The sequence below is a fragment of the Pseudomonas sp. CVAP#3 genome (genome assembly GCF_018986375.1).
GTDB lineage: Bacteria > Pseudomonadota > Gammaproteobacteria > Pseudomonadales > Pseudomonadaceae > Aquipseudomonas > Aquipseudomonas helvetica.
This window is the reverse complement of record NZ_JAHMSC010000002.1, coordinates 281606-339276: the sequence shown is the minus strand read 5'-3', so window position 1 is coordinate 339276 and position 57671 is coordinate 281606. Positions and strand designations below refer to the sequence as shown.

The following is a 57671-nucleotide window of genomic DNA, read 5'->3' as shown; positions in this document are numbered from 1 at the left end:
GCGCCGTGCATTTCCTCGCCTTTGAAGGCGACTTTCCGATTGGCACCGCCCGCCTGCTGCCCGATGGTCACATCGGCCGGGTGTCGGTACTCAAGGACTGGCGCGGCCTGAAGGTCGGCGACAAGCTGATGCAAGCAGTGATCGGTGAAGCCGAGAAGCGCGGGCTCAAGCAGCAGATGCTCAGCGCCCAGGTTCAGGCGACAGCGTTCTACGAGCGCCTGGGCTTTACCGTGGTCAGTGAAGAGTTCCTGGAAGCAGGGATTCCGCATGTAGACATGGTACGCGAGGGCTGATTACTTGTGGCGAGGGAGCTTGCTCCCGCTGGGCTGCACAGCAGCCCTAATAATTTTGGGGCCGCTTCGCGACCCAGCGGGAGCAAGCTCCCTCGCCACAAGTGCACACCAGTAACACCACAAAACGCCCCGCTATCCTCAGGTAGCGGGGCGTTTTGCTGTCTACGATTCAACTTGCCCCACCGCAGGCCGACAAACTGGCAAACTCAAGCCTTTGATCGCGGAGATAACGGACATGTCCCTACGCACCCTGCTCACCACGCTGCTGCTGACCTGCAGTTTTTCGGTCATTGCCGCTACCGAGGTGGTGCAGCTCAACAATCGCACCAGCGCCGACCTGCTGCCGGTGGCGCAGAACTTTATCGGCAGGGATGGCAAGGTCAGCGCCTATGGCAACCAACTGATCGTCAACGCCGAACCCGACAAAATCGACGAACTCAAGGCCCTGATCGCACAGCTCGACACCGTGCCAAAACGCCTGCTGATCACCGTCGACACCAACGAAAACAACCAGCAATACAACGCCGATCAGCAGACGCAGATCATCACCTACAGCACCGACAGCCGCGAAGGCGGCATCCAGCAGGTCCAGACCAGCGAAGGCACGCCGGCTCTGATCCAGGTCGGCCAGAGTGTGCCGCTGACCACCAACCAGACCGATGCCTACGCCGCGCTGCCAAACCAGACCAACACCTCCGGTCAGCCACAAAACCAGCCCAACAACTACGCTCATCTGCAAAGCCAGACCCAATACCGCAACGTCACCCAGGGTTTCTACGTCACCGCCAGCGTCACCGGCGACATCGTTCACCTGGCGATCAGTACCAACCGTGACCGCATGAGTCAGGAACGTCCCGATGTAGTGAACGTGCAAAGCACCGACACAACCGTCAGCGGCCGCCTGGGCGAGTGGATCACTCTGGCTGGCGTCAACCGCCAGACGCAAGCCGACAAACAGGCTATGAGCCGCAGCTACTCTACTCAGGGACGGGATGACATGACGTTGCGGGTAAAAGTCGACACCTTGGACTAACACACCAAAAACTGACTGATTAGTCGTATTAGACTAAAGATGTAGTGCTTGAAAAATAGCACTACAAAACGTTTGACGAGCCAAAAAAGCGAAGGCATGATGGCCTCGCTCCCGCTAATCAGGGGCCCTGGCAAGGGCCTTCGGATCGCGCTCTAACCTTACCGACCTGAGCCGATTCGTGTCTGTACCGCCCACAAGGTGTGTTTGACGAGGTTGCGACTGGAACGAAGTTGTCCCGAGGGACGGAAGCGTAATAGGTAGCCCGGCAACACACTGATGATCGTATAAAGGCCCACGACGCCCGAATGCGCCCGCCAGTTCGCCCTTACCTGCTCAGCTTTCATCCTCGAGCCCATCGTTCATCCCGTCGCCTTCCCTGCCAGACCCGACTTGACCGCCTAAGCTTCTGGTCAGCGAGCAGCCATCTACGCCCCATTTGAATGTGCGTATTGGCAACTGGAATTTTCCACCAAGAACCACTTTCCACAAAAGACGCGACGAGGTTTATCTCCATGGCACTGACACGCGAACAGCAAATTGCAGCCCTTGAAAAAGACTGGGCTGAAAACCCGCGCTGGAAAGGCGTGACACGCACTTACTCCGCTGCTGACGTCGTCCGTCTGCGTGGCTCGGTTCAACCTGAGCACACCTTTGCAAAAATGGGCGCCGAGAAGCTCTGGAACCTGGTTACCCAGGGTGCCAAGCCTGCCTTCCGCCCCGAGAAAGATTTCGTCAACTGCATGGGCGCCCTGACCGGCGGCCAGGCGGTACAGCAAGTTAAAGCCGGTATCCAGGCGATCTACCTGTCGGGCTGGCAGGTTGCTGCAGACAACAACTCTGCAGAATCGATGTACCCGGACCAGTCGCTGTACCCGGTCGACTCCGTACCGACCGTGGTCAAGCGCATCAACAACTCGTTCCGTCGCGCCGACCAGATCCAGTGGAAAGCCGGCAAGAACCCGGGCGACGAAGGTTACATCGACTACTTCGCACCGATCGTTGCCGACGCTGAAGCCGGTTTCGGTGGCGTTCTGAACGCCTACGAGCTGATGAAGAGCATGATCGAAGCAGGCGCTGCCGGCGTTCACTTCGAAGACCAACTGGCGTCCGTGAAAAAATGCGGCCACATGGGCGGCAAGGTACTGGTTCCTACCCAGGAAGCCGTACAGAAGCTGACCGCTGCCCGTCTGGCGGCTGACGTTGCCGGTACGCCGACCATCATCCTGGCTCGTACCGACGCTAACGCGGCTGATTTGCTGACGTCCGACTGCGACCCGTACGACCAGCCATTCGTGACTGGCGAGCGCACCCAGGAAGGCTTCTACAAAGTTCGCGCCGGCCTCGACCAGGCTATCGCTCGCGGCCTGGCCTACGCGCCGTACGCCGACCTGATCTGGTGCGAAACCGCCAAGCCAGACCTGGACGAAGCCCGTCGCTTCGCTGAAGCGATCAAAAAGGAATACCCGGACCAACTGCTGTCGTACAACTGCTCGCCTTCCTTCAACTGGAAGAAAAACCTGGACGACGCGACCATCGCCAAGTTCCAGCGCGAACTGTCCGCCATGGGCTACAAGCACCAGTTCATCACCCTGGCCGGCATTCACAACATGTGGCACAGCATGTTCAACCTGGCGCACGACTACGCCCGCAACGACATGACTGCCTACGTGAAGCTGCAAGAGCAGGAATTCGCTGACGCAGCCAAGGGTTACACCTTCGTAGCGCACCAGCAGGAAGTGGGCACTGGCTACTTCGACGACATGACCACCGTGATTCAGGGCGGCTCGTCTTCGGTGACTGCACTGACCGGCTCCACCGAAGAAGAACAGTTCCACTGATCTGATTCGAACGAACAAACGGCCCTTCCGGACCGAGTAAAAAACTAACCGGAATGCCGCACATCTGACGCCCCGACTGGTTCGGGGCGTTTTTTTGCCCGCAATTTCACGAATACCACAAGCCCTCGTAGGAGCAATGACGAGCAAAAACACTGATCCAGAGCGGTATTTCAATCGGCAAAACAGGGTAAAACGGCCCCGCGCGCTACTTGCAGTAGCCGGCATGTAAGCGCAACTTTCCAGCCATCACCTCGAATAACAGTTCAAAAACCACTGCAAACAATATTGATTATCATTTGACGCCATTGATGTTCGTTACAACTCGCACAAAACATTATTGACAAAACCCCGGCTAATGCCCGTAACGCATGGGCTGCAGGCTTTTTGAGGTGCGCTATGTCCTTATTCTTATAAATAATTTCGCTACAGGAATTTTACTTGCTCGGTGTTTAGCCATAAAATCACCGCGATTGATTGCTGCGACATATCGTCACTGCTTTATTTCTTTTCAAGCTCAGAGACCTTTGCTCTCTGTTAAGGATTACCAGCATGCCCGAAGCGACAGGACTCATGGCCCACAACTGGGGCTTTGCCATTTTCCTTCTGGGTGTCGGCGGCTTGTGCGCCTTCATGCTCGGCGTCTCCAGCCTCCTCGGGTCAAAAGCCTGGGGCCGCAGCAAAAACGAACCGTTCGAGTCCGGCATGCTACCTACCGGTGGCGCCCGCTTACGGCTCTCAGCCAAATTCTATCTGGTCGCGATGCTGTTCGTGATCTTCGATATCGAAGCCCTATTTCTCTTTGCCTGGTCTGTGTCCGTCCGCGAAAGCGGCTGGACCGGATTTGTCGAAGCTCTCGTTTTCATAGCAATTCTGTTGGCAGGTCTTGTCTACCTATTTCGAGTGGGCGCCCTTGATTGGGCTCCGGAAGCTCGTCGTAAGCGGCAGGCGAAGCTGAAACAATGAGGCTTTGGCAATGCAATACAATCTCACCAGGATCGACCCCGATGCTCCTAACGAGCAGTACCCGATTGGCGCACGGGAAACCGTCTCCGATCCGTTAGAAGATCAAGTCCACAAAAACATTTTCATGGGCAAGCTCGAAGACGTGCTTAACGGCACGATCAACTGGGGGCGTAAGAACTCCCTGTGGCCGTATAACTTCGGCCTTTCGTGCTGCTACGTGGAAATGACCACCGCCTTCACGGCGCCCCACGACATCGCGCGCTTTGGCGCCGAGGTTATCCGGGCATCGCCGCGTCAGGCGGATTTCATGGTTATTGCCGGAACCTGCTTCATCAAGATGGCGCCGATCATTCAGCGTCTCTACGAGCAGATGCTCGAGCCGAAGTGGGTTATCTCCATGGGTTCGTGCGCCAACTCCGGTGGCATGTACGACATCTACTCCGTCGTTCAAGGGGTGGACAAGTTCCTGCCCGTGGACGTCTACGTGCCTGGCTGCCCGCCCCGCCCTGAAGCTTTTTTGCAAGGCTTGATGCTGTTGCAGGAGTCGATTGGCCAGGAGCGTCGCCCACTTTCCTGGGTCGTTGGTGATCAAGGCGTTTATCGCGCCGAGATGCCATCGCAAAAGGAACAGCGCCGCGAACAGCGTATTCAGGTAACCAACCTGCGCAGCCCCGACGAAGTCTGATCCAGATCTGTTCTTACAAAGAAACGAGAAACTGGCTTCATTCTTTACGTTGACCGAAAGCGATAAAAAAACCATGACTACAGGCAGTGCTCTGTACATCCCGCCTTACAAGGCAGACGACCAGGATGTGGTCGTCGAATTGAACAATCGTTTTGGCCCTGAGGCGTTCAGCGCCCAGGCCACCCGCACCGGCATGCCGGTGCTTTGGGTTGCCCGTGCCAAACTCGTCGAAGTCCTGACCTTCCTGCGCAATCTGCCCAAGCCGTACGTCATGCTCTATGACCTGCACGGCGTGGACGAGCGTCTGCGCACCAAGCGCCAGGGCTTGCCGAGCGGCGCCGACTTCACTGTGTTCTATCACTTGATGTCGATCGAACGTAATAGTGACGTAATGATCAAGGTCGCCTTGTCCGAGAGCGACCTCAGCGTGCCGACCGTGACCGGTATCTGGCCGAACGCCAACTGGTACGAGCGTGAAGTGTGGGACATGTACGGCATCAACTTTGCCGGCCACCCGCACCTGACCCGCATCATGATGCCGCCGACCTGGGAAGGTCACCCGCTGCGCAAGGACTTCCCGGCCCGTGCCACCGAGTTCGACCCGTTCAGCCTGACCCTGGCCAAGCAACAGCTTGAAGAAGAGGCTGCGCGCTTCAAGCCTGAAGACTGGGGCATGAAACGTTCCGGCGCCAACGAGGACTACATGTTCCTCAACTTAGGTCCCAACCACCCTTCCGCTCACGGTGCATTCCGCATCATCCTGCAACTGGACGGCGAAGAAATCGTCGACTGCGTGCCGGACGTCGGCTATCACCACCGTGGTGCCGAGAAGATGGCCGAGCGTCAGTCCTGGCACAGCTTCATCCCGTACACCGACCGTATCGACTACCTCGGCGGCGTGATGAACAACCTGCCGTACGTGCTCTCGGTCGAGAAGCTGGCCGGCATCAAGGTGCCTGAGAAGGTCGACGTCATCCGCATCATGATGGCCGAGTTCTTCCGGATCACCAGCCACCTGCTGTTCCTGGGTACGTACATCCAGGACGTCGGCGCCATGACTCCGGTGTTCTTCACCTTCACCGACCGCCAGAAGGCGTACACGGTGATCGAAGCCATCACCGGTTTCCGTCTGCACCCGGCCTGGTACCGCATCGGTGGCGTCGCTCACGACCTGCCACGCGGCTGGCAAAAACTAGTCAAAGACTTCGTCGAGTGGATGCCAAAGCGTCTGGACGAATACCAGAAAGCCGCACTGGACAACAGCATCCTGCGTGGCCGGACCATCGGCGTCGCCGCCTACAACACCAAAGAGGCCCTGGAATGGGGCGTCACCGGTGCAGGCTTGCGTTCGACCGGTTGCGATTTCGACCTGCGTAAAGCCCGTCCGTACTCGGGCTACGAGAACTTCGAATTCGAAGTACCGCTGGCGGCCAATGGCGATGCCTATGATCGTTGCATCGTGCGCGTCGAAGAAATGCGCCAGAGCATCAAGATCATCGACCAGTGCCTGCGCAACATGCCGGAAGGCCCGTACAAGGCGGATCACCCGCTGACCACGCCGCCGCCCAAAGAGCGCACGCTGCAGCACATCGAGACCTTGATCACGCACTTCCTGCAAGTTTCGTGGGGCCCGGTCATGCCGGCCAACGAATCCTTCCAGATGATCGAAGCGACCAAGGGCATCAACAGTTATTACCTGACGAGCGATGGCGGCACCATGAGCTACCGCACCCGGATTCGCACCCCAAGCTTCCCGCATCTGCAACAGATCCCTTCGGTGATCAAAGGCAGCATGGTCGCGGACTTGATCGCGTACCTGGGTAGTATCGATTTCGTTATGGCCGACGTGGACCGCTAAGCATGAACAGCACGCTTATCCAGACAGACCGTTTCGCCCTGAGCGAAACCGAGCGCTCGGCCATCGAGCACGAGCTGCATCACTACGAAGACCCGCGCGCGGCGTCGATCGAAGCCCTGAAGATCGTCCAGAAGGAACGTGGCTGGGTGCCTGACGGCGCGCTCTACGCCATCGGCGAAATCCTTGGCATCCCGGCCAGCGACGTTGAAGGCGTGGCGACGTTCTATAGCCAGATCTTCCGTCAGCCAGTCGGTCGTCACATCATTCGCGTCTGCGACAGCATGGTCTGCTACATCGGTGGCCACGAGTCGGTGGTCAGCGAAATCCAGAGCAAGCTGGGCATCGGCCTGGGTCAAACCACCGCCGACGGTCGTTTCACCCTGCTGCCGGTCTGCTGCCTCGGCAACTGCGACAAGGCGCCGGCGTTGATGATCGACGACGACACATTCGGTGATGTGCAGCCTGCTGGCGTTGCCAAATTGCTCGAGGGCTACGTATGACCCTGACTTCCTTCGGCCCTGCCAACCGCATCAAGCGCAGTGCAGAGACCCATCCGCTGACCTGGCGTCTGCGTGACGACGGCGAGGCAGTCTGGCTCGACGAGTACCAGGCCAAGAATGGCTACGCGGCAGCGCGTAAAGCCTTCGCCGACATGTCCCAGGACGATATCGTCCAGACCGTCAAGGACTCCGGCCTCAAGGGTCGCGGCGGCGCAGGCTTCCCCACTGGCGTGAAGTGGGGCCTGATGCCCAAAGACGAATCCATGAACATCCGCTACCTGCTGTGCAACGCGGATGAAATGGAACCCAACACCTGGAAAGACCGCATGCTGATGGAGCAACTGCCCCATCTGCTGATCGAGGGCATGCTGATCAGTGCTCGCGCACTGAAAACCTACCGTGGCTACATCTTCCTGCGTGGCGAATACACCACCGCCGCCAAGCACCTCAACCGTGCCGTGGAAGAAGCCAAGGCAGCGGGCCTGTTGGGCAAGAATATCCTGGGCAGCGGTTTCGATTTCGAACTGTTCGTCCACACCGGCGCCGGGCGTTACATCTGCGGTGAAGAAACCGCACTGATCAACTCCCTCGAAGGCCGCCGCGCCAACCCGCGCTCCAAGCCACCCTTCCCTGCCGCCGTTGGCGTGTGGGGCAAGCCGACCTGCGTGAACAACGTCGAAACGCTGTGCAACGTGCCGGCGATCATCGGCGACGGCGTGGACTGGTACAAATCCCTCGCTCGCGAAGGCAGTGAAGACCACGGCACCAAGCTGATGGGCTTCTCCGGCAAAGTGAAGAACCCTGGCCTGTGGGAACTGCCGTTCGGCGTCCCTGCGCGCGAGTTGTTCGAAGACTACGCCGGCGGCATGCGCGACGGTTACAAGCTCAAGTGCTGGCAGCCAGGCGGCGCCGGTACCGGCTTCCTGTTGCCGGAACACCTGGACGCACAAATGTACGCCGGCGGCATCGCCAAAGTGGGCACCCGTATGGGTACCGGCCTGGCCATGGCGGTGGACGATAGCGTCAACATGGTGTCCCTGCTGCGCAACATGGAAGAGTTCTTCGCCCGTGAGTCGTGTGGTTTCTGCACCCCGTGCCGTGACGGTTTGCCGTGGAGCGTCAAGCTCCTGCGCGCCATCGAGAACGGTGAAGGGCAAGCCGGCGACATCGAGACCCTGCTGGGTCTGGTCGGCTTCCTCGGCCCAGGCAAGACCTTCTGTGCTCACGCACCGGGTGCCGTGGAGCCATTGGGCAGTGCCATCAAGTATTTCCGTCCAGAGTTCGAAGCCGGTATCGCGCCCACCCGCGCCGCCGTCCCGCCTCTGGCAAGGCCGATCGTAGTCGGCGCTTAACGCTTTAAAAAGGCGAACGGTCCGTGCCGTTCGCCTTTCGTCCGATGACGCCTTTCAAGGCTGTTTGGATTTGGACGGATAACAAGATTCCATTAGCCACGCCCGCTGACACCGGGCCAACGAAGAACTTTGAACCATGGCCACTATCCACGTAGACGGCAAAGAGCTCGAAGTCGATGGGGCAGACAACCTGTTACAGGCATGTCTGTCGCTAGGCCTCGATATCCCTTATTTCTGCTGGCACCCCGCCCTCGGCAGCGTTGGCGCTTGCCGCCAGTGCGCCGTCAAGCAGTACACCGACGAGAACGACAAGCGTGGTCGTATCGTCATGTCCTGCATGACCCCTGCGACCGACGGCAGCTGGATCTCCATCGATGACGAAGAAGCCAAAGTGTTTCGCGCAAGCGTCGTCGAATGGCTGATGACCAACCACCCGCACGACTGCCCCGTGTGCGAGGAAGGCGGTCACTGCCACCTGCAAGACATGACGGTCATGACCGGCCACAACGAGCGCCGTTACCGCTTCACCAAGCGTACCCACCAGAACCAGCAACTGGGCCCGTTCATTTCCCACGAAATGAACCGCTGCATCGCTTGCTACCGCTGCGTGCGCTTCTATAAGGACTACGCTGGCGGTACTGACCTCGGTGTGTTCGGCGCCCACGACAACGTGTACTTCGGTCGCGTTGAAGACGGCACCCTCGAAAGCGAGTTCTCCGGCAACCTCACCGAGGTCTGCCCGACCGGTGTGTTCACCGACAAGACTCACTCCGAGCGCTACAACCGTAAATGGGACATGCAGTTCTCGCCAAGCATCTGCCATGGCTGCTCCAGCGGTTGCAACATCAGCCCGGGTGAGCGTTACGGTGAACTGCGTCGCATCGAAAACCGTTTCAACGGTTCGGTCAACCAGTACTTCCTGTGCGACCGTGGCCGTTTCGGCTATGGCTACGTCAACCGCGAAGATCGCCCACGTCAGCCACTGCTGGCCAACGGCGCGAAGCTGAGCCTCGACGAAGCGCTGGATAAAGCCGCTGATTTGCTGCGCGGTCGCAACATCGTCGGTATCGGTTCGCCGCGTGCCAGCCTTGAAAGCAACTACGCCCTGCGCGAACTGGTCGGTGCAGAGCACTTCTACTCGGGCATCGAAGCTTCCGAGCTTGAGCGTATTCGCCTGGTCATGCAGGTACTGAAAGACAGCCCGCTGCCGATCCCGAACATGCGCGACGTCGAAGACCACGACGCGATTTTCGTCCTCGGTGAAGACCTGACCCAGACCGCTGCGCGCATGGCCCTGGCCCTGCGTCAATCGGTCAAAGGCAAAGCCGAAGACATGGCCGACGCGATGCGCGTTCAGCCTTGGCTCGACGCCGCGGTGAAAAACATCGGTCAGCACGCGCTGAACCCGCTGTTTATCGCAAGCCTGGCCGAAACCAAGCTTGACGACGTGGCTGAAGAATGTGTTCACGCCGCTCCAGACGACCTGGCACGTATCGGTTTCGCCGTGGCTCACGCCCTCGACGCCAGCGCTCCAGCCGTCGAAGGCCTGGACAGCGAAGCCCTCGAACTGGCTCAACGCATTGCCAACGCCCTGCTCGCGGCCAAGCGTCCGCTGATCATCGCCGGTACTTCGCTGGGCTCCAAAGCGCTGATCGAAGCGGCGGCGAACATCGCCAAAGCCCTGAAGCTGCGCGAGAAGAACGGCTCCATCAGCCTGATCGTGCCAGAGGCCAACAGCCTCGGCCTGGCCATGCTCGGCGGCGAATCGGTCGATGCTGCCCTGCAAGCGGTGATCTCTGGCCGCGCCGACGCCATCGTGGTGCTGGAAAACGATCTGTACACCCGTACCGACAAAGCCAAGGTCGATGCGGCCCTGACTGCCGCTAAAGTGGTGATCGTCGCCGACCATCAGAAAACCGCTACCAGCGATCGCGCGCACCTGGTTCTGCCAGCCGCCAGCTTCGCTGAAGGCGACGGTACGCTGGTCAGCCAGGAAGGCCGCGCCCAGCGCTTCTTCCAGGTCTTCGACCCGACTTACCTCGATGCAAGCATCCTGGTTCACGAAGGCTGGCGCTGGCTGCATGCCCTGCGCGCAACCCTGCTGAACCAGCCGATCGACTGGACCCAACTGGACCACGTCACCGCTGCCTGCGCCTCGAGCACTCCACAACTGGCCGCTATCGTCAACGCTGCACCGTCCGCTTCGTTCCGGATCAAAGGCCTGAAACTGGCTCGCGAACCGTTGCGTTACAGCGGCCGGACCGCCATGCGCGCCGACATCAGCGTGCACGAGCCGCGTACTTCCCAGGACAACGACACCGCGTTCTCGTTCTCCATGGAAGGTTACTCGGGCTCCGTCGAACCGCGTCAGCAAGTGCCATTCGCCTGGTCGCCGGGCTGGAACTCGCCGCAAGCGTGGAACAAGTTCCAGGACGAAGTCGGTGGCCACCTGCGTGCCGGTGATCCAGGTACTCGCCTGATCGAAAGCCAGGGTGATTCGCTGAACTGGTTCGCCAGTGTTCCGCGTGCCTTCAACCCGGCCCAGGGCACCTGGCAGGTTGTGCCGTTCTATCACCTGTTCGGCAGCGAAGAGAACTCTTCGAAAGCCGCGCCGGTCCAGGAACGCATTCCGGCCGCTTATGTGTCGCTGGCCAAGTCCGAAGCCGATCGCCTGGGCGTCAATGACGGTGCCATGCTGAGCTTGAACGTTGCCGGCCAGACCCTGCGTCTGCCGCTGCGCATCAACGAAGAACTGGGCGCCGGCCTGGTGGCGTTGCCTGCGGGTATCGCCGGCATTCCACCGGCAATCTTTGGCAAATCCGTTGACGGTCTGCAGGAGGCAGCGCAATGACCTTGTTCACTCCTGAAGTGATCGACATCATCATCGCGGTGCTCAAGGCCATCGTGATCCTGCTCGCCGTAGTGGTCTGCGGCGCGCTGTTGAGCTGGGTCGAGCGTCGCTTGCTCGCCCTCTGGCAGGACCGTTACGGTCCGAACCGCGTCGGCCCGTTCGGCGCGTTCCAGATCGCCGCCGACATGATCAAGATGTTCTTCAAGGAAGACTGGACGCCGCCGTTCGCCGACAAGGTGATTTTCACCCTGGCGCCGGTCGTGGCCATGAGCGCCTTGCTGATTGCCTTCGCGATCATCCCGATCACCCCGACCTGGGGCGTGGCGGACCTGAACATCGGCATCCTGTTCTTCTTCGCCATGGCCGGTCTGTCGGTCTACGCGGTGTTGTTCGCCGGCTGGTCGAGTAACAACAAGTTCGCCCTGCTGGGCAGCTTGCGGGCCTCGGCACAAACCGTGTCGTACGAAGTGTTCATGGGCCTGTCGTTGATGGGCATCGTGATCCAGGTCGGCTCGTTCAACATGCGCGACATCGTTGATTACCAGGCCCAGCACCTGTGGTTCGTCATTCCGCAGATCTTCGGTTTCCTGACCTTCTTCATTGCTGGCGTCGCCGTGACTCACCGTCACCCGTTCGACCAGCCGGAAGCGGAGCAGGAACTGGCCGACGGTTACCACATTGAATACGCCGGCATGAAATGGGGCATGTTCTTCGTCGGCGAGTACATCGGCATCGTGTTGATTTCGGCGCTGCTGGTAACCTTGTTCTTCGGTGGCTGGCACGGTCCGTTCGGCATTCTGCCGCAGATCCCGTTCATCTGGTTCGCACTGAAAACCGCGTTCTTCATCATGTTCTTCATCCTGCTGCGCGCCTCGATCCCGCGCCCACGGTATGACCAAGTGATGGACTTCAGCTGGAAGTTCTGCCTGCCGCTGACCCTCGTCAACATGCTGGTGACCGCTGCGATCGTGTTGCTCAACACGCCCGCCATCGCGGCTCAGTGAGGATAGAGAATCATGAAGTATATTTTTGACATCGTGCATGGCTTCTTCACCCAGCTTCGCAGCCTGGTGATGATCTTCGGCCACGCCTTCCGCAAGCGCGACACGCTGCAATACCCGGAAGAGGCGGTGTACCTGCCGCCGCGCTTTCGTGGACGTATCGTCCTGACCCGCGACCCCGACGGTGAAGAGCGTTGCGTTGCCTGCAACCTGTGCGCCGTGGCGTGCCCGGTCGGTTGCATCTCGCTGCAGAAAGCCGAAACCGAAGACGGTCGCTGGTACCCGGAGTTTTTCCGTATCAACTTCTCGCGCTGCATTTTCTGTGGCCTCTGCGAGGAAGCCTGCCCGACCACCGCGATCCAGCTGACACCGGATTTCGAAATGGCCGAGTTCAAGCGTCAGGACCTGGTTTACGAGAAAGAAGATCTGTTGATCGCAGGACCCGGCAAAAACCCTGACTACAACTTCTATCGTGTTGCAGGTATGGCCATTGCTGGCAAGCCGAAAGGCTCCGCGCAGAATGAAGCCGAACCGATCAACGTGAAGAGCTTGCTGCCTTAAGGAAGAAAGATGGAATTCGCTTTCTATTTCGCGTCAGGAGTTGCCGTTGTGTCCACGCTTCGCGTGATCACCAACACCAATCCTGTACACGCCCTGCTCTACCTGATTATTTCGCTGCTCGCCGTGGCGATGACCTTTTTCAGCCTCGGTGCTCCATTTGCCGGTGTACTGGAAGTGATCGCCTACGCCGGCGCCATCATGGTGCTGTTCGTGTTCGTGGTGATGATGCTGAACCTCGGCCCCGCCTCGGTTCAGCAAGAGCGCGTCTGGCTCAAGCCCGGTATCTGGGCGGGGCCGGTGGTACTGGCTGCGCTGCTGCTGGCTGAATTGCTGTATGTGCTGTTCAGCCATTCCAGCGGCACCGGCGTCGGCCACACCACCGTAGACGCCAAGGCCGTGGGCATCAGCCTGTTCGGTCCTTATCTGCTGGTGGTCGAACTCGCCTCGATGCTGCTGCTCGCTGCAGCCGTCACGGCGTTCCACTTGGGCCGCAACGAGGCGAAGGAGTAACTTTATGCCTGCTATCCCTCTCGAGCATGGTCTGGCGGTTGCCGGCATCCTGTTCTGCCTCGGTCTGGTTGGCCTGATGGTCCGCCGCAACATTCTTTTCGTGCTGATGAGCCTGGAGGTGATGATGAATGCCTCCGCACTGGCGTTCATCGTTGCCGGTAGCCGTTGGGGCCAGCCGGATGGACAGATCATGTTCATCCTGGTGATCAGCCTGGCAGCCGCCGAGGCCAGTATTGGCCTGGCGATTCTGTTGCAGCTGCATCGCCGCTTCCACACTCTCGATATCGACGCTGCCAGCGAGATGCGCGGATGAACCTTCTCTATCTGACTTTCGTATTCCCCCTGATCGGTTTCCTGCTGCTGTCGTTCTCACGCGGCCGCCTCTCGGAAAACCTCTCGGCGCTGATCGGCGTCGGCTCCATCGGCCTCTCGGCGATCGTTGCTGCCTATGTGATCTGGCAGTTCAACGTCGCGCCGCCTGAAGGCGGTCACGTCACCCAGGTGTTGTGGCAGTGGATGTCGGTAGGCGACTTCAAGCCGAACTTCGCCCTGTACCTGGATGGCCTGTCCGTGACCATGCTGGGTGTGGTCGTCGGCGTGGGCTTCCTGATCCACCTGTTCGCGTCCTGGTACATGCGCGGTGAAGACGGTTACTCGCGCTTCTTCGCGTACACCAACCTGTTTATCGCCAGCATGCTGTTCCTGGTGCTGGGCGATAACCTGTTGTTCCTGTACTTCGGTTGGGAAGGCGTGGGCCTGTGCAGCTACCTGTTGATCGGTTTCTACTACAGCAACCGCAACAACGGTAACGCCGCACTCAAAGCCTTCATCGTCACCCGTATCGGCGACGTGTTCATGGCCATCGGCCTGTTCATCCTGTTCCAGCAGTTGGGCACGCTGAACATTCAAGAGCTGCTGGTCAAAGCGCCTGAGCACTTCAAGACCGGTGACTTCTGGATCGTCATGGCGACCCTGATGCTGCTGGGCGGCGCTGTCGGTAAATCCGCACAACTGCCGCTGCAAACCTGGCTGGCGGATGCAATGGCCGGTCCTACCCCGGTTTCGGCACTGATCCACGCCGCGACGATGGTGACCGCCGGTGTCTACCTGATCGCCCGTACGCACGGTCTGTTCGCCCTGGCGCCGGATATCCTGCACCTGGTCGGCATCGTCGGCGGTGTGACCCTGGTGCTCGCCGGTTTCGCAGCCCTGGTACAAACCGACATCAAACGTATCCTCGCCTACTCGACCATGAGCCAGATCGGCTACATGTTCCTGGCGCTGGGCGTGGGTGCCTGGGAAGGCGCGATCTTCCACCTGATGACCCACGCGTTCTTCAAGGCCCTGCTGTTCCTTGCTTCCGGTTCGGTGATCGTTGCCTGCCACCACGAGCAGAACATCTTCAAGATGGGCGGTCTGTGGAAGAAACTGCCACTGGCCTACGCCAGCTTCATCGTCGGCGGCGCGGCCCTTGCGGCCCTGCCACTGGTAACCGCAGGTTTCTACTCGAAAGACGAAATCCTCTGGGAAGCCTTCGCCAGCGGCAACCACGGTCTGCTCTATGCCGGTCTGGTGGGTGCCTTCATGACCTCGCTGTACACCTTCCGCCTGATCTTCATCGCGTTCCACGGTGAAGTGAAGACCGAAGCCCACGCCGGCCACGGCATTGCTCACTGGCTGCCACTGTCGGTGCTGATCGTACTGTCGACCGCCATTGGCGCGATGATCGTTCCGCCACTGCACGGCGTACTGCCAGAAAGCGTTGGCCATGCCGGCGGCGAAGCCAAGCACAGCCTGGAACTGGCCTCGGGTGCTATCGCCCTGTCCGGTATCCTGCTGGCCGCGCTGCTGTTCCTCGGCAAGCGTCGCTTCGTCACCGCCATCGCCAACAGCGGCATCGGCCGTCTGCTGACAGCCTGGTGGTTCGCGGCCTGGGGCTTCGACTGGATCTACGACAAACTGTTCGTCAAGCCGTACCTTGCGATCAGCCACATGCTGCGCAAAGACCCGTTCGACCAAACCATCGGTTTGATCCCGCGTATGGCCAAAGGGGGTCACAACTCCCTGAGCCGTACCGAAACAGGTCAACTGCGTTGGTACGCCGCCTCGATGGCTGCTGGTGCCGTGCTGGTTATCGGCGCTGTCGTGCTGGTAGCGGTCTGATATGAACCTTGCGAACTTGCGAAAGGAAACGAGCCCGTCATGATTTTGCCATGGCTAATCCTGATCCCCTTCATCGGCGGCCTGCTGTGCTGGATGGGTGAGCGCTTCGGCGCTACCCTCCCCCGCTGGATTGCGCTGTTGACCATGTCCCTGGAACTCGCTCTCGGCCTCTGGCTGTGGGCCCACGGTAACTATTCATTTGCACCGGCACCTGGCGCCGATCCGACCTGGGCGCTTGAATTCAAGCACGTCTGGATCGAGCGCTTCGGCATCAACGTGCACCTGGCCCTCGACGGCCTGTCGCTGTTGATGATCATGCTGACCGGTCTGCTGGGTGTCCTCTCGGTACTCTGCTCGTGGAAAGAGATCCAGCGTCATGTTGGCTTCTTCCACCTGAACCTGATGTGGATCCTGGGCGGTGTCGTCGGCGTGTTCCTGGCCCTCGACCTGTTCATGTTCTTCTTCTTCTGGGAAATGATGCTGGTGCCGATGTACTTCCTCATCGCGCTCTGGGGTCACAGTTCTTCGGACGGCAAGAAAACCCGGATCTACGCGGCGACCAAGTTCTTCATCTTCACTCAGGCCAGCGGCCTGATCATGTTGGTGGCGATCCTGGGTCTGGTACTGGTCAACTTCAACAGCACAGGCGTGATTACCTTCAACTACGCCGACCTGTTGAAAACCAAGATGTCGCTGACCACCGAGTACGTTCTGATGCTCGGCTTCTTCATCGCCTTCGCGGTGAAGCTGCCAGTAGTGCCGTTCCACTCCTGGCTGCCGGATGCTCACGCACAGGCACCGACTGCGGGTTCCGTTGACCTGGCCGGTATTCTGCTGAAGACCGCTGCGTACGGTCTGCTGCGTTTCGCCCTGCCGTTGTTCCCGAATGCGTCGGCCGAGTTCGCGCCGTTCGCCATGGCCCTGGGCCTGGTCGGGATCTTCTACGGTGCGTTCCTGGCTTTCGCCCAGACCGACATCAAGCGTCTGGTTGCGTACTCCAGCGTTTCGCACATGGGCTTCGTACTGATCGGCATCTACTCCGGCAGCCAACTGGCCCTGCAAGGCGCAGTGATCCAGATGCTCGCGCACGGCCTGTCGGCAGCGGCACTCTTTATCCTCTGCGGCCAGCTCTACGAGCGCACCCACACTCGCGACATGCGTGAGATGGGCGGCCTGTGGTCGAAGATCGCCTACCTGCCCGCCATCAGCCTGTTCTTCGCTGCAGCCTCGTTGGGCTTGCCGGTGACCGGTAACTTCGTCGGTGAGTTCCTGATCCTGATCGGCACCTTTGCCAGCGCGCCGTGGGTCACCGTGATCGCGACCGCCGGCCTGGTGTTCGGTTCGGTCTACTCGCTGATCATGATTCACCGTGCCTACTTCGGTCCGTCCAAATCGGATGCCGTGCTGCATGGCATGGATACTCGCGAAATGATCATGGTGGTTGGACTGGCGGCACTGCTGATTTACATCGGCGTCTACCCGCAACCGTTCCTCGATACCTCTGCCGCGACGATGCATGGCGTGCAGCAATGGTTCGGTACCGCCTTCACTCAACTCGCTTCGGCCCGGTAAGAGCGCTATGGACTTTACGATTCAACACTTTATCGCGCTTGCGCCATTGTTGATCACCAGCGCCACGATCATCGTGGTGATGCTGGCGATCGCCTGGCGCCGCAACCACTCACAGACCTTCCTGCTGTCGGTAGCGGGTCTGAACCTGGCCTTGCTGTCGATCCTGCCAGCCCTGAAAGTCGCGCCTCTGGCCGTGACGCCCTTGCTGCAGATTGACAGCTTTGCCTGCCTGTACATGGCGCTGATCCTGGTCGCCACCCTCGCTTGCGTTACCCTCGCCCATGCCTACCTCGGCGAAGGCGGTACGGGTTACCCGGGCAACCGTGAAGAACTGTACCTGCTGATCCTGATGGCTGCCGCCGGTGGCCTGGTTCTGGTCAGCGCGCAGCACCTGGCCGGGTTGTTCGTTGGTCTGGAACTGCTCTCGGTACCGGTCTACGGTCTGGTGGCCTATGCCTTCTTCAACAAGCGCTCACTGGAAGCCGGCATCAAGTACATGGTGCTGTCGGCAGCCGGTTCGGCGTTCCTGTTGTTCGGTATGGCCCTGCTCTACGCCGAAGCCGGCACCCTGAGCTTCAGCGGCATCGGCCACGCCCTTGCGGCCACCGGCCTGCCAAGCCCGCTGGCGCAGATGGGCCTGGGCATGATGCTGATCGGCCTGGCGTTCAAACTGTCGCTGGTACCGTTCCACCTCTGGACGCCGGACGTCTACGAAGGTGCTCCGGCACCGGTTGCAGCGTTCCTGGCCACCGCCTCGAAAGTTGCCGTATTCGCGGTCATGGTGCGTCTGTTCCAGATCTCGCCAGTGGCCAGCAGCGGTGTGTTGAGCACCGTGCTGACCGTGATCGCGATTGCCTCGATCCTGTTCGGTAACCTGTTGGCGCTGACCCAGAGCAACCTCAAGCGTCTGCTGGGTTACTCGTCCATCGCGCACTTCGGTTACCTGCTGATCGCCCTGGTGGCGAGCAAGGGTCTGGCGATGGAAGCCATCGGCGTGTACCTGGTCACCTACGTGATCACCAGCCTCGGTGCTTTCGGCGTGATCACCCTGATGTCCTCGCCGTACAAAGGTCGTGACGCAGACGCGCTGTACGAGTACCGCGGCCTGTTCTGGCGTCGTCCGTACCTGACCGCCGTTCTGACCGTGATGATGTTGTCGCTGGCCGGTATCCCGCTGACCGCAGGCTTCATCGGCAAGTTCTACATCATCGCCACCGGTGTCGAATCTCACCAATGGTGGCTGGTCGGCTCCCTGGTACTGGGCAGCGCCATCGGCGTCTTCTACTACCTGCGCGTCATGGTCACCCTATACCTGATCGAGCCAAACCTGCGTCGCGTCGACGCTCAGTTGCACTGGGAACAAAAGGCAGGCGGCGTGATGCTGCTGGCCATCGCAGTGCTGGCGTTCTTCCTCGGCCTGTACCCACAGCCGTTGTTGGCACTGGTTCAGCAGACTGGCCTGGCGGGTTGATCGCTTAAGCGACACGCAGCAAAAACAGAAACGGCACCTTCGGGTGCCGTTTTTGCGTTTGGGGGGACTGCTCTCCCCTTTCTCGGAATATGCCTGCAAAGAGACCGGTGGCAGCTGACATCCAGCTGATGCTACTGAGCGCTAAGGTGAGTGACGGGCTATCAGGAGCATTCGATGAAACGGGGTATTTTTTCAGAAGTGGTCGAAGGTTTTAAATGCCTGGCGACTGAGCAACAACGCAACATTCTGGTAAGGGGTATTCCCGAATCGCCAGCAACTTCAATAACCTATCGACCTTTCACCGCTAACTCGACACATGACAACTTGACCTATTGTCCGCTCACCTTTGCCTACCCAAAAAATTCTGGCTATATTTGTCCAGAATATTGGAGGGGCATCATGATCATCGTTCCGTTAGGTGAAGCAAAAAACAATTTGTCCAAACTGGTCGATGACGCTGCTTCCGGACAGATCATCACGATCGCTAAACATGGCCGAGCCCTTGCCCGCCTTGTTCCCGTGGGAAAACCCTCCGGACGGCGCATCGGAGCGATGAAAGGCAAACTGACCCTGCCTGCAGACTTTGATGCGCCGCTACCGGACGAGATGCTGGACGCATTTGAAGGGACTCATGGATGAGGGTCTTACTCGATACACATATTCTGCTTTGGACTCTCAGTGATGACCCAAGACTATCCGGCAGAGCCAGAAAACTCATTGAGAGCGCCGCTGAGATTTACATCAGCGCAGCTACTTTCTGGGAGATGGCGATCAAGGTTGGGCTGGGAAAGCTAAGCGTTGATTTGGAAGAGGTTCGAGAATACTGCCTCGAAAGCGGTTTCATAGAGTTGCCTGTCACTTCAGAACACGCCATTGCAGTGAAAGACCTCGAACATCACCATCGCGATCCGTTCGATCGCCTTATTGTTGCAACTGCAATCACAGAACCAATGAAGCTACTCACCGCCGACCCTTTAGTCGCCAAATACACATCACTCGCTATTTTGGTTTAACCCGTTCTATCTCGACAAAGATTACGTCCATCAAACAAAAACCCGCACAAGGCGGGTTTTGTTTTTAGCTCAAGCAGGCTTTAGTCAGCCAGACGCCAGGTCGTGCCGCCCTTGCCGTCTTCCAGCACCACACCCATGGCGGTGAGCTGGTCGCGGATGCGGTCCGACTCGGCCCAGTCCTTGTTGGCACGGGCGGTCAGGCGCGCCTGAATCAGCGCCTCGACTTCTGCTGCATCAACCCGGCCTTCAGCGCCGGCTTGCAGGAAGTCATCGGCTTCAAGCTGCAACACGCCAAGCACACTGGCCAGTTCTTTCAAGCGCGCCGCCAGACCTGCCGCCGCGTTCAAATCGCTCTCACGCAGACGGTTGATCTCGCGCACCATCTCGAACAGCACCGCACAGGCTTCCGGCGTGCCGAAGTCGTCGTTCATCACCTGGGTGAAACGTTCGACAAAGGCTTCGCCACCGGCGGCCGGAACCGTCGGCAGGCCTTTCAACGCGTGGTAGAAACGCTCCAGAGCGCCTTTGGCGTCCTTGAGGTTGTCTTCCGAATAGTTGATCGCGCTGCGGTAATGGCTCGACACCAGCAGGTAGCGCACGACTTCCGGGTGGTACTTGTCGAGCACGTCGCGAATGGTGAAGAAGTTGTTCAAGGACTTGGACATCTTCTCGCCATTGATGCGAATCATCCCGCAGTGCATCCACGCGTTGGCGTAGGTCTTGCCGGTAGCCGCTTCGCTCTGGGCAATTTCGTTTTCATGGTGCGGAAACTCGAGGTCGCTGCCGCCGCCATGAATATCGAAGGTCTCGCCGAGGCAGCAGGTCGACATCACCGAGCACTCGATGTGCCAGCCCGGACGCCCGGCGCCCCACGGCGATTCCCAGCTCGGCTCGCCCGGTTTGGCGGCTTTCCACAGCACGAAGTCCAGCGGGTCCTGTTTCGACTCGTCGACTTCGATGCGGGCGCCGATGCGCAGGTCTTCGATCTTCTTGCGCGACAGCTTGCCGTAGCCCATGAACTTCGCGACGCGGTAGTACACGTCGCCATTACCCGGTGCGTAGGCGTAGCCCTTGTCGATCAGGGTCTGGATCATCGCGTGCATGCCGGCAATGTGGCCGGTGGCGCGCGGCTCCATGTCCGGCTTGAGGATGTTCAAGCGCGACTCGTCTTCGTGCATCGCCGCGATCATGCGCTCGGTCAACGCTTCGAACGACTCGCCGTTTTCACGGGCGCGATTGATGATCTTGTCGTCGATGTCGGTGATGTTGCGCACGTAGGTCAGGTCATAACCGCTGAACCGCAGCCAGCGGGTCACCAGGTCGAACGCGACCATGCTGCGGCCGTGGCCCAGGTGGCAGTAGTCGTACACGGTCATCCCGCAGACGTACATGCGCACCTTGTTGCCATCCAGCGGCTTGAAGACTTCTTTGCTCTTGGTGAGCGTGTTGTAGATCGTAAGCACGTTAATTCCTTGACGCTAAATCACTGGCCCCACGAATCACGCAGGGTCACGGTACGGTTGAATACCGGCTGACCTGGTTTCGAGTCCTTGATATCCGCAACGAAGTAACCTTCGCGCTCGAACTGGAAACGGTCTTCCGGCTGTGCGTTGCCCAACGAGGGTTCAGCACGACAACCGGTGAGGACTTGCAGTGAGTCAGGGTTGATGTTGTCCAGGAAACTCGCGCTGTCTTCGGCCTTCTCCGGGTTCGGCGAACGGAACAGGCGATCGTACAGACGCACTTCGCACTCGACGCTGGCCGCGGCCGGCACCCAGTGGATCACGCCTTTGACCTTGCGGCCTTCAGGGTTCTTGCCCAGGGTTTCAGGGTCATACGAGCAACGCAGTTCGACGATGTTGCCATCGGCGTCCTTGATCGCTTCGTCGGCACGGATCACGTAGCTGCCGCGCAGGCGCACTTCACCGGCTGGCTCCAGGCGCTTGTAGCCCTTCGGTGGCTCTTCCATGAAGTCTTCACGGTCGATGTAGATCTCACGGGCGAATGGCAGAACCCGCACGCCCATGTCTTCTTTCGGGTGGCACGCCAGTTCGAGGTTTTCGACCTGGCCTTCCGGGTAGTTGGTGATCACGACTTTCAGCGGACGCAGCACGCACATGGCGCGCGGGGCACTGTGGTCGAGGTCGTCACGGATGCTGAATTCGAGCATGCCGAAGTCGACGACGCCGTCGGAACGGTTGGTGCCGATCATTTCGCAGAAGTTGCGGATCGATTTCGGCGTGTAGCCACGGCGGCGGAAGCCCGACAGCGTGGACATTCGAGGATCGTCCCAGCCATTGACGTGCTTTTCATCGACCAGTTGCTTGAGCTTGCGCTTGCTGGTGATGGTGTAGTTCAGGTTCAGACGGCTGAACTCGTACTGACGCGGGTGCGCCGGCACTGGCAGGCTGTCGAGGAACCAGTCGTACAGCGGACGATGGCTTTCGAACTCCAGGGTGCAGATCGAATGGGTGATGCCTTCGATGGCGTCCGACTGACCGTGGGTGAAGTCGTAGTTCGGGTAAATGCACCACTTGTCACCGGTCTGGTGGTGATGGGCATGACGGATGCGGTACATGATCGGGTCGCGCAGGTTCATGTTCGGCGAGGCCATGTCGATCTTGGCCCGCAGCACGCGTGCGCCGTCCTTGAACTCGCCGGCCTTCATGCGGGCGAACAGGTCGAGGTTTTCCTCAATCGAGCGGTCGCGGAACGGGCTGTTCTTGCCCGGCTCGGTCAGGCTGCCGCGGTATTCCTTGGCTTGTTCAGGGGTCAGGTCGTCGACGTAGGCCTTGCCCGCCTTGATCAGCTCGACCGCCCACTCGTGCAACTGGTCGAAATACTGCGAGGCATAGCGCACTTCACCGGACCACTCAAAGCCCAGCCACTTGACGTCGCTTTCGATGGCGTCGATGTATTCCTGGTCTTCCTTGGCCGGGTTGGTGTCGTCGAAACGCAGGTGCGTCACGCCACCGAACTCCTGGGCCAGGCCGAAGTTCACACAGATCGACTTGGCGTGACCGATGTGCAGGTAGCCGTTGGGCTCAGGCGGGAAACGGGTGACGATCTGCGTGTGCTTACCCGAGTCCAGATCCGCCTGGATGATCGGCCGCAGGAAATTGACCGGCACGGCAGGGCCAGTCTTGGAATTCGAGGTAGGGTCGACAGTGGGCTTGCTCATAGGATCCTTGAACGTACAAGTGCGTGGCCAGAATAAAGGGCCTGACAAAACAAAGCCGCTATCATAGCCGATGCGGTCAAGCGCCTGACAGAGCAGGCCCTAAAACAGGTGCGTTTAATGCACCTGATTTGAAAAACAGCCTCGAAATTCGCGGCCATCGCGCTAAACTGCGCACCTTGGCGATTTTTTGCCAAACAGGTACGGGCTCGCACGCGTCACGCGGCGCCCCGAAAGCCACGAATTCCTTGAATAGAGTAGTAATCATGACTCAAGTCAAACTGACCACCAACCACGGCGACATCGTCCTGGAACTGAACGCCGAGAAAGCCCCGATCACCGTGGCCAACTTCATCGAATACGTTAAAGCCGGTCACTACGAAAACACCGTTTTCCACCGTGTCATCGGCAACTTCATGATCCAGGGCGGCGGTTTCGAGCCAGGCATGAAGGAAAAGAAAGACAAGCGTCCAAGCATCCAGAACGAAGCTGACAACGGTCTTTCCAACGACAAGTACACCGTCGCCATGGCGCGCACCATGGAGCCGCATTCGGCTTCCGCACAATTCTTCATCAACGTCGCTGACAACAGCTTCCTCAACCACAGCGGCAAGAACGCTCAGGGCTGGGGTTATGCCGTGTTCGGCAAAGTGACCGCCGGCACCGACGTTGTCGACAAGATCAAAGGTGTTTCGACCACCATGAAGTCCGGCCACCAGGACGTACCCGCAGACGACGTGATCATCGAGAAAGCCGAGATCATTGAGTGATATTGCTGATTTCAGATTTACATCTGGAAGAGGAACGCCCGGACATTACCCGGGCGTTTCTGGATTTGCTCGCCACCCGTGCCCGTTCGGCACAAGCGTTGTACATACTCGGCGACTTTTTCGAGGTGTGGATTGGCGACGACGCCATGAGCCCCTTCCAACGCTCCATCTGCCAGGCCCTGCGCGAACTTAGCGACAGCGGCACGGCAATCTTTCTGATGCACGGCAATCGTGATTTTCTGCTCGGCAAGGCCTTCTGCAAAACAGCCGGCTGCACCTTGCTCAAGGATCCTAGTGTCGTGCAACTTGCAGGTGAGCCGGTGCTGTTGATGCACGGCGACAGCCTGTGTACCCGTGACGAAAGCTACATGAAACTGCGCCGTTATCTGCGCAACCCCATCAGCTTGTTCATCCTGCGCCATCTGCCGCTGCGCACCCGCCGCAAACTGGCGCGCAAGCTACGCAGCGAAAGCCGCGCGCAAACCCGGATGAAAGCCAACGACATCGTCGATGTGACCCCCGAGGAAATCCCGCGGATCATGCAGCAATACGGCGTGAAAACCCTGGTCCACGGCCACACCCACCGCCCCGCCATCCACAAATTGCAGATTGGCGAGCAAGCGGCCAAGCGTATTGTGCTGGGGGATTGGGATCGCCAGGGCTGGGCGTTGCAGGTGGATGAGCAGGGGTTTCAGCTGGCGGCGTTTGATTTTGTACCGCCGCCACAGCTGGCATTGCCGAACGGCTGAAAACCACCCCTCACCCCAACCCTCCCGAAACGTCGGACCGCCCCAAGGGGGAGAGGGAGCAGATCTTCATCGTTTTCAGACCTGAGCTCGACTCGATATTTCAGGTCACAGTAACTCTGAAAAACACCTCGGTCAGTCCCCTCGCCCCTCTGGGGAGAGGGTTAGGGTGAGGGGTGGTTCTTGAGCCTTAAACTCAATGTCCGCTCGCCTCCGGCCCCGCCTTCGCCGCAAACGGCGGCTTGGCCAGCCATACCAGCAGAATCAATCCCATAAAGCCCCAGCCCAGCAGCGTGAAGTAATCCACGGTGGAAAGCATGTACGCCTGGCTGGTCAGCAGGTGATCGAGCTGCGCATACGCCGGATTCCCCGCCCCACCCAACGTATTCAGCGTATCGCGGGTCGCCGGGTCGAAGGTGCTGAGGCTTTCGCTCAGGTAAGCATGATGCTGATCGGCGCGACGGATCCAGATCCAGGTGGTCAGAGATGCCGCAAAGCTGCCGCCCAGGGTCCGCAAGAATGTCGCCAGGCCCGCGCCATCGGCGATCTGATGCGGTGGCAGGTCCGACATCAGAATGCTCAGGGTCGGCATGAAGAACAGCGCTACGCCAATCCCCATGAACAACTGCACCAGTGCCACGTGTTGGAAGTCCACCTCATTGGTGAAGCCGGCGCGCATGAAGCAGCTCAGGCCAATTGCCAGGAACGCCAGCCCGGCCAGCAGCCGCAGGTCGAACCTGTGCGCGTACTTGCCGACAAACGGCGACATCAGCACCGGCAGAATACCGATCGGTGCCACCGCCAATCCGGCCCAGGTCGCGGTGTAGCCCATCTGGGTTTGCAGCCACTGCGGCAGAATCAGGTTGATGCCAAAGAACCCGGCGTAACCCAGGACCAACACGATGGTACCGATACGGAAATTGCGATAGGCAAACAGCCGCAGATTCACCACCGGGTGCTTGTCGGTCATCTCCCAGATCACGAACACCGCCAGCGCAATCGCCGAAATAGCCGCACCGATACTGATGAAGTTCGACTCGAACCAGTCCAGGTCATTGCCCTTGTCGAGGATGATCTGCAACGCGCCGACACCAATGATCAATGTAATCAGACCGACGTAATCCATGGGTTGGTAACTCGTCACCACTGGCCGCGCCTTCAGTTGCTGGCGCACGACCATTACCGCGAAAATCCCGATGGGTACGTTGATAAAGAAGATCCACGGCCAGCTGTAGCTGTCGGTAATCCAGCCGCCGAGGATGGGACCGGCAATCGGCGCCACCACCGTCACCATCGCCAGCAGCGCCAGGGCCATGCCGCGCCTGGCCGGCGGATAGACCGCGATCAGCAGGGTCTGGGTCATCGGATACAAGGGACCTGCCACCAGGCCTTGAAGTACGCGAAAGCCGATCAGCTCAGGCATCGAGGTCGAGATCCCGCAGAGGAACGACGCCAGCACGAACAAAATCGTAGCCCACAGAAACAGCTTCACTTCACCGAAGCGCCGGCTCAGCCAGCCGGTCAGCGGCAGCGCGATGGCGTTGCTCACGGCGAACGACGTGATGACCCAGGTGCCCTGCTCCGAACTCACGCCCAGGTTGCCGGAAATGGTCGGCAAGGCCACGTTGGCGATGGTGGTGTCGAGCACCTGCATGAAGGTCGCCAGCGACAGGCCAATGGTGCTGAGCACCAGGCTGGGCGGCTTGAAAGACGCGTTAATACTCATCGCGAATCCTTTGAAACGAGGCAGTCGCTGCGACCGTTACGGCCGCAGCTGAGGGATTGGCGAATCAGCGTTGAGCGGTTTTGGCCGCCAGTGAGCTGTTGTCGTGGATCAAGCGGGTAATCATCGCGTCGGCCTCGGCCAACTGACGGTCGTAGACGTTGGTGCTGAACGAAGCCTTTTGTGGCGATTGCTGCGCCAGCACCGGACCGCTCTGGTCGTGCAGGTTGACGCTGACCATCGTCGACAGGCCCACCCGCAATGGATGGGCGGCCAGTTGCTCGACGTTGATGTGAATCCGCACCGGCACCCGCTGAACGATCTTGATCCAGTTACCGGTCGCGTTTTGCGCCGGCAGCAAGGCAAATGCGCTACCGGTCCCGGCGCCAAGGCTGTCGATGGTGCCGTTGTATTTCACTTCGCTGCCATAGAGGTCGGCTTCGATGTCCACCGGCTGACCGATACGCATGTCACGCAGCTGGGTTTCCTTGAAGTTGGCGTCGATCCACAGTTGATCCAGCGGGATCACCGCCATCAACGCAGTGCCCGGCTGGACCCGTTGGCCAAGCTGTACGGTGCGCTTGGCCACATAACCGGTGACCGGTGCGATCAGCGTGCTGCGGGCGTTGGCCAAGTAAGCCTGACGCACTTGTGCAGCAGCGGCCTGGACGTCCGGGTGAGACGAAACCACCGTGTCATCGACCAGCGCGCTGGTGGTGGCGAGTTGCTGCTGCGCATTGGCCAGGGCGTTCTGCGCCGAGGTCAGGTCATCCCGTGCGTGGGACAATTCTTCCTGGGAAATCGCACCGCCCGCCGCCAGATTCTTCCGGCGATTGAAGTTGTCCTGAGCCTTCTGCACTTCGGCTTTCTGCGCGTTGACCTGGGCTTTCATGCCGTCAACGTTGCTGTACAGGCCACGCACCTGGCGCACAGTGCGGGCCAGATTGGCTTGTGCACTTTGCAGGCCGACTTGCGCGTCGTTCGGGTCGAAGTTGACCAGCACCTGGCCTTCGTGGACCAGATCGCCATCGTCTGCACCGATGCTGACAACCGTGCCGGTGACCAGCGGAGTGATTTCCACCACGTTGCCGTTGACGTAGGCATCGTCGGTGCTTTCGCTCCAGCGTCCGTAGAGTTCGTGCCAGCCCCAGACACCCAGGCAGCCAACAATCACCAGGATCGTCAGCACCAGCAGCATGAATTTGCGCTTGCCTGGGTTGCCCGCGTCTTGGGCGCTTTCAGGCGTTGGGTTGTTTTCGATAGTGGCCATGACAAGTACCTTGAATTATTGATTCAGCGTGGCAGGCGCTGGGGATGGGGTGGCCGCGGCCAGGGTGCCGGCTTGAAATCCGCCGCCCAGTGCCTGCATCAGTTGAATCGACAGATCGATCTGCTCGGCATTCAGGTTCGCCAACTGACGCTGGGCCTGAAGCAATTGCTGCTCGATGCTGAGCACGTCCAGGTAGTTACCGATGCCGGAACCGTAACGCTGGACCACCGTGTTGTAAGAATCCTGGGCGATGTCGGTGGCGTGTTGCTGCGCACCGATCTGCCGACCGATGTCACGCAACTGGGAAATCGTGTCGCTGACATCCCCCAACGCTTTCACCAGCGTCTTGTTGTACTGCGCAACGGCGAGGTCGTAGTCGGCGTCGCGTGCATCGAGGTTGGCGCGCAAGCGGCCGCCATCGAAGATCGGCAACGACACGGTTGGCATAATGTTGAAGAAGCGGCTCGCCGAGCCGAACATCGCGTCACCCAACAACGACTCGGTGCCGGCGGCTGCGCTCAGATTGAGGTTCGGGTAGAACTTTGTCTTGCCGGCGTCGATGCTTTTGCTCGCCGCCTCGACCCGCCAGCGCGCGGCGATCAGGTCCGGGCGACGACCGAGCAACTCGGCCGGCAAAGTCGACGGCAACGCCACGGCGCTGGCCTGAAGGATTTTCGGCCGGGCAATCTCATTACCGCGATCCGGGCCCTTGCCGAGCAGCACGGCCAGGGCGATTTTCGTGCTCTGCAGGGTCTTTTCAGCGTCGATCAACGTCGCTTCGGAGCTGGCTTCCAGGCTTTCGGTTTGCTGATACTGGTATTGGCTGTCGATGCCGGAGCTCAGCCGGCGCTTGCTCAGATCGAGCATTTGCTTGGTGCGCTTGAGGTCGTCGTTAGCCAGGTCATAAACAATATGGGCTTGCCCCAGGTTGCTGTAGGCGCGGGCAACGTCGGCCGACAAGGTCAGCTGTGCGGCTTGCTGATCGACTTCAGCCGCGCGGGCCTGGCCCAGCGCCGCTTCCCAGGTGGCACGCTGACCGCCCCAAAGGTCGAAGGTGTAATTGAAGCTGGCACCGATGCTGCGCACCGTGGCGTAGTTGCCGCCCGCTCCGGTCGGGTCCTTGTCACGCGCCAGGCGCGAGCGGCTGACACTGGCGCTGGCGTCGAGGGTCGGCATCCGCGCGGCATCGGCGGCATAAGCGGCGGCGCTGGCCTGGTGGGCACGGGCGTCGGCGATCTGCATATCCGGGCTGTCGTGCAGGGCTTCGCGGATCAGGCCGTCGAGCTGCGGGTCGCCAAGGCTTTTCCACCAGTCGCTTTTTGGCCAGGCCGCCGGCGACAGGCTGACACCGTTGAGGGACTGCCCGGCTTTGAGGGTTTTCGCATCGAGGCTCACGCCTTGGGTGTTCAGGCCGCTGTAGCTGGCACACCCGGCCAGGCTCATGGCCAACAGCACCAGGCTGACGCGGGTACGCAAAGTTTTACTGCTCATTTGTCACCTACCCGCAGCACGGTGATCGGATCACCGGCCGCCAGCAAAATTTTCTTCAGGATCTGCTCCAGGGTTTTCAACTCTTCTGGAGTGATGGCGCCTGCCAGTTCGTTCATCGCCTCGGCACCGATATGCGGCAGACGGTCGGCCAGCTTCTGGCCTTCCCCGGTCAGCACCAGCCGTACCTGACGGCGGTCGCCTTCGCAGCGTTGGCGGGAGAGAAAACCCTTCTGTTCCAGACGATCGAGCATGCGGGTCATCGAACCGCTGTCCAATGACAGGTGCCGGCACAGCTCAGCCGGGGTATCGACGCCAAACTGGGCCATGATGATCAGCACCTTGAACTGCGCGGCGGTGATGCCATGGGGTTCCATGTGCGTATCGATGATCCGGTCCTTGAGCAGCGCGGCGCGCCCGAGCAAGAGACCGAGGTGGCAATTCTGGAATTCGTCTGGCGTGAAATGTTTCATCTGACCACCCATTAGCTGCCTAGGCAGGGAAAGTATGTCCAGATATTACTGCTTAGGCAGCGAATGTCAACGCAATAGTTAGGTAGCTTTGTAATTAGCTGATAAATGGCGGGAATAAGATCGCAATCATTGTGGCGAGGGGGCTTGTCGGAACGCCGCACCGCCCCGTTCGGGTGCGCAGCAGCCGTCGATATCAAAATCGACGTGTGCCTGAACGAATGTGATTGCAGATTTGGGGCCGCTACGCGGCCCAACGGGGCGGTGCGGCGTTCCGACAAGCCCCCTCGCCACAGGGAGCGGCCCCAATCGGGGACGGGTTTAGAAATCCCGCTTGTAGAAGATATCCAGCGAACTGGCGATGCCGCTGGCGGCTTCCAGGTAGACCATTTTGCTCAGCTTGTAGCGCAAGGCGATGGTGTTGGCCGGCTCGAATACGCCGACGCCGTAACGCAAACTGAGTTTTTCGGAGAGGTTGCCGCTGGCCACCACGCTGGTGGTGGTACCGCTGCCCTGGGTGTCGAGCTGGAAGTCCTGAATGCCCAGATCCTTGGCTAAACTGCCGGTCAGATCGGAACTGCCCATCAAGCCCAGTCCCAGCGCGGCTTGAGCCAGCATGTTGTTGTCTTCGCCGTTGCTGGTCAGCGGACGCCCGAGCACCAGATAGGACAATGCCTGTTCCTGACTCATCGCCGGTTCCGAGAAGATCTGCGTGGTCGGCTGCTCGGCGCTGCCGCTCAGGCGAATACCGGCGATCACGTCGTCGGTCTGGCGCACCGCTTCGATGTCCAGATACGGCTGATCGATGGGCCCGGCAAACAACAGCCGCGCACGCCGTACCGTCAGGCGCTGGCCGTACGCTCGATAACGGCCATCGTTGAGCCAGAGCTCGCCGCGGGTGTCCATGTTGTCACCGATGTGCACATGACCTTGCAGGTTCGCCGTCAGGCCGAACCCGGCAAAGCTGAGCTTGTCCTCGCCTACCACCACATCGATGTCCATTGCCATGGCCATCGGCGGTTTGCCCGCTTCGGTCTGGTGACCGACGATCACCGTGTCATCGGAGACCTTGACCGTTGATGGCGGCAACTCACGCACGGTGATTTCGCCCTTGGGCACCTGCACCTTGCCGACAATCGCCAGTTTGTCGTTGTTGATCGAGATTTTCAGGTCCGGCGCCACTTCCAGCACGGCATACGGCTCGACCGTGACCGGCAGTTGTGTGCCTTTGAGGCTCAGATCCACCACCAACGCCTGACCCCAGGCAACATGCCCGTTCAAGCTGCCCTGCCCGGCCTTGCCGCTTTTCCAGCCGCCATTGAGCTGCACGCTTTCGCCGGCAATCTGCGCCTGAAGCTGCAACGCTTCGAATCGCGTCGGCAGCTGTGGGCCGGAGATCTCACCGTCGCTGAGGGTCAGGTTGCCATTGACCTGCGGCGCCAGCAGCCCGCCCGACAAACTGCCGCTGCCATTCAAGCGCCCGGTGAGTTTCTCGACCATCGACACAAACGGTCGCGCCACCGACAGGTCCAGACCGCTCAGACGGAACGAGCCGCTCAAGGGCTTGTTCCTGGGCAGCGGATTGATCTGCGCCTGAACCATCAGCTCGCCCAACTTGCCACCGACAAAGTCGAGCTGCGTGTCGATGCGTTTCGGGTTCAGGCTGCTGGTCAGTTTCAGCGTCTGGTAAGGGAAATCCAGCCACTGATCCTTTTCCTTCATGCGCAATGTACCGCCGCTGGCATCGACCATGATCTGACCTTTCGGGCCGCTGGCCGGCAGGTCGAGTTGCACATCGGCATTGAGCTTGCCGTGCCAGGCAAAATCTTTCGGCAGCCATTGCGCGAGGCTGTCGATCGGAAACTGCTTGAGGTGGTAACGCAGTTTCGGCTCGGGCATCAGCCGCTGGTCTTCGCCGCACAGACTGGCCTGCCCGGACATCCAGCAATGCGCGCCGAAGGTCAATTTGCCGTCGGCCAGGCGTTCGATTTTTGCCGGATTTTGCAGCTTCCAGTCCTGGCCGCCAGCCTGTATGTCGCCACTGGCCAAACGGCCGCGCCAATTGCCTTTATCCAGATTGCCGTCGAGGCCCAGCGCCAGTTTCAGTTGCGGGCCCAGCAGGTCCACTTGCAGTTTCTGGTTTTTGATATCGCCCTGGCCGCTGGCGGTCAGCGTGCCCAGTTGAGTGTCGCCGGCCTGAATGCCGCTGCCCTTGAGGTCAATTTTCGCCCGCTGCGCGCTGTCGAGACTGGCGTCGAGGTTCAGGCTTTGCAGGCGATTATCGTTGAACGCCAATTGCACGCCTTGCAGGCTGAGTTTGCCTTGCGGTGCCTGGAGGTTGCCGGCTACGTCAACCCGACCGTTGAGCTGACCGCGCAACTGCGGCCAGAGCTGGCCGAGACGTGGTGCCTTGATGTCGATCTGGCCGGCGAGTTTCTGTTGCAGACTGCCGCTGCCATCGATGCGGTTGTCGCCCAGACGAATGTGCAGTGCGCTGAGGTTCCAGCGCTCGCCCGCGCCATCGGCCTTGGCTTGCAAGACGGCCGGCTGACCGCGCAGCTTGCCCTTGAGGTCGAGGTCAGCGTTGAGGCTCAGTTGTTCGTTTTTCATTTCACCCTTGCTGCGCAACGGACCGGCCAGGGTCCCCGGCAGCTCCGCCAGCCAGTACGCCGGGTTGATCGCCGACAAATCCAGCGCAGTATCCCAGGCAATGCCATCGGCGAACTGCAGGTTCAAATGCCCTTCGGCCTTGCCCTGCCCGGCCGCCAGTTTGAATTCCGGCAGGAAGATTTTCGTCAGGTCGCCGCTGAACGGGCTGCTCAGGCTGAACGCTCCGGCCGGGCCATCCAGCGCTGCCTTGAAGTTGCCCAGGTAGTTGCCGTCGCGGTAGGACACCTCGCCGTTGAAGCTGCGCAGCGCCACCTGGGGTTCGTCGATCAGCGGGTACAGCCGATGCCACGGGAAGTCCAGCCAATCGATTTTCGCCTCGGCACTCAGGCCCTCGGACCAATCGAGCTGACCGCTCAGCTTCAGGTTTTGCGTGTCATTGGCGCTCAGATCGAGCCCGGCGATCTGCGCGCCTTTGGCGTCGACCTTGCCTTGCAGCTGCAACGCGATCGGGCCCTGCTCCGCTGGCAATGTCGCTTTGCCGAGCAACTGGTACCCGCTTTTCAGATCACCATCGCCGGTCAGTTCCAGCTGATTGAGCTGCAAGGTGTCCGGCAAATCCGCACTGGCTTTGAAGCCATCGGCGGTAATCCGCACCTTGGCCGGCAGGTTTTCCACCAGCGGTTGCAACTCGCCCGTCAGTTGACCTTGCAGGTAACCGCTGCTGTCGGCGTTGAGGTTCAGGGTTTTCAGCAAATCGCCGTCGATTTTCAGCGCCAGCGTCCACGGTGCTTTACCCGGTGCCGGCAAGGTCAGCTTGCCTTCGGCGCTGAGCGGCCAGTTGCCGGTCGGTTGCAGCAGCCCGGACAAATCCAGGCTGAGGTCGTCGTGTTGCAGATGTACGGAGTCGATCTGCAAGCCCTTGGCCGTCCAGTGCGCGGCCAGTTGCAGGTCTTTGAGCTGCTCGCTGCCGTTGAGCAACAGGCTGCCGATCTGCACCTCGCCCAACTGGATCGCCACCGGCATTTTCAACTCGGGCAGGCTGATCGGCCCGCTGCTGGCTTCGCTGCTCGGGGCAAATTGCAGAATGACTTGCTCAGCCTTCAACTGCTCGATGCACAGGGTCATGCGCAACAGGCACAGCGGCGACCAGGCAAACACCGGTTTGTTCAGCTCAACCCGACTGCCCGTTTGCTGCCACAGCAGATGATCGGCACTCCATTGGCCGCCCAGGCGACCCTGGAAATTTTCCGTGCTCAAACCCGGCACCTGGCCCAGCGTCCAACGGCTGCCGGCTTGTGTACCGAGCAAGGCGCCGATGCTCAGCAACAGCAACGCCACCAGCGAGAGCATCGCCAGCAGCGCTATTTTCAAACCACGCTTCACAGCTCAGGCCCCATGGAAAAGTGCAAACGAATACCACCGGGATCATCCAGCGCATGGGCCAGGTCGAGGCGGATCGGCCCGACCGGCGAAACCCAGCGCACACCAACGCCAACCCCGGTCTTGAGGCTCGGCAGGTCCAGCGTGTTAAACGAGTTGCCCTGATCGACAAAGGTTGCGATCCGCCATTTTTCGGCGATGGAATATTGATATTCGAGGCTGCCAGCCACCATGTAACGTCCACCCACGCGCTCGCCGGCGGAGTTTTCCGGGGACAGGCTCTGGTAGTCGTAACCGCGCACGCTCTGATCGCCACCGGCAAAGAAGCGCAATGACGGCGGTATGGTTCGATAACCATTGGTGGCACTGCCACCTAACTGTGCCCGAGCGAGGAACCGATGGTTGTCCCACACCGTGGTGATGCCTTTGACCAATGCAGTGCCATACACCACGTTGTTGTCCGAACCCACCCCTTGCTTGGCCACCTTGCTCTCGAACTGCAAGCGGTAACCGTTGTGCGGGTCGATGCGGTTGTCACTGCGCAGATAGGAATAACTGATGCCAGGCATCAGCAAGGTGCTCAGGCCCGAATCGTCGCCAAGGCGATATTCCTCACGCTGCCATTTCAACGAAATCACCCGCTGCCAGCCGCTGGGCAACTTGCTGTGCCATTCAGGGCCCACCGTCAGCAATTTGCTCAAGCTGTCGGTGTTGGCCAGTTCTTCATTTTGATAACCACCGGCAAAACGCAGCTTGTCGGTGAGCGGCGGATCCAGTGGCACGTCGTACCAGAGGCCGACGTTCTGCCGCGGCGCCGAGACTTCCGCTTCCCAACCATAACTGTGGCCTTGCGCGTTGACCCAGTGCCGGGTCCAGTTGGCCTTGGCCCGAGGCCCGACGTCAGTGGAGAAGCCCAGACCCAGGCCCATAGTGCGCGGCTTGCGCGTGTCGAGTTTGACCGCCACCGGAATCACATCGTTGGCCGCAGCGGTCGGCGCCGCATCCACCCGCACCGCGTCGAAATAGCCGCTCGATTGCAACGCCTGGTTGAGCTCGGCGATCAATTCGGAGTCATACGGTGCCCCGCTCTTGAACGGCACCATGCGTTGCAGCAGGTCTTCGTCGAACGGTGTATCGCCGGTGAAATTGACCTTGCCCAGGGCATAACGCGGGCCACTGTCGTAAATCAGCTCGATGTCGGCGACACCAGCCCGAGGATCGACCAACAGTTTCTGGCTGGTAAAGCGCCCACTGAAAAAGCCGAAGCGCGAAGCCTGATTCTGGATCAGCCGCTTGGCGTCTTCGTAATGGCCGTGATTAAGCACAGCACCGGATTTGAGCAGGTCGCTCTTGGGTACACGAAAGGATTTGAGGCTCGCGGCCGGGCCGTCGACACGAATGGTCACGTTGCGCAAACGCACCGGCTCGCCGGGGTCGATGTTCAACACCAACCGTGGCGACTTGCCGTTTTTGACTTCGCTTTGTATATGGGGCTGGTAATAACCCAAGGCCTGGGCGGCCTTGCGTGCCTGCTCTTCGGCGCCACGACGAAAGCGCAACAGGGCTTCTTCATCGCGATCGCCGAGGCTGCCGATATAGCCCTCTATATTGGCCTTCAGTTCATCGTTGGACGGTTTGATCCTGACGTCCAATTCACTTTGCGCCAGGGCCGCTACGCTGCTGAACAGCACGAGCAAACCGCTGGTAAATCTTCCTGGAAACTTCATAGGCGCGGATGCTATCACGAGCGTAGGGGCGTGATAGAGCGAACAATCTGAACAAAAGTTCGACCTCAACCTGTTGCGCTATGTAACACCTGCGGATTGGCGTGGAAAAACACGTGCTCGAGAACAGGCCCTACAGCAACTTCGCCAATTTCTTCATAACCCTGACGCTTATAGAACTCCAGATAACGCGGATTCCCAGTGTCGAGTACTACACCTTGGGAGTGCTCATCGACCGCGCACCAGTTATGCACGGCTGTGAGCAACTGCTCGCCGAAGTGCCGGCCTTGAAACTCCGGATGAATCCCCAGCAACGGCAGAACATGCACCGAGTCCGATGGCAGGCAGGCCGCCACCGCCGCGTGATACTCCAGATAACGCCGGGTGCAACGCAACCCGGCGCTCAGCACCATCCGCAGGCGCCAGGCCCAACTTTCGGTGATACCCAGGCGACGTTGCGGCGGCGCGATCAGCGCAATGCCGATCAACCGGTCATTGATCAGCAGACCGATCGCCGGCAATTCCTGCACAAAATGCTGTTCGACCAGTTCCCGTATCGTGGCCCGCACCCGGTGTTCATAGCCAGGGCGTTCAGCCTCGAACAGGTACTTGAAGACTGGCTCGTGTCGATAGGCGTGGTACAGCAAGGAGCGAGCTTCGTGCGAATAGCCACTGTCGAGCCGGTGGACATCAGCAATGGCAGTTGAGGTTTCAGGCATGACGGTCTATCTCCCCTGAGCGGGGCTAAAATGGCCCCGTTCTTATAAGTACGAACCCGCTACAAAGCTGATCGTTCCCACACTAAAGGACATTAGCAGTGCATCCAGACTACCGCCACGCTGGCTGACTTCGTACATGTCAGCTAGCATCGCAGTTTTGCCAGGACTGCCGACCATGAAGATCGTCTCGTTCAACATCAATGGCCTGCGCGCCCGCCCCCATCAACTGGCGGCACTGATCGAGAAGCACCAGCCGGACGTCATCGGTTTGCAGGAAACCAAGGTGCACGACGACCAGTTCCCGCTCGCCGAGCTTGAGGCGCTGGGCTATCACGTGAGCTTCCACGGCCAGAAAGGTCATTACGGCGTCGCCCTTATGTCACGTCAGGCACCGCTCGCGTTGCACAAGGGCTTTGCCAGCGATGAAGAAGACGCCCAGCGCCGCTTCATCTGGGGCACGTTCGCCGATGCCAACGGCGTACCGGTGACGATCATGAACGGCTATTTCCCACAGGGTGAAAGCCGCGACCACCCGACCAAGTTCCCGGCCAAGGAGCGCTTCTACAACGACTTGCAGACGCTGCTCGAAACCCAGTTCAGCAATGACCAGCCGCTGGTGGTGATGGGCGATGTGAACATTTCCCCGGAAGACTGCGACATCGGCATCGGCCCGGACAACATGAAGCGCTGGCTGAAAACCGGAAAATGCAGCTTCTTGCCGGAGGAGCGCGAGTGGATGGCCCGTTTGAAGAACTGGGGACTGGTGGACAGCTTCCGCCACCTGAACCCGGACGTGACAGATCGCTTCAGCTGGTTCGACTACCGCAGCCGTGGCTTTGAAGACGAGCCCAAGCGCGGCCTGCGCATCGATTTGATCCTGGCCTCCCAAGGGCTGCTGCCACGGGTCAAGGCCGCTGGTGTCGACTACGAACTGCGCGGCATGGAAAAACCCTCGGACCATGCACCGATCTGGCTTGAGCTGAGCTGATCGCTGCGATCGTTCCCACGCGCAGCAAAGGAATGCAGCCCGTGACGCTCCGCGTCACTGGACGCGGAGCGTCCCCAGAGGCATTCCTTTGTTGCGCGTGGGAACGATCGTTGTGCCGTCATATTTCGGCAACTTTTCTGTCTTATTCTCCCGACACTTCCTGTGACCTTGAAAGGTGTCGGCCTGATGCTGCGCGTCCTGTTACCGCTGCTGCTCTGCGGTGTGCTTCCTCTCTCTGCCACCGCCGCTGAGCTGCCGATACCCGAGCATGGCCCTGCCCTGCGCATTCAAGGCTCCAACACCATCGGTGCGACCCTCGGCCCGGCGCTGGTCAAAGGGTTGTTGCTGGAACAAGGGTTGCTGAAGATCCATAGCGAAGTCTCGGACAGAGACAACGAACAGCAGATTGTCGGCCAGACGACCCAGGGTCGGCGGGTGGTCGTGGACATCGCCGCCCACGGCTCCAGCACCGGTTTCGCCGCACTGAAAAACGCCAGCGCCGACCTGGCAGCGTCTTCGCGTCCGATCAAGGACAGCGAACTGCTCGACCTCGAAACCCTCGGCGACCTGAAAAGCCCGAACGCCGAGCAAGTCATCGCCATCGACGGCCTGGCGATCATCCTGCATCCGCAAAACCCGCTGACGCAGCTGAATACCGAACAACTGGCGCGGATTTTCAGTGGTGAAGTGAAAACCTGGGAAGAACTTGGCGGTACCGGTGGCCCGGTAAACCTTTATGCCCGGGATGACCATTCGGGCACCTATGACACCTTCAAGGAACTGCTGCTGAGCCATCGCGGGAAAACGCTGGCCGGTTCGGCAAAACGCTTCGAATCCAGCGAGCAACTGTCCGATGCGGTCAGCCAGGACCCGCAAGGCATCGGCTTCATCGGCTTGCCTTACGTGCGCCAGGCCAAGGCTGTGGCGATTGTCGATGGCAACTCACAGCCGATGTTGCCGCTCAACAGCCTGATCGCCACCGAGGACTATCCGCTGTCGCGTCGGTTGTATTTCTATTTGCCGCCTGATGGCCAGAACCCCTGGGCCGACGCGTTGGTGAAATTCGCCCAGAGCAGTAAGGGTCAGGCAATTGTCGCCGCCAGTGGTTTTATTGCGCAGACCGTGCAAGCCATGAAAGTCGCGCCGAACCCACAGATGCCTGACGACTACCGGACAATCATTGATCATGCACAACGACTCACGGTGAATTTTCGCTTCGAAGAAGGCAGCGCCAACCTGGACAACAAGGCCCGACAGGACCTGTCGCGGGTGCTCGACTATTTAAAGCAGCATGACAAGCTGAACAAACAGGTGACACTGGTCGGCTTCGGCGATGCCAAGACCGATTCGCAGCGGGCGGCCCTGCTATCGAGGCTACGTGCCATGGCCGTGCGCCGCGAGCTGGTGAAAAGTGGTGTGGTATTTCGCGAGATTCGTGGCTTTGGAGACGAAATGCCGGTGGCGGCCAACAGCGCCGATGAAGGACGGATCAAGAATCGCCGGGTGGAAGTCTGGGTTTACTGACAGCCGCGCTCACTCTGGCGATTCAGGCTTGCGCAATAAATAGGTGTCCATGATCCAGCCGTTGGCCAACCGTGCAGCTTTCCTGACCCGCGTTATCTCTTGCGCAACGTCTTTGAGCTTGCCGGAAATAAGAATTTCATCCGGCGTGCCAAGGTAGGCGCCCCAGTAAATCTGTTGCTCCTGATCGGCCATCTGCAGGTAGGAATCTTCTGCATCGAGCATCACCACCAGGCTGTCGGCGTCGCTGACCTGGCCCGCAGCCAGCCGGCGGCCGGTGGTAATTTCAATGGAGCGCCCAATGCGATTCAACGGCACCTTGTGCTGCGCCGCCAAGGCCTGGACGCTGCTGATGCCGGGAATCACCTCGACGTTGAAGGTACAACGACCGGAATCGAGGATCGCCTGCAAGATGCGCAGGGTGCTGTCGTACAACGCCGGATCGCCCCACACCAGAAACGCCGCACACTCGTCGTCCGTCATCTCTTCGTTGATCAAGCGCTCGAAGAGCTGTTGCTTGTCGCGGTTCAGATCGACAACGCTGGCGTTGTAGTCCACATCGCCGCGCACCCGCTCGGGGCTGTGGGCCTCGACGAAGCGATAAGCCGGATCGGTGATATAGCGCTCGCAGATTTCCCGCCGCAGGTCGATCAGCTTGTCCTTGCTCTGCCCCTTGTCCATCAGAAAGAACACATCGACCCGGTTCAACGCGTTGACCGCCTGCATGGTGATGTATTCGGGATTGCCGGCACCGATGCCAATGACCAGTAGCTGCTTCATGGATGCTTCACCTCGCTGTGCGTCATCGTGTCCAACGGCTTATCCGTAGAAAAACGTGCCAATTTCCTACACGAACTAAAGCACTAGCGTACAACATCAGGCGAAACCCGCGCAGGCCTTGTCCGACAAGACTTTCGCCCCACTTTAGTGCTTTTCAGGCACATGAAAAAATTCACTAGACATGTAGCATAAATTACATAAATACTGATTTAACGGATTATGAAATAAAAGCAACACACCCCTCTAGCAGGAGCTCGGATGCCCTCACTCAGAGACCGGATCACCGATCCCGGCCTGGACCTCACGCCGTCGGAACGCAAAGTCATACGTGCATTGCTGGACCAGTACCCGCGCAACGGGCTGGGCCCGATGTCACGCCTGTCCGAGCATGCCGGCGTCAGCGATCCAACCATCGTGCGCCTGGTGAAAAAACTCGGCTTCGGTGGCTATGCCGATTTTCAGGACGCGCTCCTCAGCGACATGGATCACCGGCTGCGCTCGCCCAGTGCGCTGTTGCAACCGCGTTCGCACCTCAAGCAAGACGATGTCTGGACTCACTATCTGGCGGACAGTCACCGCGCCTTGCTCGAAACCCAGGCCCTGACCCAACCCGAAGATGTGCGCATTCTGGCCGAATGGCTGCTGGATACACGGCATCAAGTGCATTGCTTCGGCGGACGCTTCAGCAGTTTCCTCGCCCACTACCTGCTCAATCATTTGCGCTTGTTGCGTGCGGGCTGCTTCGCCCTGGAAGACAACGCGCAACTGCCCGATCGGCTGTTCGATGTGCAACGCCAGGACGTGGTGCTGGTGTTCGACTATCGACGCTATCAATCCCAGGCACTGCGCGTTGCCAGCGCGGCCAGGAACCGGCATGCGCGCGTCGTGCTGTTCACCGACATCTACGCCTCGCCGCTGCGCGAGATGGCGGATCTGGTGATCACTGCGCCCGTGGAGTCGGCGTCGGCCTTCGACACCCTGGTACCGGCGCTGGCCCAGGTCGAAGCCTTGATTGCCTGCCTGACGCCGCGTTGCCCGGATCTCGCCGAGCGACTGGAAGGCATCGATGCACTACGAAGCGATTTCACCACTCACCTGCTGGAGGAAAAATAAGGATGTTTATGCTCCCCCATCACTCGCCCCGTGACTTGCCGTTTGCTACCGACCACACCGCGCTGCTGTTGGTGGACATGCAACGCGCCTGGCTTGAGCCGCAGTTCGACCCGCACCTGCAAGGGCCCGATGCCAAGTATTTCCTCGAACGCACCCGCCAGCAGGTGATTCCCAACCAGCTCAGGCTGTTGGCCGCCATGCGCACGGCTCGGCAGAACGTTCTGCACACGCTCATCGAAAGCCTCACCGCCGACGGTCGCGACCGCTCGCTGGACCACAAGCTGTCGGACATGCACCTGCCAAAAGGCAGCCCGCACGCCGCCATCATTGAAGAACTGACACCGGTCGAAAACGAAATCGTCTTGCCCAAGACCTCCTCCGGGGTCTTCAACTCGACCAACATCGACTATGTGCTGCGCAATCTGCAAACCCGCCATCTGATCATCGCCGGCATCGTCACCGACCAGTGTGTCGACATGGCCGTGCGCGATGCGGCTGACCGCGGCTATCTGGTGACGTTGGTCGAAGACGCCTGCGCGACCTACACCGAGCAACGCCATCTGGCGTGCCTGAACGCGATCAAGGGCTATTGCTGGATCACCGACACCCAAACCGTGCTCGACCGTTTGCAGGCGTTGCAGGCATGAGCCGCGCCAACAGCAGTGAGCCCCTGACGCCCGTGGCCATGACCACCATCGTCACCACAGACCTGATCGGTGTGACCCGCGGCCGCTCGTTTCCCAGCGATGAACTCGAACACTACAAAGCCGCCGGTTGCGGTTGGGTCCCGGCCAACAGCGCGCTGACCCCGCAAGACATCATCGCCTCCAGCAATCCGTGGGGTGCCTACGGTGACTTGCGGCTGATCCCCGACCTGGCCAGCCGGGTGACGGTCAGCAACGGTCCCGATGCCAGTGCGCCGGCCCTGGATTTTATCCACGGCGACATTTGCGAAACCGATGGCCGTCCATGGGCGGCCTGCCCGCGGACGCTGCTGCGCAACGAAGTACAGCGTTACCACGATGAACTGGGGCTGCAGATCACCTCGGCCTTCGAGCACGAATTCAACCTCACCACCGACAGCGCCCAGGCCGAGCATCTGGCGTTTTCGCTGGAGGCCCAGCGTCAGGGCGCAGCGTTCGGCGGTTGGCTGCTCAGCGCCTTGCGCGCAGGTGGGGTCGAGCCGGAAATGTTCCTGCCCGAATATGGCAAACACCAATACGAAATCACCTGCCGGCCGACCCAGGGCGTCGCAGCGGCCGACCGTGCGGTCAATGTGCGCGAGATCACTCGCGAGATCGCCCGGCAAATGGGCCTGAACCTGAGCTTTGCGCCCAAGACGTCCGAGCACGCGGTATGCAACGGCGTGCACCTGCACCTGAGCCTGCACGACCTGTCCGGCGATCCGGTGCTGTATGACGCCGGGACCGCCAATGGGCTGTCGACCCTCGGCCAGCACTGGTCCGCAGGCGTGTTGCACTACTTGCCGGCCCTCTGCGCGTTGACCGCGCCGACACCGATTTCCTATGAGCGCCTGCAACCGCATCACTGGAGCGCGTCGTACGCGTGCCTGGGCCAACGCAACCGCGAAGCCTCGCTGCGGATCTGCCCGACCGTGAGCCTGGGCGGCAAATCCGAGGCCGCGCAATACAACCTTGAATTCCGCGCCATGGACGCCACGGCGTCCCCGCATCTGGCGATGGCCGCCGTGCTGATTGCCGGCCGACTGGGCATCGAGCAACGCCTGGCGCTGAACGCGATCACCGATGAAGTCCCGGACTCGCTGAACGAAGAACAACGCCAGCGCCGCGGCATCGTCGCCCTGCCCGCGTCACTCGCGCAGGCCCTGAGCCACTTGCGGGGCAGCGAGGCCTTGCTTGAAGCCTTGCCAAGCGCTTTGCTCGACACTTACTTCGCCGTCAAAACCGAGGAACTCGCCTTGACCCAACACCTGTCGCCCGCCCAACTGTGTGAGCACTATGCACGCCTCTACTGAGTCCGCCGAGTTCGGGCTCTACACCGAGCCGGCGTACAGCCTGAGCCGGGAAGCGTCCGAGCACCCGCTGATTCTGGTGTGTGAACATGCCAGCCGCTACATCCCGACGGCCTTGAACGATCTGGGGTTGAGCAGCGAAGCCGCGCACGAGCACATTGCCTGGGACATCGGCGCGCTGGCGCTCGCCGAGAGCCTGTCCAAAGCCCTCGGCGCGACCCTGCTGGCGGCCAACTACTCGCGCCTGCTGATCGACCTCAACCGTCCGTTGCAGGCCCCCGACAGCATCCCGGCCAAGAGCGAAATTTACCCGGTGCCGGGGAATCAGAACCTCAACCAAGCGACCCGCGACTACCGCCGCGAGTGCCTGTTCACGCCGTTTCACACACGCCTTGGCGAACTGATCGATGCTCGCGTGGCCGAGGGTCGCACGGTGCGGGTGGTAGGTATTCACAGCTTCACGCCGATCTACTTCGGCCAGCCTCGAGCGCTGGAAGCCGGCGTGCTGTATGGGCAGGCCGAGGATTATGCGAACCGGCTGATCGACGGGTTGGCCAGGCATCCACTGCGGGTCACCGGCAATCAGCCCTACAAAATCAATCCGGCGAGCGACATGACGGTGCCGATTCACGGCGACGCCCGTGGCATCGACTCGGTGCTGATCGAGGTGCGCAACGACCTGTTGCGCAATCGGCTGGCGGTCCAGACCTGGAGCGATTACCTGGCGCCGCTGCTGTAAAACCGAAGCCTCAAGCGAACCGTTTCAAGCTGAAAAAACACGGATGGTTGTACCGGTAAAACAACGATAACGAACGCTGTAGCGAGTTTTTACCTGCCTGGCTCAAACACATTGCCATAGTGGCTTACAAGGAGAACTGCTTCATGGAAATAGAAGAATTCGGCTACAAGCAAGAGTTGAAACGCAGCCTGTCGCTGACCGACCTGGTGGTTTACGGGATGATTTTCATGATCCCCATCGCCCCGTTCGGCGTCTATGGCTACGTCAACCAGGAGGCGCCCGGCATGGTGCCGCTGGCCTACATCATCGGCATGGTGGCGATGCTGTTCACCGCATTGAGTTACGGCAGCATGGCGCGGGCCTTCCCGATTGCCGGCTCGGTCTACTCCTATGCTCAGCGCGGGCTGCACCCGCATGTCGGCTTTATCGCCGGCTGGCTGATGCTGCTCGACTACCTGCTGATCCCGCCGCTGCTCTATGTGTATGCGGCGATGGCGTTGAATCACCTGTACCCGGACATTCCCAAGGTCGGTTTCATCCTCGCCTTCCTGGTCAGTGCGACCTTCGTCAACCTGCGGGGAATCACCTTTACCGCACGAATGAACATTATCTTTCTGCTGGCGCAACTGGTGGTGCTGGGGATCTTCCTGTTCTACGCCTGGACCGCCTTGCACGGTGGCGCCGGTAACGGCCAGCTGACCCTGGCGCCGTTGTACAACCCTGATCACTTCAACTTCGCGCTGCTGATGCAAGCGGTGTCGATTGCAGTGTTGTCGTTCCTCGGCTTCGATGCGATTTCGACCCTGGCCGAAGAGATCAAGGGCGATCCGGGCCGCAGCGTCGGCAAAGCGGCGTTGATCACGTTGGTGGTCATGGGGGTGATTTTCGTCGTGCAGACCTGGATTGCCACGGACCTGGCCGCCGGCATGGGTTTCAAGTCCGCCGATACCGCGTTCTATGAAATCGCCGAAATCGCCGCCGGCAGCTGGTTGGCGACTGTCACCGGTGTGGCCACCGCACTGGCCTGGGGCGTGGCGGTAGCGATCACCTCGCAAGCCGCAGTATCGCGCCTGCTATTCGGCATGGCACGCGACGGCAAACTGCCCAAAGTGCTGGCCAAGGTCCACCCCAAACACAACACCCCGCACATCAGCATTTACCTGGTGGCGGTGCTGTCGCTGCTGATCTGCTACCTGTTCATCAACTCGGTGGACACCCTGACTTCATTGGTCAACTTCGGGGCCCTGAGCGGCTTCATGCTGCTGCACCTGACCGTGATCAATTACTACTGGCGTCGGCAGAAGTCCGGCCAGCTGATCCGTCATCTGGTTTGCCCGGTAATCGGCTTCATCATCGTCAGCGCCATCCTCTACAACATGGGTGTCGATGCGCAAAAGCTCGGCGGTATCTGGATTGCAGCGGGCCTGGTCTACCTGTTTTTCCTCAACAGAATCGGCGCCAGCGCTGTATTGCCGGACCCTTCCAACAGTTAGAAAAGGTCAGCATTTAAAACGTCGAGCGGTCGCTGACAGGGATTAGCCGACCGCCGTTGTAGTGCGTGGAAACCGACAGTGATAGTCAAGCCTGATGCCCGGTATCAGGCCCTTTGATACAGGAGTACATCCATGCTGGCCTTACGCCCAGTTCAGTTATCCGACCTGCCTCAGTTGCAACAACTTGCGCGCGACAGCCTGGTGGGTGTCACCTCGTTGCCGGACGACACCGAGCGCCTGCGCCAGAAGATTCTCGCATCCTGCGCATCGTTTGCCAGTGACGTGAATAGCCAGGGTCCGGAGAACTATTTCTTCGTGCTGGAAGATCTGGCCAGTCAACGGCTGCTGGGCTGTTCGGAAGTCCTCGCGACCGCCGGTTTCAACGAGCCCTTCTACAGCCTGCGCAACCGCCCGTTCACCAGTGAGTCGCGCGAGCTGAACATTCAGCACGGGGTGCCGGCGCTGTCGTTATGCCAGGACCTCAGTGCCCATACCTTGCTGCGCGGTTTTCACATCAACACCGAGCTTGAACGCACGCCCTCTTCGGAAATGCTTTCACGGGCCCGACTGATGTTCATCGCCGCTCATCCGCAACGCTTTTCCGACGCCGTGATTACCGAAATCGTCGGCTACAGCAGCGACGCGGGTGAATCGCCATTCTGGGATGCACTGGGCAAGCATTTTTTCGACCTGCCCTACGTCGAGGCCGAACGCCTCTGCGGCTTGCAGAACCGAAGCTTTCTCGCCGAGTTGATGCCGCACTACCCGATCTACGTGCCGATGCTGCCGCAAAGCGCTCAGGCGTGTATTGGCCGGATTCATCCGGATGGCCAGGAAGCCTTCGATATCCTTGAGCGTGAAGGCTTCGAGACCAACAGCTACATCGACCTCTTCGACGGTGGGCCAACACTGTTTGCGCGCACCCCGAGCATTCGTTCGATCGCCCAGACCCGCACGGCCGTTGCCCGCTTGAGTTCACACAGCGGCGGCAAGACGCCGTACCTGCTGAGCAATGACGCGCTGGAAAACTACCGGGCGATTGTCGCCGAACTGGACTGGAGCGCAGACGAACCCGTCATGCTCGACGCCACTCAGCTCGACGCCTTGCAACTGGACAACGGCGGCCCGGTTCGGCTGATTGCGCTATGAAGCAGGTCTTCCGCACTCAAGGAGCTCCATCATGATCGTGCGCCCGGTTCAAATGACCGACCTGCCTGCGTTACTGGCGCTGGCCCGCAGCGCCGGCCCGGGGTTCACTTCGCTGCCGGCCAACGAAGAACGTCTGACCCTGCGCGTACGCTGGGCGCAGCGGACCTTTGCCGGTCAGGTTGAACGGGCCGACGCCGACTACCTGTTCGTGCTCGAAGACGACGATCAGCAAGTGATCGGCGTCAGCGCCCTGGCAGGTGCCGTCGGGCTGCGCGAGCCCTGGTACAACTACCGCGTCGGCTTGACGGTCAACATCTCGACAGACCTGGGAATCCGTCGACAAATCCCGACCTTGTTCCTCAACAACGAAATGACCGGCCAATCGGAAATCTGCTCGTTGTTCCTGCGCCCGGATCAGCGTCAGGGCCATAACGGCCGGCTGCTGTCGGTGGCGCGATTGCTGTTTGTCGCCGAGTTCCCGCACCTGTTCGGCGAAAAACTGATTGCCGAGCTGCGCGGCAGCGCCGACGAGCGCGGGTGCTCGCCGTTCTGGGACAGCCTGGGTCGACATTTTTTCAAAATGGATTTCAGCTACGCCGATCACCTGTCCGGGCTCGGCAACAAGTCGTTCATCGCTGAGTTGATGCCACGTCAGCCGCTGTACACCTGCCTGCTCACCGAGCAAGCTCAGGCGGTGATCGGCAAGGCCCATCAAAACGCCGAACCGGCGCGCAGAATCCTCTGCAACGAAGACTTTGCCCATAAGGGTTACATCGACATCTTCGACGGTGGTCCGGTCATCGAAGCCCAGATCTCGAAGATCCGTGCCGTGCGCAACAGCCAGTCGCTGGACCTGATGGTCGGCACACCTGACGACAATGCACCGCTCTGGCTGATCCATAACCAGCGCCTGGAAAACTGCCGGATCACCGCCGCCCGCGCCCGACTGGTCGGCAACAGCTTGCTGGTCGATCGCCTGACCGCCAAGCGCCTGCAATTGCAAGCTGGCAGCTCGGTACGCGCCGTGCCGTTGCTCAAGCAACAACAGCAGGCGGTTGCCGCATAACGTGCCAGACAAATAGCAAAAAACCCGCACATGGCGGGCTTTCTGCTTGATGGGGTCAAATCCTTTTGTCAGTTCAATCTGCGCTTCAGGATGTGAGCAATTCGTGAAAAGCCTGTCGCAGGATCGAGAAAAAGACAGACTGCACTGAACACTCTATTTAACTGACTCCAAAACCGGTTCCGGCAACCGCCGCCCGAGCACATCCAGCAGATCACAGCCATCACGCAACGGAATGGCGCACAGCAAGGCGAAATCGTTGAGGATCACCGAATCGCTGGCAATCTCCCCGCGCATCGCCAGATTCTCCAGCACTTGAGTCACCGCACGAATGCGATAACGGGCAGCGTCGAGCAGGATATCGAGCGGCGCGTGGGTGTCGACGAACAGGGTCGGCATGTCAGAGCAGTTGCTCGTGAGGGCCATGTAGCGGTTGGAGGGATGGGAGGTTGGCGGGACGTAGGGTGGATTGGGGGTGTAGGTGTTCATTGTTCTGACTCCTAACGTATGGATTGAAGCCGCCAGATATCACTTCCACGCAATAGGTGGCGGCTGTACGCAGGTGTGGAAGACCGGGACGTTAGGCACCCGACGCGCTCGAAAGCGCCCCGCGCACAGCCACCATAAAACTCAGACGATAAAAAACGCCGAACTGGTGGCGCTTTGTGCGCCTAACGATAGAAGGGCTTCCACACCCTGTCACTGAATTTGCAGTGACAGCCCAAGACTATCGATGAAGCCCATCACGCACCAGTTCATGCACACCGCCACAGCATGCGGGAAATATCCGACAAGTTCGCCCAGAAACTTCACCGACTGAACGGCCGCCATCGCGGGCAAGCCACGCTCCCACAGGTTTGCGCGCGTTCTGTTGATCGTTCCCACGCTCCGCGTCAGCTCGTGAATCGGAACGCGGAGCGTCCCTGGCGGCATTCCCACGCGGAGCGTGGGAACGATCTCAAGTCCTACGCGCCCCAACCACTCAGGCCGGCTGTCAGGCCGCCGTGCTGTTGATCTTGATCCACCCGCCCCTATCGGGAGGCCGAGTGGAGGTGTTCATCAGGGGGTGGGCGCGCAGCGCCGTACGGCGCAGCCGGACACATCGAGAGGAGGTCGAAGCGAAGCCGACCGTAGGCGATGCCCCCTGATGGACACCGGAGCGAGGGAACGCCGAGCCTAGGCGAGGTGCCGTACGCTTGGGGCGAGACCTTTGGTTACTTTGGGGCGTTTGCCAAAGTGACACGCCGTAAGGGCGGAACCGTAAGCGGCCATCACCGCAGAAATGGATATGTACACCTGCGGGAGATTGGTCGGCTGTCCGGCCGCCATCGCGAGCAGGCTCGCTCCCACAGTTGGACTGTGTACATCTGCGAGAGACAGGCCGGCTGTCAGGCCGCCATCGCGGGCAAGCCCGCTCCCACAGGTTAACGAACTTCGTCCTTGAGAATGTCAAACAACGCCTGCGCCGCCGCCGACAGCTCATGACCCGGCTTGGTCAACACCCCAATGGCCCGCTCAATCACCGGATCACTCAAGGTAATGCAACACGCCCCAAGCTCACGCATCTGCTCGACACACAACGCCGGCACCGCACTCACACCCAGCCCACTGGCAACCATCCGCCCGACGGTCGCCAACTGATGACTCTCAAATTCCACCGGCAACTTCATCTGCCGCGCCTGCAAGTGCTCCTCAAGCATCACCCGCACCGTCGACGGCCGCTGCAACGTGATAAACGGCTGCTCCAGCAGCGTTTTCCAGTCAATCTCATCACGCTCGGCCAGAGGCGAATCACTCGGCACCACCGCGACAAAGCGATCCATATACAACGGAGTGAATTCCAGCGACGAACTCTGCGTCGGCTCAAACGCCACCCCAAGCTCCACATGACGATCACGGACCATTTCCAGCACCTGCTCGTTGATCACGTCATTCACCGTGACATTGACCTTCGGGTAACGCGCACGAAAGATCTTGAGGATCGGTGGCAGCAGGTTGCCGGCAAACGAGGGCATCGCCGCCAGCGTCACCCGCCCTCGCTGCAAGGTGAAACGCTGGCGCATTTCATCCTCTGCGTTATCCCAGTCAGCGATCAACCGCCGGGCCAGCGGCAGCAGGGACTCGCCCTCCGGGGTCAGCGCGACGTTGCGGGTGGTGCGGCTGAACAGCCGCCCACCGAGTCCGTCTTCCAGCGCCTTGATGGTCAAACTCAACGCCGACTGCGACAGGTGCAGCCGTTCACAGGCCACCGCAAAGCTCAAACTCTGCGCCACCGCCAAAAACGCCCTGATCTGCTTGACTGTCATCACCGTTCCTCAACATGCAACCGCAACCGATTGCTGAGTTTTATCTATCAATCAACCTTAAAAATCAACTTATCAAATCAATCTGGTAGAGCAACACTCCATCCATACGGCTAGCCAGCCGCCCACAAAGAATAAAAGAGGTGCATATGGCAGGTTTCGACAAGCGCGTGAGTTCCTATGAGGAGGCTCTGGCAGGCCTCGAAGACGGCATGACCGTGATCTCTGGCGGCTTTGGTCTGTGTGGCATTCCGGAAAACCTGATCGCCGAGATCAAGCGCAAAGGTACCCGCGATCTGACCGTGGTTTCCAACAACTGCGGCGTCGACGGTTTTGGCCTCGGCGTACTGCTGGAAGACCGCCAGATCCGCAAAGTGGTCGCCTCCTACGTCGGCGAAAACGCCCTGTTCGAGAAGCAACTGCTGAGCGGCGAGATTGAAGTCGTGCTGACTCCGCAAGGCACCCTGGCAGAAAAAATGCGCGCTGGCGGCGCTGGCATTCCGGCGTTCTTCACCGCCACCGGCGTCGGCACTCCAGTGGCCGAAGGCAAGGAAATCCGTGAATTCAAGGGCCGCCCGTACCTGATGGAAGAGTCCATCACCGGCGACTTCGCCATCGTCAAAGGCTGGAAAGCCGACCACTTCGGCAACGTGATCTACCGCCACACCGCGCAGAACTTCAACCCGCTGGCCGCCACTGCCGGCAAGATCACCGTAGTTGAAGTCGAAGAAATCGTCGAACCCGGCGAGCTGGACCCAACACAGATCCACACCCCTGGCATCTACGTCGACCGGGTCATCTGCGGCACGTTCGAAAAACGCATCGAACAACGCACCGTGCGCAAGTGATCCTCGCCCCCAGCCCGAACAGTGGAGAATAAAAAAATGGCTCTTACCCGCGAACAAATGGCTCAACGCGTCGCCCGCGAAATGAAAGACGGCTACTACGTGAACCTCGGCATCGGCATTCCGACCCTGGTCGCCAACTACATCCCCGAAGGCATGGAAGTCATGCTGCAATCGGAAAACGGCCTGCTCGGCATGGGCGCCTTTCCGACCGACGATAAAGTCGATGCGGACATGATCAACGCCGGCAAGCAGACCGTCACCGCGCGCATTGGCGCCTCGATTTTCTCGTCCGCCGAATCCTTCGCGATGATCCGCGGCGGCCACATCGACCTTACCGTGCTCGGTGCATTTGAAGTCGACGTACACGGCAACATCGCCTCCTGGATGATCCCCGGCAAACTGGTCAAGGGCATGGGCGGCGCGATGGACCTGGTGGCCGGTGCCGACAACATCATCGTGACCATGACCCACGCCTCCAAGGACGGTGAGTCGAAACTGCTGCCGCATTGCAGCCTGCCGCTGACCGGCGCCAATTGCATCAAGCGCGTGCTGACCGACCTGGCTTATCTGGAAATCGAAAATGGCGCGTTCATCCTCAAGGAGCGCGCACCCGGTGTGAGCGTCGAGGAAATCGTCAGCAAGACCGCTGGTAAACTGATCGTTCCCGACCATGTTCCGGAAATGCAGTTCGCCTGAACCGCACTCTGAGGAGAAATTCGATGCAAGACGTTGTGATTGTTGCCGCCACCCGTACCGCCATTGGCAGTTTTCAGGGTTCGCTGGCCAGCATCCCGGCACCGGAACTCGGTGCCGCGGTGATTCGTCAATTGCTCGCACAAACCGGTCTGGCAGCGGATCAGGTCGATGAAGTGATCCTCGGTCAGGTGCTGACCGCAGGCTCCGGCCAGAACCCGGCGCGTCAGGCTTCGATCCTCGCCGGCCTGCCGCACGCCGTTCCGGCACTGACCCTGAACAAGGTCTGCGGCTCGGGCCTCAAGGCCTTGCATCTGGGCGCGCAAGCGATTCGTTGTGGCGACGCCGAGGTGATCATCGCCGGCGGTATGGAAAACATGAGCCTGGCGCCATACGTGTTACCGGCCGCTCGCACCGGCCTGCGCATGGGCCACGCGAAAATGGTCGACAGCATGATCAGCGACGGCCTGTGGGATGCGTTCAACGACTACCACATGGGCATCACCGCCGAGAACCTGGTGGACAAGTACCACCTGACCCGTGAGGAGCAGGACGCTTTCGCCGCCGCTTCGCAACAAAAAGCCGTAGCCGCTATCGAGGCCGGGCGTTTTGTTGACGAGATCACGCCAATCCTGATCCCGCAGCGCAAAGGTGATCCGTTGTCCTTCGCGGTCGACGAACAACCGCGCGCCGAGACCACTGCCGAGTCTTTGGCCAAGCTCAAACCGGCCTTCAAGAAAGACGGCAGCGTCACCGCCGGCAATGCCTCTTCGCTCAATGACGGCGCCGCTGCGGTGTTGCTGATGAGCGCCGACAAAGCCAAGCAATTGGGCTTGCCGGTGCTGGCAAAAATCGCCGCCTACGCCAATGCCGGCGTCGACCCGGCGATCATGGGCATTGCTCCTGTTTCCGCGACCCGCCGCTGCCTCGACAAGGCTGGCTGGAACCTCGATCAGCTGGACTTGATCGAAGCCAACGAAGCCTTCGCCGCGCAATCGCTGGCGGTCGGCAAGGAGCTGGAATGGGATGCAAGCAAGGTCAACGTCAACGGTGGCGCCATTGCATTGGGTCACCCGATTGGCGCGTCGGGATGCCGAGTGCTGGTGTCGTTGCTGCACGAAATGATCAAGCGTGACGCCAAGAAAGGCCTCGCCACCTTGTGCATCGGTGGTGGTCAGGGCGTGGCCCTGGCGATCGAGCGGGCCTAAACCCGCAGGCGTTCAACAGTCAGCGCACGGACCCACGATATCCGCTCGCTGACTGGCAACACACCCGACGTGACTTCGGTGGCGCCGGGTCTTTTTTTGCCTCGCGAAAACTGTTTTTCCAGGAACCCGTCCATTAAGAGAAAAGCGCGTCGAACACAAAACCTGTGGCGAGGGAGCTTGCTCCCGCTCGACTGCGAAGCGGTCGTAATCCGGCAATCGCGTTCCATCTGAATGCTCGCGGTGACTGGCTTTAGGGTCGCTTCGCGACCCAGCGGGAGCAAGCTCCCTCGCCACAATTGATCAATCATCCAAAGGTTGCGGTGGCGCTGCCGGTTTTGCTCCTTTGCCCTTTTTTCCGCCCTTGACCGGCGCAGCCTCTACGGGTGGCGGCGCAGGTGGCGCTGCCTCTTTCTCGGCGGCTGGAAGCTGGTCAACGGTGGCGAACAGATCCTTGGCCTCTATCGGGCCGAGGTGGTCGAGTTTTTTCTCACCGTCCTTGCCAACCAGAATCACCTTGGTCTCACCACTGACGCCCAGTTTCAGTTCACGAATCAGCGCCATGGTGGTTTGTGCATCAAGGTCCTTGCCATCACGCTGGCCCATGAGGTTGACCACGGTGTACAGCACCATATTGCGTTCTTTGAAGGCTTGGCTGTTGGCCGGTTCCGCCAGGGACTTTTTCAGGCTGACCAGAGTCGGGTCGATGCTGCTGGGAGCGATGACGATCAGCGGCCGGTTCCTGCCGCGCTCCTGGGCCAGAGGGGTGTCGTTGTCAGCGGCGAACAAAGGGCCGGCGACAGCGAGCAGAGTAGCGAGGGTCAGTGACCGAATGAGCATGCGCATCTCCTTTTGATTTCCACACTTTATGATTGCGCATCAAAGCGAAAGATCCAGCTCAGTGCCTGAAATTTCTATCGCCATGCTGCGAAGCTTAGGCGAGCGGGCTTAATCCGCAACCGTAGATAGCGACACGGGTTCAGGTCATTCCGTTTGTCCAGGCTCGCACCGCCAGCTGCCGAAACACACGGTGCAGGGTTTTATCGCGTACTACACTTAGTTTGTCCCCCGTAGGGGGGACGTTGCCAAATCCGGGTCCGTAAGCAGCGAGTTTGTCGAAGAAACCCGCCCATGACGCTGGAGCCAATGGCTACTCGTAATCGTCCTGTGGGGCACTGCCCCACAGTGACGTCATGCAGGACGACGTTTTCGCGTCCAACTCGCCCGGACATGTTGTGTGTCCGGGCATTCGCGTGGCAGACGGTTTGGCTTCACAACGCGCCTGCAGTGTCGCCCTGATCATCCATCCGACTGCCGCCTGAAAGGTTGCTGCCTCTGCACACGCCCTCCTTCACCGGTGGTCTTTTTTCAGGAGGAGCAGATATGGACGAAGCCAAACTCAATGACTTCATGGGCAAGGTGGTTTCCGACATGGGCGGCGCAGCGATGCTCGCGAACATGATCCTGGGCGATGAACTCGGCCTGTACCGGGCGATGGCCGACAGCCAGCCTGTCACCCCTGAAGCGCTGGCCAGCAAGACTGGCTGCAATGCACGACTGTTGCGCGAATGGCTTAGTGCTCACGCAGCCTCTGGCTACATGGAGCACGTCGACGGGAAATTCCGCCTGCCAGAAGAACAAGCCCTGGCGCTGGCGATAGAGGACTCACCGGTTTATGTCGCAGGCGGCGCCGCAGTGATTGCCTCGTTTTACCATGACAAAGACAAGCTGATCGCCGCCATGCGCGGCAATGGCGCCCTCGCCTGGGGCGATCACCACAACTGCATGTTCAAAGGCACCGAGCGCTTCTTCAGACCCGGCTACCGCGCACACCTGGTCGGCGAGTGGTTACCTGCGCTTGAAGGCGTGGTGGGCAAACTGAAAGCCGGGGCCAAGGTCGCGGATGTCGGTTGCGGCCATGGCGCCTCAACGGTGGTCATGGCCAAAGCATTCCCGGCCTCCAGTTTTGTCGGCTTCGACTATCACGCGCCATCCATCACCACTGCGACCCAACGTGCCGAAGAAGGTGGCGTGGCCGATCGCGCGCGCTTCGTTCAGAGTACCGCCAAGAACTTTCCGGGCAATGACTACGACTTGATCTGCTACTTCGATTGCCTCCACGACATGGGCGACCCGGTGGGCGCTGCCAAACATGCCTATGAGTCGCTCAAGCCCGACGGAACGGTGCTGTTGGTGGAGCCGTATGCCAACGACCATCTCGACGAAAACGCGACCCCGGTAGGGCGACTGTTCTACGCCGCGTCGACGTTCATCTGCACGCCTAACTCGTTGTCGCAGGAAGTTGGTTTGGGGCTCGGGGCCCAAGCGGGAGAAGCACGGCTGCGGGATGTATTCACCCAGGCCGGATTCAAGCATTTCCGCCGGGCGACAGAGACACCGTTCAACCTGATTCTGGAAGCGCGTAAATAAGTGCTGTAGGTGACATCCCGTGTCAGGCGCTGAAGGAACAGCGCCCGGCCTGGATCAAAACACCAATTTGTAGCCGATGAACACCAGCATGACGGCCAGGCAAGGACGCAACACACCGTCGGAAATTTTTCCGGTCAGGTGACTGCCGATATAGATCCCCGGCAACGACCCCATCAGCAGAAAGCCCAGCAGGTGCCAATCCATATTGCCCATGCTCGCGTGCCCCAGTCCCGCAACAAGGGTCAGCGGTACGGCGTGGGCGATTTCTGTGCCAACCAGGCGTTTGGTTGCCAGGAACGGGTACAGGATGAACAGCGCCACAGTCCCCAGCGCGCCGGCACCGATGGAGGTCAAAGCGACCATCGCACCAAGTATCGCGCCCGTGACGATGGTCAGCAGGTTCAGGTTCCGGTTACTGAGGTGGTAATGATCGCCCGCATGTTTTTGGGCAAACGCCAAGAGCTGGCGCTTGAAGAAAATAGCCAGCGCCGTCAGCAGCAATACAAAGCCCAACGCCTGCTTGATAACGGCATTGGTCGCGTGCGGATCCGTGTTGAGGTATTTCAGGAACAACAAAGTCATGACAACGGCAGGCACACTGCCCAATGTCAGCCAGCCAGTAATTTTCCAGTCGATGTTCCGGTGCTTTTGATGAACCAGCACACCACCGGACTTGGTGATCGCGGCATACAACAAATCAGTCCCGACGGCCGTGGCCGGGTTGATGCCGAACCATAGAAGGATCGGCGTCATCAACGAGCCTCCCCCCACACCGGTCATTCCGACAACGAACCCGACAACCAAGCCTGCGACCACAAAACCCAAATTACCGAAGTCCATTGCCATACCTTACAAAACCAGCGCGACGACTTAAAAATCTGGCAGTCAGCATAGCGATTTTTCTTATAACCACTTATACCAATATGATCTGACTTTATAACTTCCCGCCATCAATCGTAGCCGCCAATCCTCCTTGTGCCGTCAGGGCACTGTCTCCTTGTTGCGTCATGACCGTCTGGCTGAAACAGCAGCCTGTTTGATATTTTTATTTTCACACATTTGATTTATGAAATAAAACATGTCATTTATACGCTCCATGGACACGTAACCCGCTGCACACCCCCGCCAGACCGGAAGGCATTCACCCCCAAACACCCTATCCACGGAGTCAACAATATGAACAAGACCGGACTTCTGGCTGCTCTGGCATTTTGCGCCGTCAGCACCCTGGCCCACGCCGATGAAGACAGCTTGCGTATCGGTATCGAAGCCGCCTACCCGCCGTTCTCCTTCAAGACCCCGGAAGGCAATATCAGCGGGTTCGACTACGACATCGGCAACGCCCTGTGCGAAGAAATGAAGATCAAATGCCAGTGGGTCATCCAGGAATTCGACGGGATGATCCCTTCGTTGAAAGTGCGCAAGATTGATGCGGTGCTGTCGTCGATGTCGATTACCGACGACCGCCTGAAGTCAGTCGACTTCAGCGAAAAGTACTACCACACCCCCGGCAAGTTTGCGGCGAAAGCCGGCCAGGTGATCAATGACCCTAAAGTCGATCTCAAAGGCAAGAAACTCGGCGTGCAACGCTCCTCCACCTACGACCGTTACGCCACCGAGCAACTGGCGTCCGCTGGCGTCGAGGTGGTGCGTTACTCATCGCAAAATGAAGCCTTCCTCGACCTGGCGTCGGGCCGACTGGACGCTACCCTCGCCGACATCGTCAACACCAACGAGAGCTTCATCAAGACCCCGGCCGGTAATGGCTTCGCCTTGGTGGGACCAGACATCAACGACCCGAAATACTTCGGCCGGGGTGCCGGAATTGCGTTGCGCAAAGGCGATACCGCAAACGCGGCACGCCTGAATACGGCGATTGATGCGATCCGTGCCAACGGCAAGTACCAGCAGGTCATGGCCAAGTACTTCGCGTTCGATATCTACGGCGAATAAGCCTTCCTGTAACGCTGGCGTCGGCCTTGCGCCGACGCCGCTTTTCTTGCTGGTCCCGCGCGCCTGCCGGCGCTTCGGGTGAGGAACTTCATCATGCTTCACGGCTACGGATCGAGCATTCTCGATGGCGCCTGGCTGTCGATCAATCTGGCTCTGAGCTCCATGGCACTGGCCATTACCCTGGGCCTGATCGGCGCGGCGTTTCGCCTCTCGCCGCTCAAATGGTTGTCGACGCTGGGCGAAGGCTACACCACGGTGATTCGCGGTATCCCCGACCTGGTACTGATTCTGCTGATTTTCTACGGCGGCCAGGACCTGGTGAATCGCATCGCCCTCGGGCTCGGCTACACCCACTACATCGACATCAACCCGTTTGTGGCGGGTGTCTGCACCATGGGCTTCATCTTTGGCGCCTACCTCTCGGAAACCTTTCGCGGCGCCTTCATGGCGATCCCGCAAGGTCAGGCTGAAGCCGGCGCAGCCTATGGCATGAGCAGCGCCCAGGTGTTCTGGCGGATTCTGGTGCCGCAGATGATTCGCTTCGCGATCCCCGGCTTCACCAACAACTGGCTGGTGCTGACCAAATCCACGGCGTTGATATCGGTGATCGGCCTGCAGGACATGATGTTCAAGGCCAAGAACGCTGCCGACGCGACCCACGAACCCTTTACGTTTTTCCTCGCGGTGGCGGCGCTGTACCTGGTGCTGACCAGTGTCTCGTTGCTGGTGCTGCGCGCACTGGAAAAACACTACTCGGTCGGCATCAAAGCCGCCGTTCTGTGAGTGGGAGCGAACTGACCATGCTCGACTACACCCTGATCTGGGAAAACCTGCCGCTGTATTTCAGTGGCGCGTTATTGACCCTCAAAGTACTGCTGATTTCCCTGGCCTTTGGCCTGATGCTGGCCGTTCCGCTGGCGTTGATGCGCGTCTCCCGCTCGCCGCTGATCAACTTCCCGGCGTGGCTCTACACCTACGCCATTCGTGGCACGCCGATGCTGGTGCAGCTGTTTTTGATCTATTACGGCCTGGCGCAGTTCGAAGCGGTACGCCAAAGCGTGCTCTGGCCGTACCTGTCCAGCGCGACCTTTTGCGCCTGCCTGGCCTTTGCGATCAACACCAGTGCCTACAGCGCAGAGCTGCTGGCCGGCAGTCTGAAGTCCACACCCAACGGCGAGATCGAAGCCGCCAAGGCGATGGGCATGTCACGCCTGACCCTGTACCGCCGCATTCTGCTGCCGTCGGCCCTGCGCCGGGCGTTGCCGCAGTACAGCAATGAAGTGCTGATGATGTTGCAGACCACCAGCCTGGCGTCAATCGTCACCCTGGTCGACATCACTGGTGCGGCGCGCACGGTCAGCTCGCGGTTCTACCTGCCGTTCGAAGCGTTCATCACCGCCGGCCTGATCTACCTGGCCCTGACCTTCATTCTCGTGCGCCTGTTCAAGCTCGCCGAACGCCACTGGCTGGCGTACCTGGCCCCACGCAAGCACTAAGGAAGTCCCATGGAACACATCCACTACGTTTTGCCCTGGAGCGCCTGCGGCACTGAACGCACGCTATCGCTGTTTCGATTTGGCAGCGGCTCGCGCAAGGCCTACATCCAGGCGTCCCTGCACGCCGACGAACTGCCTGGCATGCGCGTCGCCGTCGAGCTC

General features: G+C 60.0%; 52 protein-coding genes (2 of these 52 running past the window's edge). 37 read left to right on the top strand and 15 right to left on the bottom strand.

What is annotated here, in order from left to right; all coding sequences use genetic code 11:
• The 18 genes from KRR23_RS05160 to KRR23_RS05075 form a co-directional block, all read left to right on the top strand.
• Positions 1-293, top strand: the 3' portion of a protein-coding gene (locus KRR23_RS05160) for a GNAT family N-acetyltransferase (RefSeq protein ID WP_216741624.1). 130 nt of this gene lie to the left of the window's left edge; 293 of the gene's 423 nt are visible here — the last part of the coding sequence; its start codon lies beyond the left edge, outside the window; it ends in the stop codon at positions 291-293.
• A 235-nt stretch (positions 294-528) separates the two neighbouring features.
• Positions 529-1326 (top strand): secretin N-terminal domain-containing protein, encoded by a 798-nt coding sequence (locus KRR23_RS05155; protein ID WP_216741623.1) that lies wholly within the window; start codon positions 529-531, stop codon positions 1324-1326.
• Positions 1327-1838: 512 nt separating this feature from the next.
• Positions 1839-3164: an isocitrate lyase gene (aceA, locus tag KRR23_RS05150; RefSeq protein WP_019689825.1), complete on the top strand. Its 1326-nt coding sequence runs from the start codon at positions 1839-1841 to the stop codon at positions 3162-3164.
• 549 nt (positions 3165-3713) lie between these two features.
• Positions 3714-4127 carry an NADH-quinone oxidoreductase subunit A gene (locus tag KRR23_RS05145; protein WP_007905050.1) on the top strand — a complete coding sequence of 138 codons (414 nt, stop codon included), beginning with the start codon at positions 3714-3716 and terminating at the stop codon, positions 4125-4127.
• Positions 4128-4137: 10 nt separating this feature from the next.
• On the top strand, positions 4138-4812 hold the full coding sequence (locus tag KRR23_RS05140) for an NADH-quinone oxidoreductase subunit B family protein (RefSeq protein ID WP_019689823.1): 675 nt from the start codon (positions 4138-4140) through the stop codon (positions 4810-4812).
• Positions 4813-4885: 73 nt separating this feature from the next.
• Complete coding sequence (nuoC, locus tag KRR23_RS05135) at positions 4886-6670, top strand: NADH-quinone oxidoreductase subunit C/D (protein ID WP_216741622.1); 1785 nt, start codon at positions 4886-4888, stop codon at positions 6668-6670.
• Between the two features lie 2 nt (positions 6671-6672).
• Positions 6673-7170, top strand: coding sequence for an NADH-quinone oxidoreductase subunit NuoE (gene nuoE, locus KRR23_RS05130; RefSeq protein ID WP_007970445.1), 498 nt, complete (start codon positions 6673-6675; stop codon positions 7168-7170).
• Complete coding sequence (gene nuoF, locus KRR23_RS05125) at positions 7167-8522, top strand: NADH-quinone oxidoreductase subunit NuoF (protein WP_019689821.1); 1356 nt, start codon at positions 7167-7169, stop codon at positions 8520-8522. The genes nuoE and nuoF overlap by 4 nt, the downstream gene beginning before the upstream one ends.
• A 136-nt stretch (positions 8523-8658) precedes the next feature.
• Positions 8659-11373 carry an NADH-quinone oxidoreductase subunit NuoG gene (nuoG, locus tag KRR23_RS05120; RefSeq protein WP_216741621.1) on the top strand — a complete coding sequence of 905 codons (2715 nt, stop codon included), beginning with the start codon at positions 8659-8661 and terminating at the stop codon, positions 11371-11373.
• Complete coding sequence (gene nuoH, locus KRR23_RS05115; protein ID WP_019689819.1) at positions 11370-12377, top strand: NADH-quinone oxidoreductase subunit NuoH; 1008 nt, start codon at positions 11370-11372, stop codon at positions 12375-12377. Before nuoG ends, nuoH begins: the two co-directional genes overlap by 4 nt.
• 9 nt (positions 12378-12386) lie before the next feature.
• Positions 12387-12935 carry an NADH-quinone oxidoreductase subunit NuoI gene (gene nuoI, locus KRR23_RS05110; protein WP_054597857.1) on the top strand — a complete coding sequence of 183 codons (549 nt, stop codon included), beginning with the start codon at positions 12387-12389 and terminating at the stop codon, positions 12933-12935.
• Between the two features lie 9 nt (positions 12936-12944).
• Entirely contained in the window at positions 12945-13445 is a 501-nt protein-coding gene (gene nuoJ / locus KRR23_RS05105) for an NADH-quinone oxidoreductase subunit J (protein WP_019689817.1), read from the top strand.
• A 4-nt stretch (positions 13446-13449) separates the two neighbouring features.
• On the top strand, positions 13450-13758 hold the full coding sequence (gene nuoK, locus KRR23_RS05100; RefSeq protein ID WP_054597859.1) for an NADH-quinone oxidoreductase subunit NuoK: 309 nt from the start codon (positions 13450-13452) through the stop codon (positions 13756-13758).
• Positions 13755-15608 carry an NADH-quinone oxidoreductase subunit L gene (gene nuoL / locus KRR23_RS05095; RefSeq protein WP_216741620.1) on the top strand — a complete coding sequence of 618 codons (1854 nt, stop codon included), beginning with the start codon at positions 13755-13757 and terminating at the stop codon, positions 15606-15608. The genes nuoK and nuoL overlap by 4 nt, the downstream gene beginning before the upstream one ends.
• Positions 15609-15647: 39 nt before the next feature.
• Complete coding sequence (gene nuoM, locus KRR23_RS05090) at positions 15648-17180, top strand: NADH-quinone oxidoreductase subunit M (protein ID WP_216741619.1); 1533 nt, start codon at positions 15648-15650, stop codon at positions 17178-17180.
• Between the two features lie 7 nt (positions 17181-17187).
• Positions 17188-18651, top strand: a complete 1464-nt coding sequence (gene nuoN / locus KRR23_RS05085; RefSeq protein WP_019689813.1) for an NADH-quinone oxidoreductase subunit NuoN — start codon at positions 17188-17190, stop codon at positions 18649-18651.
• Positions 18652-18825: 174 nt separating this feature from the next.
• Positions 18826-19290 carry a type II toxin-antitoxin system Phd/YefM family antitoxin gene (locus tag KRR23_RS29025; protein ID WP_253911930.1) on the top strand — a complete coding sequence of 155 codons (465 nt, stop codon included), beginning with the start codon at positions 18826-18828 and terminating at the stop codon, positions 19288-19290.
• Positions 19287-19664 (top strand): type II toxin-antitoxin system VapC family toxin, encoded by a 378-nt coding sequence (locus tag KRR23_RS05075; RefSeq protein ID WP_216741618.1) that lies wholly within the window; start codon positions 19287-19289, stop codon positions 19662-19664. The genes KRR23_RS29025 and KRR23_RS05075 overlap by 4 nt, the downstream gene beginning before the upstream one ends.
• A gap of 80 nt (positions 19665-19744) precedes the next feature.
• On the opposite strand, the gene cysS is transcribed toward KRR23_RS05075, so the two are convergent.
• A complete protein-coding gene (gene cysS, locus KRR23_RS05070; protein WP_019689810.1) occupies positions 19745-21127 on the bottom strand; it encodes a cysteine--tRNA ligase in 1383 nt (460 codons plus the stop codon).
• A 20-nt stretch (positions 21128-21147) separates the two neighbouring features.
• Entirely contained in the window at positions 21148-22845 is a 1698-nt protein-coding gene (locus KRR23_RS05065) for a glutamine--tRNA ligase/YqeY domain fusion protein (protein WP_216741617.1), read from the bottom strand.
• Positions 22846-23108: 263 nt separating this feature from the next.
• Here KRR23_RS05065 and KRR23_RS05060 point away from each other — a divergent pair, with 263 nt between their 5' ends.
• Positions 23109-23612 carry a peptidylprolyl isomerase gene (locus KRR23_RS05060; protein ID WP_216741616.1) on the top strand — a complete coding sequence of 168 codons (504 nt, stop codon included), beginning with the start codon at positions 23109-23111 and terminating at the stop codon, positions 23610-23612.
• Positions 23609-24361 carry a UDP-2,3-diacylglucosamine diphosphatase gene (locus KRR23_RS05055; protein ID WP_216741615.1) on the top strand — a complete coding sequence of 251 codons (753 nt, stop codon included), beginning with the start codon at positions 23609-23611 and terminating at the stop codon, positions 24359-24361. The genes KRR23_RS05060 and KRR23_RS05055 overlap by 4 nt, the downstream gene beginning before the upstream one ends.
• Before the next feature lie 193 nt (positions 24362-24554).
• Here KRR23_RS05055 and KRR23_RS05050 read toward each other — a convergent pair whose 3' ends face one another.
• From KRR23_RS05050 to KRR23_RS05020, 7 genes are all read right to left on the bottom strand, one after another.
• The gene (locus KRR23_RS05050) at positions 24555-26084 is read right to left on the bottom strand and encodes a DHA2 family efflux MFS transporter permease subunit (protein ID WP_216741614.1); all 1530 of its coding nucleotides are present in this window, start codon (positions 26082-26084) and stop codon (positions 24555-24557) included.
• Positions 26085-26148: 64 nt separating this feature from the next.
• Positions 26149-27351 (bottom strand): HlyD family efflux transporter periplasmic adaptor subunit, encoded by a 1203-nt coding sequence (locus KRR23_RS05045; protein ID WP_216741613.1) that lies wholly within the window; start codon positions 27349-27351, stop codon positions 26149-26151.
• Between the two features lie 15 nt (positions 27352-27366).
• Positions 27367-28842, bottom strand: coding sequence for an efflux transporter outer membrane subunit (locus KRR23_RS05040; RefSeq protein ID WP_216741612.1), 1476 nt, complete (start codon positions 28840-28842; stop codon positions 27367-27369).
• Complete coding sequence (locus tag KRR23_RS05035; RefSeq protein WP_054598367.1) at positions 28839-29312, bottom strand: MarR family winged helix-turn-helix transcriptional regulator; 474 nt, start codon at positions 29310-29312, stop codon at positions 28839-28841. Before KRR23_RS05035 ends, KRR23_RS05040 begins: the two co-directional genes overlap by 4 nt.
• Before the next feature lie 318 nt (positions 29313-29630).
• Positions 29631-33302, bottom strand: a complete 3672-nt coding sequence (locus KRR23_RS05030; protein WP_216741611.1) for a translocation/assembly module TamB domain-containing protein — start codon at positions 33300-33302, stop codon at positions 29631-29633.
• Positions 33299-35026, bottom strand: a complete 1728-nt coding sequence (locus KRR23_RS05025) for an autotransporter assembly complex family protein (RefSeq protein WP_216741610.1) — start codon at positions 35024-35026, stop codon at positions 33299-33301. Before KRR23_RS05025 ends, KRR23_RS05030 begins: the two co-directional genes overlap by 4 nt.
• Positions 35027-35091: 65 nt before the next feature.
• Positions 35092-35742 (bottom strand): N-acetyltransferase, encoded by a 651-nt coding sequence (locus tag KRR23_RS05020; RefSeq protein ID WP_054597871.1) that lies wholly within the window; start codon positions 35740-35742, stop codon positions 35092-35094.
• 175 nt (positions 35743-35917) lie between these two features.
• On the opposite strand from KRR23_RS05020, the gene xthA reads away from it, so the two are divergent.
• Together xthA and KRR23_RS05010 are read left to right on the top strand one after the other, a co-directional pair.
• On the top strand, positions 35918-36730 hold the full coding sequence (xthA, locus tag KRR23_RS05015) for an exodeoxyribonuclease III (protein ID WP_216741609.1): 813 nt from the start codon (positions 35918-35920) through the stop codon (positions 36728-36730).
• A 183-nt stretch (positions 36731-36913) separates the two neighbouring features.
• On the top strand, positions 36914-38254 hold the full coding sequence (locus KRR23_RS05010) for a substrate-binding domain-containing protein (RefSeq protein WP_216741778.1): 1341 nt from the start codon (positions 36914-36916) through the stop codon (positions 38252-38254).
• A 9-nt stretch (positions 38255-38263) separates the two neighbouring features.
• On the opposite strand, the gene cobF is transcribed toward KRR23_RS05010, so the two are convergent.
• Positions 38264-39031: a precorrin-6A synthase (deacetylating) gene (gene cobF / locus KRR23_RS05005; protein WP_216741608.1), complete on the bottom strand. Its 768-nt coding sequence runs from the start codon at positions 39029-39031 to the stop codon at positions 38264-38266.
• Positions 39032-39289: 258 nt separating this feature from the next.
• Here cobF and KRR23_RS05000 point away from each other — a divergent pair, with 258 nt between their 5' ends.
• From KRR23_RS05000 to astA, 7 genes are all read left to right on the top strand, one after another.
• Positions 39290-40144, top strand: coding sequence for a MurR/RpiR family transcriptional regulator (locus KRR23_RS05000; protein ID WP_054597875.1), 855 nt, complete (start codon positions 39290-39292; stop codon positions 40142-40144).
• Between the two features lie 2 nt (positions 40145-40146).
• Positions 40147-40791: an isochorismatase family cysteine hydrolase gene (locus tag KRR23_RS04995; protein WP_216741607.1), complete on the top strand. Its 645-nt coding sequence runs from the start codon at positions 40147-40149 to the stop codon at positions 40789-40791.
• Positions 40788-42140, top strand: coding sequence for a glutamine synthetase family protein (locus KRR23_RS04990; RefSeq protein ID WP_216741606.1), 1353 nt, complete (start codon positions 40788-40790; stop codon positions 42138-42140). Before KRR23_RS04995 ends, KRR23_RS04990 begins: the two co-directional genes overlap by 4 nt.
• Positions 42124-42876 carry an N-formylglutamate amidohydrolase gene (locus KRR23_RS04985; protein ID WP_216741605.1) on the top strand — a complete coding sequence of 251 codons (753 nt, stop codon included), beginning with the start codon at positions 42124-42126 and terminating at the stop codon, positions 42874-42876. Before KRR23_RS04990 ends, KRR23_RS04985 begins: the two co-directional genes overlap by 17 nt.
• A gap of 143 nt (positions 42877-43019) precedes the next feature.
• Positions 43020-44369, top strand: a complete 1350-nt coding sequence (locus KRR23_RS04980) for an APC family permease (protein WP_216741604.1) — start codon at positions 43020-43022, stop codon at positions 44367-44369.
• A gap of 132 nt (positions 44370-44501) precedes the next feature.
• Entirely contained in the window at positions 44502-45518 is a 1017-nt protein-coding gene (locus tag KRR23_RS04975; protein WP_216741603.1) for an arginine N-succinyltransferase, read from the top strand.
• Between the two features lie 31 nt (positions 45519-45549).
• Positions 45550-46584, top strand: coding sequence for an arginine N-succinyltransferase (gene astA / locus KRR23_RS04970; RefSeq protein ID WP_216741602.1), 1035 nt, complete (start codon positions 45550-45552; stop codon positions 46582-46584).
• Between the two features lie 153 nt (positions 46585-46737).
• Here astA and KRR23_RS04965 read toward each other — a convergent pair whose 3' ends face one another.
• The 3 genes from KRR23_RS04965 to KRR23_RS04955 all read right to left on the bottom strand — a co-directional run bounded on the left by KRR23_RS04965 (position 46738) and on the right by KRR23_RS04955 (position 48887).
• A complete protein-coding gene (locus tag KRR23_RS04965) occupies positions 46738-47070 on the bottom strand; it encodes a hypothetical protein (protein ID WP_216741601.1) in 333 nt (110 codons plus the stop codon).
• A gap of 210 nt (positions 47071-47280) precedes the next feature.
• Positions 47281-47466, bottom strand: a complete 186-nt coding sequence (locus KRR23_RS04960; RefSeq protein WP_216741600.1) for a hypothetical protein — start codon at positions 47464-47466, stop codon at positions 47281-47283.
• Positions 47467-48005: 539 nt separating this feature from the next.
• Positions 48006-48887 (bottom strand): LysR family transcriptional regulator, encoded by an 882-nt coding sequence (locus KRR23_RS04955; protein ID WP_216741599.1) that lies wholly within the window; start codon positions 48885-48887, stop codon positions 48006-48008.
• 146 nt (positions 48888-49033) lie between these two features.
• On the opposite strand from KRR23_RS04955, the gene KRR23_RS04950 reads away from it, so the two are divergent.
• Genes KRR23_RS04950 through KRR23_RS04940 form a run of 3 tightly spaced genes read left to right on the top strand, consistent with a single transcriptional unit; the run spans position 49034 to position 51633 of the window.
• A complete protein-coding gene (locus KRR23_RS04950; RefSeq protein WP_054597884.1) occupies positions 49034-49732 on the top strand; it encodes a CoA transferase subunit A in 699 nt (232 codons plus the stop codon).
• Positions 49733-49768: 36 nt separating this feature from the next.
• Positions 49769-50428: a CoA transferase subunit B gene (locus tag KRR23_RS04945; RefSeq protein WP_216741598.1), complete on the top strand. Its 660-nt coding sequence runs from the start codon at positions 49769-49771 to the stop codon at positions 50426-50428.
• Positions 50429-50451: 23 nt separating this feature from the next.
• Positions 50452-51633, top strand: coding sequence for an acetyl-CoA C-acetyltransferase (locus tag KRR23_RS04940; protein ID WP_216741597.1), 1182 nt, complete (start codon positions 50452-50454; stop codon positions 51631-51633).
• 300 nt (positions 51634-51933) lie between these two features.
• Here the strand turns inward: KRR23_RS04940 and KRR23_RS04935 are convergent, their stop codons facing one another.
• Positions 51934-52470: a DUF4174 domain-containing protein gene (locus KRR23_RS04935; protein WP_216741596.1), complete on the bottom strand. Its 537-nt coding sequence runs from the start codon at positions 52468-52470 to the stop codon at positions 51934-51936.
• A gap of 543 nt (positions 52471-53013) precedes the next feature.
• Here KRR23_RS04935 and KRR23_RS04930 point away from each other — a divergent pair.
• Entirely contained in the window at positions 53014-54060 is a 1047-nt protein-coding gene (locus KRR23_RS04930; protein WP_216741595.1) for a class I SAM-dependent methyltransferase, read from the top strand.
• A gap of 54 nt (positions 54061-54114) precedes the next feature.
• Here the strand turns inward: KRR23_RS04930 and KRR23_RS04925 are convergent, their stop codons facing one another.
• The gene (locus tag KRR23_RS04925) at positions 54115-54900 is read right to left on the bottom strand and encodes a sulfite exporter TauE/SafE family protein (RefSeq protein ID WP_103317255.1); all 786 of its coding nucleotides are present in this window, start codon (positions 54898-54900) and stop codon (positions 54115-54117) included.
• 336 nt (positions 54901-55236) lie between these two features.
• Here KRR23_RS04925 and KRR23_RS04920 point away from each other — a divergent pair, with 336 nt between their 5' ends.
• From KRR23_RS04920 to KRR23_RS04905, 4 genes are all read left to right on the top strand, one after another.
• Positions 55237-56013: an ABC transporter substrate-binding protein gene (locus KRR23_RS04920; protein ID WP_216741594.1), complete on the top strand. Its 777-nt coding sequence runs from the start codon at positions 55237-55239 to the stop codon at positions 56011-56013.
• Positions 56014-56106: 93 nt separating this feature from the next.
• Positions 56107-56796 (top strand): ABC transporter permease, encoded by a 690-nt coding sequence (locus KRR23_RS04915; protein WP_103317257.1) that lies wholly within the window; start codon positions 56107-56109, stop codon positions 56794-56796.
• Between the two features lie 17 nt (positions 56797-56813).
• Entirely contained in the window at positions 56814-57509 is a 696-nt protein-coding gene (locus tag KRR23_RS04910) for an ABC transporter permease (protein ID WP_145021459.1), read from the top strand.
• Between the two features lie 9 nt (positions 57510-57518).
• On the top strand, positions 57519-57671 hold the start of the coding sequence (locus KRR23_RS04905) for a succinylglutamate desuccinylase/aspartoacylase family protein (protein WP_216741593.1). It continues 960 nt past the right edge of the window; 153 of the gene's 1113 nt are visible here — the first part of the coding sequence; the start codon lies at positions 57519-57521; its stop codon lies beyond the right edge, outside the window.

Excerpts from the sequence above, each read along its gene's own strand:
- KRR23_RS05155 (WP_216741623.1), top strand. The coding sequence starts at position 529 with ATGTCCCTACGCACCCTGCTCACCACGCTGCTGCTGACCTGCAGTTTT.
- KRR23_RS04980 (WP_216741604.1), top strand. The coding sequence starts at position 43,020 with ATGGAAATAGAAGAATTCGGCTACAAGCAAGAGTTGAAACGCAGCCTG.
- KRR23_RS04920 (WP_216741594.1), top strand. The coding sequence starts at position 55,237 with ATGAACAAGACCGGACTTCTGGCTGCTCTGGCATTTTGCGCCGTCAGC.
- nuoL (WP_216741620.1), top strand. The coding sequence starts at position 13,755 with ATGAACCTTCTCTATCTGACTTTCGTATTCCCCCTGATCGGTTTCCTG.
- KRR23_RS05020 (WP_054597871.1), bottom strand. The coding sequence starts at position 35,742 with ATGCCTGAAACCTCAACTGCCATTGCTGATGTCCACCGGCTCGACAGT.
- KRR23_RS04915 (WP_103317257.1), top strand. The coding sequence starts at position 56,107 with ATGCTTCACGGCTACGGATCGAGCATTCTCGATGGCGCCTGGCTGTCG.
- KRR23_RS04950 (WP_054597884.1), top strand. The coding sequence starts at position 49,034 with ATGGCAGGTTTCGACAAGCGCGTGAGTTCCTATGAGGAGGCTCTGGCA.
- nuoF (WP_019689821.1), top strand. The coding sequence starts at position 7,167 with ATGACCCTGACTTCCTTCGGCCCTGCCAACCGCATCAAGCGCAGTGCA.
- KRR23_RS05075 (WP_216741618.1), top strand. The coding sequence starts at position 19,287 with ATGAGGGTCTTACTCGATACACATATTCTGCTTTGGACTCTCAGTGAT.
- KRR23_RS04995 (WP_216741607.1), top strand. The coding sequence starts at position 40,147 with ATGTTTATGCTCCCCCATCACTCGCCCCGTGACTTGCCGTTTGCTACC.
- aceA (WP_019689825.1), top strand. The coding sequence starts at position 1,839 with ATGGCACTGACACGCGAACAGCAAATTGCAGCCCTTGAAAAAGACTGG.
- KRR23_RS29025 (WP_253911930.1), top strand. The coding sequence starts at position 18,826 with ATGAAACGGGGTATTTTTTCAGAAGTGGTCGAAGGTTTTAAATGCCTG.
- nuoC (WP_216741622.1), top strand. The coding sequence starts at position 4,886 with ATGACTACAGGCAGTGCTCTGTACATCCCGCCTTACAAGGCAGACGAC.
- KRR23_RS05000 (WP_054597875.1), top strand. The coding sequence starts at position 39,290 with ATGCCCTCACTCAGAGACCGGATCACCGATCCCGGCCTGGACCTCACG.
- nuoG (WP_216741621.1), top strand. The coding sequence starts at position 8,659 with ATGGCCACTATCCACGTAGACGGCAAAGAGCTCGAAGTCGATGGGGCA.
- KRR23_RS05040 (WP_216741612.1), bottom strand. The coding sequence starts at position 28,842 with ATGAGCAGTAAAACTTTGCGTACCCGCGTCAGCCTGGTGCTGTTGGCC.
- nuoM (WP_216741619.1), top strand. The coding sequence starts at position 15,648 with ATGATTTTGCCATGGCTAATCCTGATCCCCTTCATCGGCGGCCTGCTG.
- cobF (WP_216741608.1), bottom strand. The coding sequence starts at position 39,031 with ATGAAGCAGCTACTGGTCATTGGCATCGGTGCCGGCAATCCCGAATAC.
- xthA (WP_216741609.1), top strand. The coding sequence starts at position 35,918 with ATGAAGATCGTCTCGTTCAACATCAATGGCCTGCGCGCCCGCCCCCAT.
- nuoN (WP_019689813.1), top strand. The coding sequence starts at position 17,188 with ATGGACTTTACGATTCAACACTTTATCGCGCTTGCGCCATTGTTGATC.
- KRR23_RS05065 (WP_216741617.1), bottom strand. The coding sequence starts at position 22,845 with ATGAGCAAGCCCACTGTCGACCCTACCTCGAATTCCAAGACTGGCCCT.
- astA (WP_216741602.1), top strand. The coding sequence starts at position 45,550 with ATGATCGTGCGCCCGGTTCAAATGACCGACCTGCCTGCGTTACTGGCG.
- nuoE (WP_007970445.1), top strand. The coding sequence starts at position 6,673 with ATGAACAGCACGCTTATCCAGACAGACCGTTTCGCCCTGAGCGAAACC.
- KRR23_RS04990 (WP_216741606.1), top strand. The coding sequence starts at position 40,788 with ATGAGCCGCGCCAACAGCAGTGAGCCCCTGACGCCCGTGGCCATGACC.
- KRR23_RS05035 (WP_054598367.1), bottom strand. The coding sequence starts at position 29,312 with ATGAAACATTTCACGCCAGACGAATTCCAGAATTGCCACCTCGGTCTC.
- KRR23_RS04985 (WP_216741605.1), top strand. The coding sequence starts at position 42,124 with ATGCACGCCTCTACTGAGTCCGCCGAGTTCGGGCTCTACACCGAGCCG.
- KRR23_RS04945 (WP_216741598.1), top strand. The coding sequence starts at position 49,769 with ATGGCTCTTACCCGCGAACAAATGGCTCAACGCGTCGCCCGCGAAATG.
- KRR23_RS05025 (WP_216741610.1), bottom strand. The coding sequence starts at position 35,026 with ATGAAGTTTCCAGGAAGATTTACCAGCGGTTTGCTCGTGCTGTTCAGC.
- KRR23_RS04940 (WP_216741597.1), top strand. The coding sequence starts at position 50,452 with ATGCAAGACGTTGTGATTGTTGCCGCCACCCGTACCGCCATTGGCAGT.
- KRR23_RS05140 (WP_019689823.1), top strand. The coding sequence starts at position 4,138 with ATGCAATACAATCTCACCAGGATCGACCCCGATGCTCCTAACGAGCAG.
- nuoH (WP_019689819.1), top strand. The coding sequence starts at position 11,370 with ATGACCTTGTTCACTCCTGAAGTGATCGACATCATCATCGCGGTGCTC.
- KRR23_RS05050 (WP_216741614.1), bottom strand. The coding sequence starts at position 26,084 with ATGAGTATTAACGCGTCTTTCAAGCCGCCCAGCCTGGTGCTCAGCACC.
- nuoK (WP_054597859.1), top strand. The coding sequence starts at position 13,450 with ATGCCTGCTATCCCTCTCGAGCATGGTCTGGCGGTTGCCGGCATCCTG.
- KRR23_RS04935 (WP_216741596.1), bottom strand. The coding sequence starts at position 52,470 with ATGCTCATTCGGTCACTGACCCTCGCTACTCTGCTCGCTGTCGCCGGC.
- KRR23_RS04930 (WP_216741595.1), top strand. The coding sequence starts at position 53,014 with ATGGACGAAGCCAAACTCAATGACTTCATGGGCAAGGTGGTTTCCGAC.
- KRR23_RS05045 (WP_216741613.1), bottom strand. The coding sequence starts at position 27,351 with ATGGCCACTATCGAAAACAACCCAACGCCTGAAAGCGCCCAAGACGCG.
- KRR23_RS04910 (WP_145021459.1), top strand. The coding sequence starts at position 56,814 with ATGCTCGACTACACCCTGATCTGGGAAAACCTGCCGCTGTATTTCAGT.
- KRR23_RS04955 (WP_216741599.1), bottom strand. The coding sequence starts at position 48,887 with ATGACAGTCAAGCAGATCAGGGCGTTTTTGGCGGTGGCGCAGAGTTTG.
- KRR23_RS05060 (WP_216741616.1), top strand. The coding sequence starts at position 23,109 with ATGACTCAAGTCAAACTGACCACCAACCACGGCGACATCGTCCTGGAA.
- KRR23_RS05145 (WP_007905050.1), top strand. The coding sequence starts at position 3,714 with ATGCCCGAAGCGACAGGACTCATGGCCCACAACTGGGGCTTTGCCATT.
- KRR23_RS04965 (WP_216741601.1), bottom strand. The coding sequence starts at position 47,070 with ATGAACACCTACACCCCCAATCCACCCTACGTCCCGCCAACCTCCCAT.
- KRR23_RS04975 (WP_216741603.1), top strand. The coding sequence starts at position 44,502 with ATGCTGGCCTTACGCCCAGTTCAGTTATCCGACCTGCCTCAGTTGCAA.
- KRR23_RS04925 (WP_103317255.1), bottom strand. The coding sequence starts at position 54,900 with ATGGACTTCGGTAATTTGGGTTTTGTGGTCGCAGGCTTGGTTGTCGGG.
- nuoJ (WP_019689817.1), top strand. The coding sequence starts at position 12,945 with ATGGAATTCGCTTTCTATTTCGCGTCAGGAGTTGCCGTTGTGTCCACG.